General features: G+C 71.1%; 46 protein-coding genes. 37 read left to right on the top strand and 9 right to left on the bottom strand.

Annotated features, from left to right (window positions below):
- Nucleotides 1–234: 234 nt before the first annotated feature.
- Complete coding sequence (locus ACWD38_RS21150; RefSeq protein WP_184481820.1) at nt 235–690, bottom strand: GNAT family N-acetyltransferase; 456 nt, start codon at nt 688–690, stop codon at nt 235–237.
- Nucleotides 691–792: 102 nt separating this feature from the next.
- Here ACWD38_RS21150 and ACWD38_RS21145 point away from each other — a divergent pair, with 102 nt between their 5' ends.
- From ACWD38_RS21145 to mutM, 6 genes are all read left to right on the top strand, one after another.
- Nucleotides 793–1,227, top strand: a complete 435-nt coding sequence (locus ACWD38_RS21145; protein WP_184481818.1) for a ribonuclease domain-containing protein — start codon at nt 793–795, stop codon at nt 1,225–1,227.
- Between the two features lie 327 nt (nt 1,228–1,554).
- On the top strand, nt 1,555–2,292 hold the full coding sequence (locus ACWD38_RS21140) for a DivIVA domain-containing protein (protein WP_184485656.1): 738 nt from the start codon (nt 1,555–1,557) through the stop codon (nt 2,290–2,292).
- 491 nt (nt 2,293–2,783) lie between these two features.
- Nucleotides 2,784–3,362: a YceD family protein gene (locus tag ACWD38_RS21135; RefSeq protein WP_184481816.1), complete on the top strand. Its 579-nt coding sequence runs from the start codon at nt 2,784–2,786 to the stop codon at nt 3,360–3,362.
- A gap of 2 nt (nt 3,363–3,364) precedes the next feature.
- The gene (gene rpmF, locus ACWD38_RS21130; RefSeq protein WP_184481814.1) at nt 3,365–3,547 is read left to right on the top strand and encodes a 50S ribosomal protein L32; all 183 of its coding nucleotides are present in this window, start codon (nt 3,365–3,367) and stop codon (nt 3,545–3,547) included.
- A 65-nt stretch (nt 3,548–3,612) separates the two neighbouring features.
- Nucleotides 3,613–4,392, top strand: a complete 780-nt coding sequence (rnc, locus tag ACWD38_RS21125; RefSeq protein WP_221315915.1) for a ribonuclease III — start codon at nt 3,613–3,615, stop codon at nt 4,390–4,392.
- Between the two features lie 155 nt (nt 4,393–4,547).
- On the top strand, nt 4,548–5,462 hold the full coding sequence (mutM, locus tag ACWD38_RS21120; protein ID WP_184481810.1) for a bifunctional DNA-formamidopyrimidine glycosylase/DNA-(apurinic or apyrimidinic site) lyase: 915 nt from the start codon (nt 4,548–4,550) through the stop codon (nt 5,460–5,462).
- Here mutM and ACWD38_RS21115 read toward each other — a convergent pair.
- The gene (locus ACWD38_RS21115) at nt 5,456–6,730 is read right to left on the bottom strand and encodes a glycoside hydrolase family 27 protein (RefSeq protein WP_450124735.1); all 1,275 of its coding nucleotides are present in this window, start codon (nt 6,728–6,730) and stop codon (nt 5,456–5,458) included. The genes mutM and ACWD38_RS21115 overlap by 7 nt on opposite strands.
- Nucleotides 6,730–8,877, bottom strand: coding sequence for a glycosyltransferase family 39 protein (locus ACWD38_RS21110; protein ID WP_221315914.1), 2,148 nt, complete (start codon nt 8,875–8,877; stop codon nt 6,730–6,732). Before ACWD38_RS21110 ends, ACWD38_RS21115 begins: the two co-directional genes overlap by 1 nt.
- 414 nt (nt 8,878–9,291) lie before the next feature.
- Here ACWD38_RS21110 and ACWD38_RS21105 point away from each other — a divergent pair, with 414 nt between their 5' ends.
- The 4 genes from ACWD38_RS21105 to ACWD38_RS21090 all read left to right on the top strand — a co-directional run bounded on the left by ACWD38_RS21105 (nt 9,292) and on the right by ACWD38_RS21090 (nt 14,929).
- Nucleotides 9,292–10,551 carry a glycosyltransferase gene (locus tag ACWD38_RS21105; RefSeq protein ID WP_450124734.1) on the top strand — a complete coding sequence of 420 codons (1,260 nt, stop codon included), beginning with the start codon at nt 9,292–9,294 and terminating at the stop codon, nt 10,549–10,551.
- Nucleotides 10,548–12,671: an ArnT family glycosyltransferase gene (locus ACWD38_RS21100; RefSeq protein ID WP_450124733.1), complete on the top strand. Its 2,124-nt coding sequence runs from the start codon at nt 10,548–10,550 to the stop codon at nt 12,669–12,671. The genes ACWD38_RS21105 and ACWD38_RS21100 overlap by 4 nt, the downstream gene beginning before the upstream one ends.
- A gap of 93 nt (nt 12,672–12,764) precedes the next feature.
- A complete protein-coding gene (locus tag ACWD38_RS21095; protein ID WP_184481802.1) occupies nt 12,765–13,490 on the top strand; it encodes a response regulator in 726 nt (241 codons plus the stop codon).
- Nucleotides 13,484–14,929, top strand: coding sequence for a sensor histidine kinase (locus tag ACWD38_RS21090; protein WP_450124732.1), 1,446 nt, complete (start codon nt 13,484–13,486; stop codon nt 14,927–14,929). The genes ACWD38_RS21095 and ACWD38_RS21090 overlap by 7 nt, the downstream gene beginning before the upstream one ends.
- A 14-nt stretch (nt 14,930–14,943) precedes the next feature.
- On the opposite strand, the gene ACWD38_RS21085 is transcribed toward ACWD38_RS21090, so the two are convergent.
- Nucleotides 14,944–15,558 (bottom strand): TetR/AcrR family transcriptional regulator, encoded by a 615-nt coding sequence (locus tag ACWD38_RS21085; protein ID WP_184481800.1) that lies wholly within the window; start codon nt 15,556–15,558, stop codon nt 14,944–14,946.
- An 83-nt stretch (nt 15,559–15,641) separates the two neighbouring features.
- Here ACWD38_RS21085 and ACWD38_RS21080 point away from each other — a divergent pair, with 83 nt between their 5' ends.
- Nucleotides 15,642–16,865, top strand: a complete 1,224-nt coding sequence (locus ACWD38_RS21080; RefSeq protein WP_343071545.1) for an MFS transporter — start codon at nt 15,642–15,644, stop codon at nt 16,863–16,865.
- A gap of 162 nt (nt 16,866–17,027) precedes the next feature.
- On the opposite strand, the gene asnB is transcribed toward ACWD38_RS21080, so the two are convergent.
- Nucleotides 17,028–18,863: an asparagine synthase (glutamine-hydrolyzing) gene (gene asnB, locus ACWD38_RS21075; protein WP_450124731.1), complete on the bottom strand. Its 1,836-nt coding sequence runs from the start codon at nt 18,861–18,863 to the stop codon at nt 17,028–17,030.
- A gap of 343 nt (nt 18,864–19,206) precedes the next feature.
- Between asnB and ACWD38_RS21070 the strand changes: the two genes are divergently transcribed.
- From ACWD38_RS21070 to ACWD38_RS21040, 7 genes are read left to right on the top strand one after another with little or no spacing between them, the layout of a single operon-like run.
- On the top strand, nt 19,207–19,344 hold the full coding sequence (locus ACWD38_RS21070; protein WP_450124730.1) for a hypothetical protein: 138 nt from the start codon (nt 19,207–19,209) through the stop codon (nt 19,342–19,344).
- Nucleotides 19,341–19,436 carry a K(+)-transporting ATPase subunit F gene (gene kdpF / locus ACWD38_RS21065; protein ID WP_184481795.1) on the top strand — a complete coding sequence of 32 codons (96 nt, stop codon included), beginning with the start codon at nt 19,341–19,343 and terminating at the stop codon, nt 19,434–19,436. Before ACWD38_RS21070 ends, kdpF begins: the two co-directional genes overlap by 4 nt.
- Complete coding sequence (gene kdpA, locus ACWD38_RS21060) at nt 19,436–21,097, top strand: potassium-transporting ATPase subunit KdpA (RefSeq protein ID WP_184481793.1); 1,662 nt, start codon at nt 19,436–19,438, stop codon at nt 21,095–21,097. The genes kdpF and kdpA overlap by 1 nt, the downstream gene beginning before the upstream one ends.
- The gene (gene kdpB / locus ACWD38_RS21055) at nt 21,094–23,157 is read left to right on the top strand and encodes a potassium-transporting ATPase subunit KdpB (protein ID WP_184481791.1); all 2,064 of its coding nucleotides are present in this window, start codon (nt 21,094–21,096) and stop codon (nt 23,155–23,157) included. The genes kdpA and kdpB overlap by 4 nt, the downstream gene beginning before the upstream one ends.
- A 27-nt stretch (nt 23,158–23,184) precedes the next feature.
- Nucleotides 23,185–23,793 carry a potassium-transporting ATPase subunit C gene (locus tag ACWD38_RS21050; RefSeq protein ID WP_184481789.1) on the top strand — a complete coding sequence of 203 codons (609 nt, stop codon included), beginning with the start codon at nt 23,185–23,187 and terminating at the stop codon, nt 23,791–23,793.
- Between the two features lie 56 nt (nt 23,794–23,849).
- Nucleotides 23,850–26,351: an ATP-binding protein gene (locus tag ACWD38_RS21045; RefSeq protein ID WP_450124729.1), complete on the top strand. Its 2,502-nt coding sequence runs from the start codon at nt 23,850–23,852 to the stop codon at nt 26,349–26,351.
- Nucleotides 26,348–27,028, top strand: coding sequence for a response regulator (locus ACWD38_RS21040; RefSeq protein WP_184481785.1), 681 nt, complete (start codon nt 26,348–26,350; stop codon nt 27,026–27,028). Before ACWD38_RS21045 ends, ACWD38_RS21040 begins: the two co-directional genes overlap by 4 nt.
- Nucleotides 27,029–27,184: 156 nt before the next feature.
- On the opposite strand, the gene ACWD38_RS21035 is transcribed toward ACWD38_RS21040, so the two are convergent.
- Entirely contained in the window at nt 27,185–27,478 is a 294-nt protein-coding gene (locus ACWD38_RS21035) for a hypothetical protein (protein ID WP_184481783.1), read from the bottom strand.
- Between the two features lie 143 nt (nt 27,479–27,621).
- Here ACWD38_RS21035 and ACWD38_RS21030 point away from each other — a divergent pair, with 143 nt between their 5' ends.
- The 13 genes from ACWD38_RS21030 (at nt 27,622) to ACWD38_RS20970 (ending at nt 38,666) form a co-directional block, all read left to right on the top strand.
- Nucleotides 27,622–28,482 (top strand): helix-turn-helix domain-containing protein, encoded by an 861-nt coding sequence (locus ACWD38_RS21030; RefSeq protein WP_184481781.1) that lies wholly within the window; start codon nt 27,622–27,624, stop codon nt 28,480–28,482.
- A gap of 12 nt (nt 28,483–28,494) precedes the next feature.
- Nucleotides 28,495–28,752, top strand: coding sequence for a DUF397 domain-containing protein (locus ACWD38_RS21025; protein WP_184481779.1), 258 nt, complete (start codon nt 28,495–28,497; stop codon nt 28,750–28,752).
- 158 nt (nt 28,753–28,910) lie between these two features.
- Nucleotides 28,911–29,348, top strand: a complete 438-nt coding sequence (locus ACWD38_RS21020; RefSeq protein WP_184481777.1) for an SseB family protein — start codon at nt 28,911–28,913, stop codon at nt 29,346–29,348.
- Nucleotides 29,341–29,898, top strand: coding sequence for a hypothetical protein (locus tag ACWD38_RS21015; protein WP_184481775.1), 558 nt, complete (start codon nt 29,341–29,343; stop codon nt 29,896–29,898). Before ACWD38_RS21020 ends, ACWD38_RS21015 begins: the two co-directional genes overlap by 8 nt.
- Nucleotides 29,898–31,283, top strand: coding sequence for a putative T7SS-secreted protein (locus ACWD38_RS21010; protein WP_184481773.1), 1,386 nt, complete (start codon nt 29,898–29,900; stop codon nt 31,281–31,283). Before ACWD38_RS21015 ends, ACWD38_RS21010 begins: the two co-directional genes overlap by 1 nt.
- A gap of 5 nt (nt 31,284–31,288) precedes the next feature.
- A complete protein-coding gene (locus ACWD38_RS21005; protein ID WP_184481771.1) occupies nt 31,289–31,816 on the top strand; it encodes a hypothetical protein in 528 nt (175 codons plus the stop codon).
- 103 nt (nt 31,817–31,919) lie between these two features.
- Entirely contained in the window at nt 31,920–32,996 is a 1,077-nt protein-coding gene (locus tag ACWD38_RS21000; RefSeq protein ID WP_450124728.1) for a hypothetical protein, read from the top strand.
- Between the two features lie 204 nt (nt 32,997–33,200).
- Nucleotides 33,201–33,566 (top strand): hypothetical protein, encoded by a 366-nt coding sequence (locus ACWD38_RS20995; protein ID WP_246457051.1) that lies wholly within the window; start codon nt 33,201–33,203, stop codon nt 33,564–33,566.
- Between the two features lie 51 nt (nt 33,567–33,617).
- Complete coding sequence (locus tag ACWD38_RS20990; RefSeq protein ID WP_450124736.1) at nt 33,618–34,178, top strand: DUF3558 domain-containing protein; 561 nt, start codon at nt 33,618–33,620, stop codon at nt 34,176–34,178.
- Nucleotides 34,179–34,197: 19 nt separating this feature from the next.
- On the top strand, nt 34,198–35,457 hold the full coding sequence (locus ACWD38_RS20985; protein ID WP_184481765.1) for a PPE domain-containing protein: 1,260 nt from the start codon (nt 34,198–34,200) through the stop codon (nt 35,455–35,457).
- A 2-nt stretch (nt 35,458–35,459) separates the two neighbouring features.
- Entirely contained in the window at nt 35,460–36,263 is an 804-nt protein-coding gene (locus ACWD38_RS20980) for an ESX secretion-associated protein EspG (protein WP_450124727.1), read from the top strand.
- A 421-nt stretch (nt 36,264–36,684) separates the two neighbouring features.
- Nucleotides 36,685–38,049, top strand: a complete 1,365-nt coding sequence (locus ACWD38_RS20975; RefSeq protein WP_450124726.1) for a sugar porter family MFS transporter — start codon at nt 36,685–36,687, stop codon at nt 38,047–38,049.
- On the top strand, nt 38,046–38,666 hold the full coding sequence (locus tag ACWD38_RS20970) for a nucleoside/nucleotide kinase family protein (protein WP_184481758.1): 621 nt from the start codon (nt 38,046–38,048) through the stop codon (nt 38,664–38,666). Before ACWD38_RS20975 ends, ACWD38_RS20970 begins: the two co-directional genes overlap by 4 nt.
- A 340-nt stretch (nt 38,667–39,006) precedes the next feature.
- Here ACWD38_RS20970 and ACWD38_RS20965 read toward each other — a convergent pair whose 3' ends face one another.
- On the bottom strand, nt 39,007–39,912 hold the full coding sequence (locus ACWD38_RS20965; RefSeq protein WP_184481756.1) for an NBR1-Ig-like domain-containing protein: 906 nt from the start codon (nt 39,910–39,912) through the stop codon (nt 39,007–39,009).
- A gap of 164 nt (nt 39,913–40,076) precedes the next feature.
- Between ACWD38_RS20965 and ACWD38_RS20960 the strand changes: the two genes are divergently transcribed.
- The 5 genes from ACWD38_RS20960 to ACWD38_RS20940 all read left to right on the top strand — a co-directional run bounded on the left by ACWD38_RS20960 (nt 40,077) and on the right by ACWD38_RS20940 (nt 47,569).
- A complete protein-coding gene (locus ACWD38_RS20960) occupies nt 40,077–40,607 on the top strand; it encodes a hypothetical protein (protein ID WP_450124725.1) in 531 nt (176 codons plus the stop codon).
- 511 nt (nt 40,608–41,118) lie between these two features.
- Complete coding sequence (locus ACWD38_RS20955) at nt 41,119–41,436, top strand: acylphosphatase (protein ID WP_450124724.1); 318 nt, start codon at nt 41,119–41,121, stop codon at nt 41,434–41,436.
- 114 nt (nt 41,437–41,550) lie between these two features.
- Entirely contained in the window at nt 41,551–45,351 is a 3,801-nt protein-coding gene (smc, locus tag ACWD38_RS20950) for a chromosome segregation protein SMC (protein ID WP_450124723.1), read from the top strand.
- Nucleotides 45,352–45,457: 106 nt separating this feature from the next.
- Nucleotides 45,458–46,300 (top strand): peptidase associated/transthyretin-like domain-containing protein, encoded by an 843-nt coding sequence (locus ACWD38_RS20945; RefSeq protein ID WP_184481748.1) that lies wholly within the window; start codon nt 45,458–45,460, stop codon nt 46,298–46,300.
- A gap of 378 nt (nt 46,301–46,678) precedes the next feature.
- The gene (locus ACWD38_RS20940; protein ID WP_450124722.1) at nt 46,679–47,569 is read left to right on the top strand and encodes a hypothetical protein; all 891 of its coding nucleotides are present in this window, start codon (nt 46,679–46,681) and stop codon (nt 47,567–47,569) included.
- A gap of 112 nt (nt 47,570–47,681) precedes the next feature.
- On the opposite strand, the gene ACWD38_RS20935 is transcribed toward ACWD38_RS20940, so the two are convergent.
- Nucleotides 47,682–49,193, bottom strand: a complete 1,512-nt coding sequence (locus ACWD38_RS20935) for a sodium:solute symporter (protein WP_184481745.1) — start codon at nt 49,191–49,193, stop codon at nt 47,682–47,684.
- A complete protein-coding gene (locus ACWD38_RS20930; protein ID WP_450124721.1) occupies nt 49,190–50,383 on the bottom strand; it encodes an anhydro-N-acetylmuramic acid kinase in 1,194 nt (397 codons plus the stop codon). The genes ACWD38_RS20935 and ACWD38_RS20930 overlap by 4 nt, the downstream gene beginning before the upstream one ends.
- Before the next feature lie 108 nt (nt 50,384–50,491).
- Between ACWD38_RS20930 and ftsY the strand changes: the two genes are divergently transcribed.
- On the top strand, nt 50,492–51,994 hold the full coding sequence (gene ftsY, locus ACWD38_RS20925) for a signal recognition particle-docking protein FtsY (protein ID WP_184481741.1): 1,503 nt from the start codon (nt 50,492–50,494) through the stop codon (nt 51,992–51,994).
- Nucleotides 51,995–52,139 lie beyond the last annotated feature (145 nt).

Here is a 52,139-nt window from a genome sequence, read left to right as displayed (position 1 = left end):
CGCCAGAGCACCGGCACCCGGCAGAGCAGCACCGCCCGCCAGAGCACCGATCTTTTTCCCGAGTGGCTCCGCCACGAGGGAAAAAGCTGTCCTCGCGAGGAAACCGCTGAGAACCCGCCGGTGGTCACCTTGCTCAAGCTGGTCACTGCTCAGCGGCTTCGCCGCTGACAAGAAAATGACGAACAATCCCGCTCAGCTGGGAAGACGAGCTCAAAGGCGGGTGGTGAGCTCGGCTCAGGCGCGCAGGTCGAGCTTCATGCCGACGTGGGTGTGCTCGAAACCGAGCCGTTCGTAGAACCGGTGCGCTCGCTCGCGGGAGACGTTGCTGGTCAGCTGCACCATCGCCGCGCCCCGCCGCCGGGCCTGCTCGATCGCCCACGTCACCAGTTCCCGGCCGAGCCCGTCGCCGCGCCGGTCCGTCCGCACCCGCACCGCTTCGAGCTGCGCGCGGGTGGCGCCCGCGTGGGACAGGCCCGGGATGAAGGTCAGCTGCAGCGTTCCCACGATCGCTCCGTCGAGGTCGGCGACGGCGAGCAGCTGGTTCGGGTCGGCGTCGATCGCGGCGAACGCGGCGGCGTACGCGGGGTCGCCGGGGTGTTCCCTGGTGCGTCCGAGGGGATCGTCGGCGAGCAGGTCGACGATGGCGTCCAGGTCGGATTCGGCGGCTCGCCGGAGAACGGGAGATGTCACGGATCGACCGTAGAGCCACGGCCGGGTGAACTGTGCTCGCGTTCGGCTTCGTGTTCACGACAACCCGCCAGGTGATCATGACCTGCGGTTAGCGTCCGCGACATGAAGATCTCGTCGAAAGCCATGAACGTCCTGCTGGCCGGGCTGCTCGCCGTCGCGGGCCTGTTCGGGGTCTCCGCCGCCGCGGTGGCCGCCGGTCCGGTCACCGCTCAGACCGAGCAGGTCGCCGCCGCCGCGTGCGGTGACACCGCCGAGTTCCCCCCGGTGGACCTCTCGGCGCTGCCCCCCGAGGCTACCGACACCGTGAACCTGATCAAGGCCGGTGGGCCCTACCCGTACCCGCAGGACGACCAGACCTTCTCCAACCGCGAGGGCATCCTGCCGGACTGCGAGGACGGCTACTACAAGGAGTACACGGTGGAGACCCCCGGTAGCGACGACCGCGGCGCCCGCCGCTTCGTCGTCGGTGGCGGCACGGAGTTCTTCTACACCGACGACCACTACGAGAGCTTCTCCATCACGAACATCGACGGCTGACCGGTTCGCCCCGGCCTCGACGGGCGATACGGAGCTCGGCGGCCGTCGCGCCGCGAGATCGAACTCCGCGGGTTCCGCCCGCTCGACGAGGAGAGCATCGACGCCGGGCCGCTCGCCCCACGCGGGGCGGGCGGCCCGTTCGTCGTCTCGGGAGCGGGACCCGGCGCGTTCGTGGCGTTCGGCGTGAATCGGGACACGCGCGGCGAGGGTCCACACCTCGCATGGCCTGCGGCGGCACACTGGTGATCGGCCGACCCGTGATCCCCGGGGCCGGAGTCTGGTGTCATGCTTGCCGCTCCGGACGGCTACGACGGCAGGGAGATCGAGGTGTACCGGGTTTTCGAGGCGCTGGACGAGCTCGTCACGATCGTGGAGGAGGCGCGCGGGGTACCGATGACCTCGGGCTGCGTCGTACCCCGTGGCGATGTGCTGGAGCTGCTCGACGACGTGCGGGACGCGATCCCGCAGGAGCTCGACGACGCCCAGGACGTGCTCGACCACCGCGATGACGTGGTGTCCAAGGCGGAGGCGCAGTCCGGCAAGGCCATAGGGGACGCCCGGTCGGAGGCGGACCGCACCGTCTCCTCGGCGCGCGCCGAGGCCGAGCAGCTGATCGCCGACGCCCAGGAACAGGCCGACCAGCTCATCGCCGACGCCCGCGCCCGCGCGGAGGAGTCGGTGACCGCCGGTCGCCGCGAGTACGAGGACTACGTGGGCCGCGCCCAGTCCGAGGCGGACCGCATGGTGCAGGCGGGCCGGGCGGCCTACGAGCAGTCGGTGCACGAGGGGCGGTCCGAGCAGGCTCGCCTGGTCGCCGACACCGAGGTCGCGCAGGCCGCGCACAGCGAGTCGCGGCGCATCGTCGAGGTCGCCAACGAGGACGCGGAACGGCTGCGCACCGAGTGCGACGCCTACGTGGACTCGCGCTTGGCGGACTTCGAAGACCTGCTCAGCCGCACGCTGCGCACGGTCGGCAAGGGGCGCCAGCAGCTGCGCAGCCCGGTCGGCGTGCCGTTCGACTACGAGGACTCGCGCGCCGGGGCGAACGCCTACGAGGAGAACTGACCTCCTGTTCGGCCGGTAGCTCAGCGGCTTCCTCGCTGCGGGATCAACTTCTCGCGAGGGAGCCGCTGAGGACCGCCGGTGGTCCGCTCGCTCACGCTGATCGGTTTCTCCGCGGACGAGGCGCGGATCGAAAGATCGGTTTCCGGGGCCCACTCCCTGGTACGCGCTTTGCGCCGGGGTGATTTCCGGTGGTCGGAGGCGTGGCGTACCCTGGCCCCGATGGCCGTGCGAGGTCCGTCCGGATGCGTTCCGGTCGCCTGGCCGGTCCCACGGAGGCCCGTTGATCCCGCTTTCCGGAGTGCTGACTCCGCGCGGGCCGGGCGGTGGGCCGGACCTGGTGCCGGCCCGGCCGGGTGCTCCGCGCGAGCTGGACGGCTCCGGCCGTTCACGCCATCGGTACCGCACCTGGACCAAGCAGCACCGGCCCGGGACGGTCGCTCAGCCTTCGGCTGGCACACCTGACCCGCCCCTTCGCTTCGACGAGATCCGTGATGTCCCAGAACCGTGACGCAGCAAGCGCCGCCCCGCAGGTCGGCCCGTGGGTGATCGACACCCGCGAGCTCGGCAACCGCGCGGGCAGCAGCCGCAGCTTTACCCGCAGTGCGCCGGCGCCTGCCGGTTTCGGCCTGGACATGATCGGAGTGCCCGAGGGCGATCCGGTCCGGCTCGACGTGCTGGCGGAGAACGTGGTGGAAGGAGTGCTGATCTCGGGCACCGCTACGGCGGAGTTCACGGGTGAGTGCGCGCGCTGCCTCGACAAGTTCTCCGAGGAGATCGAGATCGAGCTGCGCGAGCTGTTCGCCTACCCGGACAGCACGACCGACGCCACCACCGACGAGGACGAGGTCAGCCGCGTCGTCGATGAACTGATCGACCTGGAGCCCGCGGTGCGGGACGCCATGCTGCTGACGATGCCCACGTCCCCGGTGTGCAGTGAGGACTGCCAGGGCCTGTGCACCGGGTGCGGGGTGAAGTGGGCCGAGCTCGATCCCGAGCACACCCATGAGACGATGGACCCTCGCTGGGCCGCGCTGCGTGAGCGGTTCGGCGGAAACGAAGAGGAGAACTAGTCGTGGCCGTCCCCAAGCGCAAGATGTCCCGCTCCAACACCCGGCACCGCCGGTCCCAGTGGAAGGCCACCGCGCCGACCCTGGTGCAGTGCTCGAACCGGGCCTGCCGGGAGCAGAAGCTGCCGCACGTCGTCTGCCCGGCCTGCGGCCAGTACGACGGCCGCCAGGTCGTCCAGCCCGCCTGACGCCCGCGGATCGCGGCGTGGGGGGAAAGCAGTCCCGGAACCGCTTGACGGACCGGGCCCCGTTGATGTCAGCGCTCGGCGTCGAACTCGACGCCGAGCTGCTCACGCTTGCCCTGACGCACCGCTCTTACGCGTACGAGAACGGTGGCCTGCCGCCGAACGAGCGCTTGGAGTTCCTCGGGGACTCCGTGCTCGGACTGGTGATCACCGACCGGCTGTACCGGGAGCACCCGGATCTGCCGGAAGGTCAGCTGGCGAAGCTGCGCGCGAGCCTGGTGAACATGCACGCGCTGGCAGGGGTGGCCCGTTCCCTCAGCGAGGGCGGGCTCGGCCAGTACTTGTTGCTGGGCCGCGGTGAGGAGCTCACCGGCGGCCGGGACAAGGCGAGCATCCTGGCGGACAGCTTGGAGGCAGTGCTCGGCGCGGTGTACCTGGAACACGGCATCGACGTGGCCAGGGACATGATCTACCGCCTGTTCGGGTCGTTGCTGACCGAGGCGCCGCAGCGCGGTGCCGGGCTGGATTGGAAGACCAGCCTGCAGGAGCTCACCGCGGCCACCGGTCAGGGCGTGCCGGAGTACCGGGTGCAGGAGCGCGGCCCTGATCACCGCAAGGAGTTCAGCGCGTTCGTGTCCGTGGCCGGTGACACCCTCGGCGAGGGTGACGGCCGGACAAAGAAGGAAGCCGAGCAGAAGGCCGCCGAGGCGGCGTGGCGCTCGTTGTCCGAGCGGCAGGAACAAGCCGCTCAGGGTGAAGCCGAGCAGGCCGGTGGCGGAGACGTCGCGGCGGAGGAGTCCGCCGCGGAGCCCGCCGAGGGGTCTGCTCGCACCGGCGATTCTGCGTGATCGCCTGGCTGTGAGCCGTTTCGAGGCCGGTTGAGCGGTGGACTCTCCGGCGGCATCCGCCGCGGAATCCTCTGCTCGACCGGCCTTTTCGCGCTCTGCTAGATCAACTGATCGCCTCGGCCGCTGGTGGTCCGGGCGTGCTGGAAGGTGGGTTCGTGCCGGAGTTGCCCGAGGTGGAGGTCGTTCGGCGCGGGGTCGCCGAGCACGTCACCGGTCGCACCGTGTCCGCCGTGGAGGTGCTGCATCCGCGTGCGGTGCGCAGGCACGTGCCGGGGCCGGAGGACTTCCAGGCTCGGCTGGCCGGGCGCGAGGTCCGCGCGGCGCGGCGGCGCGGCAAGTACCTGTGGCTGGAGCTCGCCGAGGACGCGGCGCCGCAGGCCACCGAGTTCGTCGGTACCGCGCAGGCGCCGGGCGAGGCGGTGCTGACCCACCTCGGCATGAGCGGCCAGCTGCTGGTGCAGCCGGTGGGGACTCCGGACGAGAAGCACCTGCGGGTGCGGTTCGGCTTCGCCGATGGCGGCCCGGAGCTGCGGTTCGTCGACCAGCGCACGTTCGGCGGGCTGAGCCTGGCCGATCAGGTGGAGGTCGGCGGGGTGCTGCTGCCGACGCCGGTGGCGCACATCGCCCCTGATCCGCTGGAGGAGGTCTTCGACCTCGAAGCGGTGGTGGCGAAGCTGCGGTCGCGGCGCACCGGGGTCAAGCGCGCGCTGCTGGACCAGAGCCTGGTCTCGGGCGTCGGCAACATCTACGCCGATGAGGCGTTGTGGCGGGCGAAGCTGCACTGGGCGCGCCCGACGGAGACGTTGACCCGGCCGGAGGTGCGCGCGCTGCTGGCGGCGGTGACCGAGGTGATGTCCACCGCGCTGGAGGCCGGTGGTACCTCGTTCGACGCGCTGTACGTCAACGTGAACGGCGAATCCGGCTACTTCGACAGGTCGCTCGCGGTGTACGGCCAGGCCGACCGCCCGTGCCCGCGCTGCGGGGCGGTGGTGCGCCGGAACGCGTTCATGAACCGCTCGTCCTACAGCTGCCCGGTGTGCCAGCCGAAGCCGCGCAACGCGCACTACTGATCGAGCCGCAGCAGGGCGGTGCCGTGGGCGGGAACGTCGGCGGTGATGCGGTCGGCGGTCTCGGTGATCCGGCCGTCGCGCAGGTCGCGGACGCGGTGGATTCTCGCGCTGAGCCCGATTTCGGCGAGGGCGGTGCTGATGCGGGCGGGCTCGTCGCCGCGGTTGTAGAGCGCCACGGCGGTGCCGTCGTGCAGCGGTTTGACCCACACCTGGTGGTCGCCGCCGGTGGTGCGGGTGGCGGCGGCGCCGAGCGGATCCTGGTCGATGGCGAGGATTCCGGGGTCGGTGAGCAGGTCCAGGACGGGTGCGGTCGTGGTCCTCGGGTCGTTGCCCGCGATGAGCGGTGCGGCGAACATCGCCCACATGCTCAGGTGAGTGCGCTGCTCCTGCGGGGTGAGTCCCGCGTAGCCGCCGACGTCGTGCACGCCGACTTCGAGCATGTCCGGGTCGTTCCAGCATCCGGGTTCCGGGCGATCGTTCACTCCACTGTGGACTTCGATGATGTCGCGCACGCCCATCGGGTGTTCGTTGCGGTGGCCCGTGCTCCAGACGGGCTGGATGTCCTCGGTCGTGCGGGACAGGTGCGCGACGCCGCACCAGCTCTCGGATTCGCCCGGTGCGCCGGGGAAGTTGCTGTTCGGGTTGATGCTGTAGGCGATGGGCCTGCCGGTCGCGGTCAGCGCGTCGCGCATCGCGGTGAACGCCGCCCGCTGGGTGCGCGGGGAACCGGCTCCGCTGCACCAGTCGTACTTCAGGTAGTCCACGCCCCAGGACGCGAAGGTGCGGGCGTCCTGGAACTCGCGGTCCCCGCTGCCGGTCTGCCCCGGGTAGGCGCCGGTGTGCTGGGCGCAGGTCTCGACGTTCGGCGACATGTAGAGGCCGAACAGCAGGCCGCGCGCGTGCAGGTAGTCGCCGAGCGCGGCCATGCCGCCGGGGAAGCGGGCGCGGTCGGCCCGCAGGTTCCCGTCGGCGTCGCGTTCCGGTTCGTACCAGCAGTCGTCGACGACGACGTAGCGGTAGCCGGCGTCGCGCATGCCCGAGCGCACCATCGCGTCGGCGACGCCGCGGATCTCGGCTTCGTCGATGTCGCAGCCGAAGGTGTTCCAGCTGTTCCACCCCATCGGCGGGGTCGCCGCGGGCGGCACCGGAAGTGGTGCCGCCGCAACGGTTTCCCTGGGAGCGGCGGCGGTGCTCGCCGTGCACAGCACCGCGAGCAGCGCGGCGCCGACGCGTGGCGCGGTGCGGCGGAGGGTGGCGCGGGACGGCATCAGTGCGGGGTTTCGCAGTCGTAGAGCCGAGTTCGGGTCGTGTCGTCGGCCGTGCCGGTGTCGCCGGTGTCGCCGTAGGCGGCGGGGTCGACGGCCGTGCAGTGCCGCACGACCCAGGTCATCGACTCGTCGACGACTCGGGTGTCGACCTCGCCGCCCGTGCTCCGCACCCCGGAGGTGCCGTCGGTCCACACGTAGCGCAATTTCCCTTCCCGCACGTAGTTCTGCAGCGCGTCCACCGTCGGGGCCGGGTCGTTGCCGTTGTAGCCGCCGACCGCCATCACGGGCCGTCCGGTGTCGAGGATGATCGGCGCGGCCACCATGGCACCGACGACGGCCACGAGCCAGGTCTCGTCGCGGTGGTTGTCCGTCAGGTAGCGCACCACCTCGTCGCTGACCTCGGTGCTCTGCCCGCCCGGCCCGCCTCCGCGCGTGCCGTCGGCGTTCCGGCCGTCCGGCGCGGTGTTCGGGGGCGTTGCCCGCTGTCCCTGCTTCGGCCCGCCCTGACCACCGCGTCCGCCGCCGGGTCCTCCGCCGCCGGGACCGCCCTGGCCGGACGGGCCTGCCGACGGGAAGGTCGCCTGGATCGGCGTGCTCAGCGGAGTCAGCGCATACGCCGTCGGTCCGGACAACATCGCCACGATCCCGGCGAGCACGGCGGCCATCCCGGCCTTCGCCCGCCTGATCCGGCGTTGCCGGGGGAACGCGAGCAGCAGCGCCAGCACCAGCACCGAGACGGCCGTGAGCACCGCGATCAGCGGCGGTAGCCACGGCACGAAGTCGTCGTCGAGCAAGTGGTACGCCCAGGCCCCCGTCGCCGCGATGGACGTCGGCAGCAGCGCGCCCCAGCGGGTGGAGACGCGGAACAGCCGGACCATGCACACCACGCCGATGCCGACGACCGCCGCGAGCGGCGGTGCCAGCGCCACCGTGTAGTACGGATGCCAGATGCCGGAGGCGAAGCTGAAGACCGCGGCCGTCACCAGCAGGGTTCCCGACCACAGCAGGAAGTCCGCGCGCTGGGCGCTGTGGCGGGGTCGGCGGCGCAGGTACACCAGCGCCGCGATCGCGCCGCACAGCGCGAGCGGGAACAGCCACGAGATCTGCCCGGCGACCTGGTCGCCGATCAGCCGCGTGAGCCCGCCGTCATCGCCGCCGGGGCCACCACCAGGGCCACCCCCTCCGGGGCCGCCGCCGGGACCTCCGCCGCCGGGGCCGCCGGGCGGCAGTTGCCCCGGCATGCCGCCCGGCGGGCCGCCGCCCGTGCCGCCCCCGCCCGGGCCGCCGCCCATCATGCCGGGGGAGGCGATGTGGTCCTGGCCGAAGACGCGGCCGAGCCCGTTGTAGCCCAGCAGCAGGTCGAGCACCGTGTTGTCGGTGCTGCCACCGACGTACGGCCGCGAGCCGGCCGGGACGGAGTCCACGACGACCATCCACGACGCGCTCACCACGACCAGCACGGCGGTCGCGGCACCGAGGTGCAGCAGCTTGCGCGGCCACCGCGGCCGGGCGGCGACGAGGTGCACGACCGCGATGACGGGCAGCACGAAGTACGCCTGCAGCATCTTCACGTTGAATGCGAGCCCGATCGCCACCGCGCACCACAGCAGCGGCAGCGCCTTGCCGGAGCGGATCGCGTTGGACGCCGCCCACAGGGCGAGCACCGTGAGCAGCACCAGCAGCGAGTCCGGGTTGTTGTGCCGCGCCATCGCCACCGCGATCGGCGTCACCGCCAGCACCAGCGCGGCCAGCAGGCCCGCCGCGTGCCCGAAGCTCCGGCGCACCAGGTGGTGCAGCACGAGCACCGTCAGCACCGCGAACACGGCCTGCGGGACCAGCAGGCTCCAGGAGTTGAAGCCGAACGCCCGCGCGGAGAGCGCCTGCGCCCACAGCGCCAGCGGCGGCTTGTCGACGGTGATGAACGAGGCCGCGTCCAGCGAGCCGTAGAAGAACGCCTCCCAGCTGCGCGTCATGCCGAGCACGGTGGCCGAGTAGTACGTGTTCGCCCACTCGTTGATCGACAACGCCCAGGTGTCGAGCACCGCCGCCACCGCGAGCACCCCGATCAGCGCCGGTCGCGCCCACGGCGGATCGGTGCTGCCGCCCAGCACCAGCCGGGCCGCCCGGGACCGTTCGAGCTTGCGCACCGCGTTTCTCCTCTGCTCGCCGTCGGCCCCGACGGTGGACGGCGAACCTGGGAATCGGCTGGACGTCCGGTGCGAGGTCCCCGGCATGCCCGCGCGGCGGTTTCCGTCGTCGCTTGATCGAGGTGCCGCCGTGCGGCGACGTCGCCCTCCCGCGCGGAAGCCGCTGAGCACCCGTCGTTCGCCGTTGCGCTCGGGACGGTCACCGCTCGGCGGGTTCGCCACCGGTACGACGACGGAGCGCACGAGCGCTCGGCGCCGTCGGCGGGGTTCCCGTGCCCCGGCGGCCGTGATTCCCAGCGAACTCCCACCTCGCGCCTAGCCGCTTGAAAACCCGGCGGTGCTCCATGGAACCCGGGTCGCCGCCGCTGCCGGCCGTGACGTCAGGAGCGGGAGAACGCGGAAAGGGAGAACGTGATGCCGCAAGGAAGTGTCGAGGTCGCGCACCGGGAGGCGACGGCGCGTGAGACGGCGACGGTCGATCTGGTGATCCCGGTCCACAACGAGGAACGGTCGCTGCCCGGTTGCCTGCAGGTGCTGCGGGAGCACCTGGAGCGCGATTTCCCGTTCCACTGGTCGATCACGGTCGTGGACAACGCCAGCACCGACGCCACGCTGCGGGTCGCGAACGAGATGTCCGAGGCGATGCCGAACGTGCGGGTGCTGCACCTGGACCGCAAGGGGCGCGGCCTGGCACTGCGCACCGCGTGGGGCTACAGCGACGCCGATGTCGTGGTCTACATGGACGTGGACCTCTCGACGGGGCTGGACGCGCTGCTGCCGCTGGTCGCGCCGCTGGTCAACGGGCATTCGGACCTGGCGATCGGTTCTCGGCTGGCGCCGGGTTCGCGCACGGTCCGGGGTGCCAAGCGGGAGCTGATCTCGCGCGGCTACAACAAGGTCGTCCGCTGGACGCACGGCGCGCGGTTCTCCGACGCGCAGTGCGGTTTCAAGGCGGCCCGCACCGACGTGGTGAAGCCGCTGCTGCGGCACGTGCACGACGACGCGTGGTTCTTCGACACCGAGCTGCTGCTGCTGGCCGAGCACAACGACCTGCGGGTGCACGAGGTTCCGGTGGACTGGGTCGAGGACGTCGACACCCGCGTCAACGTCGCCAAGACCGCCACCGACGACCTCGCGGGGCTGCTGCGGGTGGCGCGGGCGAAGGTGACCGGCGCGGCGACGGTGCCGGGGTTGCCGCGGCGCCCGGAACCGCGCGCCGCGCACCCGCAGGCGGTGCTGGCCGAGCGGGAGAACGGGTTGCTGTGGCAGCTGTTCTCGTTCGGCCTGATCGGCATCCTGTCCACTGTGGTCACTTCGGTGCTCTACGCGCTGCTGCGGTCGTGGTGGCCGCCGTTGCTGGCGAACCTGGTGGCGCTCACGGTGACGACGTTGTGGAACACCGAGGCGAACCGCCGGTTCACCTTCGTCGGCCGGTCCGCGGCCTCCGGCCGGGTGCACGTGCAGGGGCTCGTGGTGTTCGCCCTGTACTACGTCGTGACCTCGGGCGCGCTGCTCGCGCTGGACGCGGCGGTGCCGGACGCCTCGCGCTGGCTCGAAGTGCTAGTGCTGGTCGCGTCGTCGGTCGTCGGTACCGCGCTGCGGTTCGTGCTGCTGCGGTCCTGGGTCTTCCGCTCCGCTTCCGCTCCCTCCACCTCTGCAAAGGAATCCGCATGACCACGGTCGCTCTCGGCGCGCCTCGATCGGACGCCGCCGACGCACCCGCCCGGAGCCGGTGGCAACCGTTCGCGCTCGCGGCGATCTGCTTGCTCTCGGCCGTCCTCTACGCCTGGGGGATCGGGGACTCCTGGGGCAACACGTACTACTCGGCGGCGGTCAAGTCGATGTCGCAGAGCTTCGAGAACTTCCTGTTCGGCGCGTTCGACCCGGCGGGCGTCGTCACGGTGGACAAGCCGCCGATGGCGCTGTGGGTCCAGGTCATCTCGGTGCAGGTGTTCGGCTACAACAAGTTCGCCGTGTTGCTCCCGCAGGCCGTGCTGGGCGTGGCGGGAGTGTTCCTGCTGCACCGCACGGTGCGCCGATGGGCGGGGGAGCACGCGGCGCTGCTCGCGGCGCTGGTGCTGGCGCTGACGCCGATCACGGTGGCGATCAACCGGGACAACAACCCGGACACGCTGCTGGTGCTGCTGGTGGTGGCCGCCGCGTACGCGCTGACCCGTGCACTGCGGGCCGAGCGCTCGTCGCGGGCGACCTGGTGGCTGGTGCTGTCGGCCGCGCTGATCGGCTGCGGCTTCCTCACGAAGATGCTGCAGGCGTGGATGCTGCTGCCGGTGTTCATCGCGGTGTACCTGGTGGGGCGCGAGGCGTCCTGGGCGCGCAAGGCGGTCGACCTGGCCGTGGCGGCGGTGACGGTGCTGGTCACGTCGTTCTGGTGGGTCGCGGTGACGATGCTGTGGCCGTCGCCGAAGCCCTACGTCGGGGGCAGCGAGGACGGCTCGGCCTGGGATCTGATCTTCGGCTACAACGGGTTCGGACGGATCCTCGGCGGCGAGGGCAACGGCGGCGGTGGCGGCCCAGGCGGCGGTGGTCCCGGTGGTGGCGGTGGTTTCTCCGGTGAGTCCGGTGTGCTGCGCTTCGCCAACGAGCAGCTCGCGGGCCAGATCAGCTGGTTGCTGCCGTTGTGCCTGCTGGTCCTGGTCGCGGTCGCCGGTGGCGCGGTGCTGCGGCGGCGTGCGGGCGAGCCGGGCGATCGGTTCCGCGCGGCCGGCTGGGTGCTGTGGGGCGGCTGGCTGGGCTTCATCTGGCTCATGTTCAGCTTCGCCCAGGGCACGATGCACCCGTACTACACGACGATGCTGGCCCCGGCGGTCGGCGCGGTGGCCGGTGCCGGGCTCGTCCGGTTCTGGGCGGCCTACCGGCGGCCGGAGGGCGCGGCTTGGGTGCTGCTGCCGCTCGGTGTGGTGATCACCGTGGGGTGGGCGGCGGTGCTGGTGTTCCGCGACCCGGACTGGAACGGCTGGGCCGGGTACCTCGCGATCGGCCTGGGCGTCGCCGCGGTGCTCGCGCTGCTGCTGGGCCGCCGGAAGGCGCGGCTGGGCGCGGTCGCGCTGGCGCTGTCGCTGGCGGCGGTGCTGGCGGTGCCGAGCACGTGGTCGGCGGCAACGGCGTTCGCCGGATCCACCGGCGGCATGGGCGGCGCCAACCCGACGGCCGGGCCGTCCACCGGGATGGGCGGTCCCGGTGGCGGCGGCCCGCCCGGGATGCCCGGTCAGGGCGGTGGCGATCGGCCGGATCAGCAGGACCGGGACGGTCGCGGCGCCCGGCCGCAGGGCGGGATGCCCGGTGGCATGGGCGGGGAATCGCTCAGCGACCAGCAGCGGTCCTTGCTGGCCTACGTCACCGGCGGCGCCGGTGATCGGGAGATCCCGCTGGCGGTCGAGGGCGGCGCGATGGGCGCGGGCTCCTACATCATCAACAGCGATCTCCGGGTGATCGGCATGGGCGGCTTCATGGGCAGCGACGACGCGCCGTCGGTGGAGCTGCTGGCGCAGTGGCGGCAGCAGGGCGAACTCGGCTTCGTGCAGCTCGGTGGCCGGGGTGGTCCCGGCGGGGGCGGCCCGGGGCGGGCTCCCGGCGGCCAGAACGAGGGCGACCAGGCCGGGGACGGCCGGCCGCAGGGCATGCCCGGCGGTCAGGGCGGCGCCGCGAGCGAGCGGCAGGAGTGGGTGCGGCAGCACTGCGCCCTGGTCGACCCGGCCGCCTACGGGGGCGAGGAAGCCGCCGCCGAACAAGGCGAGGGCGGCACCTCAGAAGGCCTCTACGACTGCCGGGGCTGACGTCCCTGCCCGGTGGGACCGGGGATTCCCCGTCCCACCGGGTTCCCAGCATCTGTTCAGCGAGTCCCCAGATGAGTGAGAGATCCTGGTCCGGTGGTTGATGCGAAGGCGCCGTCGGCGCGGGTACTGGTCGTCGATGACGAACCCAACATCCTGGAGCTGCTCACCGCCGCGCTGCGGCTGAGCGGTTTCGAGGTGCGCGGCGCCGCGAGCGGGGCCGAGGCGTTGCGCGCGGCCGGCGACTTCCGCCCGCACATCGTGGTGCTGGACGTGATGCTGCCGGACCAGGACGGGTTCACCGTGGCCCGGCGGCTGCGCGACGGCGGTGACGCGGTGCCGGTGCTGTTCCTGACGGCGCGCGACGCCGTGGAGGACCGCATCGCCGGGCTCACCGCGGGCGGCGACGACTACGTGACGAAACCGTTCAGCCTGGACGAGGTGGTGCTGCGGCTGCGCGCGATCCTGCGCCGCGCCCAGCCCGCGCAGGTCGCCGAGCCGGATTCGCGGCTGCGCTACCAGGACCTGGAGCTCGACGAGGAGACCTACGAGGTGCGCCGGGACGGGCGCCTGGTGAACCTGTCGCCGACGGAGTTCAAGCTGCTGCGCTACCTGCTGATCAACGCGGAGAAGGTGGTCAGCAAGGGCCAGATCCTCGACCGCGTGTGGAACTACGAGTTCGGCGGGGACAGCCGCATCGTCGAGTCCTACATCAGCTACCTGCGCCGCAAGGTCGACTTCACCTCGCCCGCGCTGATCCACACCATCCGCGGGGTCGGTTACGTGCTGCGCATCCCGCCGGAGGAGCGCGCCCGATGCTGACGGGGACGCGGCGGTTCGCCCGCACGTTGCGCGGCAGGCTGCTGCTGGTGCTGATCGGCGCCACCGTGGCGGGGCTGGTCGCGATGGGTTTCGCGAGCCAGCTGCTGCTGCGGAACTCGTTGATGGACAAGCTCGACGGGCGGTTGCACGAGATGTCCCGGCCATGGGTGGACGATCGGCACCCGCCGCCGATGCCCGACGAGAAACCGGGTCGCGGCCCGAACCTGCCCACGGACTTCCGCGCGTTGTTCTTCACCGCGGACGGCGAGCTGTGGAAGGTGATCGGGCCGACGGAGACCGACCCGGGCAAGCCGATGCTGCGCCACCCCGGTCCGGAGGGCCGGGTCATCACGGTGCCCGACGGTTCCGGCGGCGCGGATTGGCGCGTGCTCACCGAGACCAGGTCCGACGGGGAGAGCGTGTCGCTGGCGCTGTCGACCGGTGACGTGGACCTGACGCTGCAATGGCTGCTGATCATCGAGCTGGTGGTCGGCGCGATCGTGGTGGCGGTGCTGGCGGTGGTGTCGATGGTGACGGTGCGGCTGGGGTTGCGGCCGTTGACCCGCATCGAGCACACCGCGCACGCCATCGCCACCGGCGAACTGGACCGCCGCATCGCCGACCAGGACCCGAGCACCGAGACGGGCAGGCTCGGCGCGGCGCTGAACACCATGCTGGGCAGGCTGGTGGCGGCGTTGCAGCAGAGCGAGCAGTCCGAGCACCGGTTGCGCCGGTTCGTCGCGGACGCCTCGCACGAGCTGCGCACGCCGCTGACCTCGATCCGGGGTTTCGCCGAGCTGTACCGGCGCAGCGAGTCGCCGGGCGAGCAGGACGTGCGGCTGATGATGTCGCGCATCGAGAGCGAAGCGGTCCGGATGGGCGACCTGGTGGAGGACCTGCTGCTGCTGGCCCGGTTGGACCGGGAGCGCACGATCGACCTGGTGGACCTGGACCTGGTGCCGCTGGCGCGGGACGTCGCGGGGGACGCGCGGGTGCGCGACACCGGCCGCGAGATCGAGCTGGTGGTGCCGCGGCGGTCGGTGCGGGTGCTCGGCGACGGGCCGCGACTGCGGCAGGTGCTCACGAACCTGATGACGAACGCGCTGGTGCACACGACTCCGGGCGCCCCGGTGCGGGTGGAGGTGGAGCACGGGGCGGCGCGCGACGACGTGTTCGCGGCGGGTGCCGCGATCGAGCCGGGCACGCCGATGGGCGTGGTCTCGCTCAGCGACGGCGGTCCGGGCATCCCGCCGGAGCACGCGCGCCGGATCTTCGACCGGTTCTACCGCGTCGACGACGGCCGCGAGCGCTCCGAGGGCGGCACCGGCCTGGGCCTGGCGATCACCGCCGCCATCGCCGAGGCCCACAACGGCCGCGTCGAACTCACCGCGAACCCGGCGGGAGGCTCCACCTTCCGCCTCCTGATCCCGCTGAGCTGACGGGTCCGGCGGCTTCAGGACGCCGGTTCGGAGCGGGCGTCGTCCCACACCTTCATCAGGTGGGTGATCGCCGCGTCCAGGCTTTCCGGGGTCGCGCCGTCGCGGCTTTCGATCGACAGGCCGTACATGAACGAGGTGAACACCACGGCCAGGTTCTCCGGGTCCGTCTCGGCGTCGAGTTCGCCTGTTGCGACCGCCCGTCGCACGCAGGCCGCGACGTTGCGCCGCACCACCGCCCGGCGCTCGGTCAGCAAGGCTCGGACGGTTCCGTGATCGGCGGAGCCGACGGTTGCGGCGAGGACGAGCAGGCAGCCCGCCGGGTGGGTGGGGTCGGCCTGGGTCCGGGCAGAGGCGCGCAGGACCTGCTCGACGGCGTCCCGCGGCGGCAGGTCCTCCCGTCCGACGGCGTCCGTGACCCGGCCGAACGAGGCCATGTAGGTCTGGACGACCTCTTCGAACAGCGCTTCTTTGGAACCGAAGGCGGCGTAGAAGCTGGCCGAGGAGATTCCCAGCGCGGTCCGCAGTTGCGCCAGGCTGGTCGCTTCGTAGCCGTGTTCCCAGAACAGCCGCAGTGCGGCCTGCAGCGCTGCATCGCGATCGAATTCGCGCGGACGCCCCGTGCGTGCCATGCCCGCTCCTTCCCGAACACTTCAAGACTATGTGTTCCAGAATTCGTTGACAACGTCATCACCCGTTCGCACATACTTGTGGAGTGACCAATCCAGAAGTTGATGTGAGCGAACCGGCGGGGCACGAGCGAAAGGGGGACGGCGGCGGACGGCTGCCGTGGTCGGCGCTGCTGGCGATGGCGCTGACCGGATTCGTGATCATCATGACCGAGACCGCTCCGGCCGGACTGCTGCCGCAACTGGCCGCGGGACTCGACGTCAGCGAAGCCTCGGCCGGGCAGCTCGTCAGCGTCTACGCGCTCGGCACCGTCCTCGCGGCCGTCCCGGCCATCCGGCTCACGGCCCCGGTCCGGCGCAAACCGCTGCTGCTGAGCGGGATCGCCGGATTCCTGGTCGCGAACACCGTCACCGCGCTTGCCGGGGATTACGCCGTCGCAATGGCGGCCCGCTTCGTCGCCGGCGCGTTCTCCGGGCTCCTGTGGGGGATGATCTCCGGTTACACGCGGGCGATCGTGCCGATCTCCAGGGCGGGCACCGCACTCGCCGTCGCGATGGTCGGTACGCCGGTCGCCCTGTCGATCGGCACGCCGCTGGGCAGTTTCGCCGGGGCGCTGGTGGGCTGGCGATCGACGTTCGCCGGGCTGTCGGTGATCTCGATGGCGCTGATCGGATGGGTGCTGGCCGCGGTGCCGGACCGGCCCGGCACATCCGGGCCGCGGCGCACGCCGGTGCTCCAAGTGCTGCGCATCCCGGGTATCGCGCCGGTGCTGCTGGTCGTGTTCACCTGGATGCTCGCCCACAACATCCTCTACACCTACATCGCCCCGTACCTCGCCTACGTGCGAGTTCCGGGCCGGGTGGATCTCGTGCTGCTGCTGTTCGGGCTCTCCGCGCTCGGGGGGATCTGGTTCACCGGCCGGGCGATCGACCGTTCGCTGCGTCGGCTGGTGCTGGGCAGCGTGGCCGTGTTCGGCCTCGCCGGCGTGCTGTTCGGGCTGTGGGGCGACGTGCCGCCGTTGTTCTACCTCGCGACGGTGCTCTGGGGCGTGGCCTTCGGCGGTTCCTCCGTCCAGGTGCAGACCGCCTCGGCCGATGCGGCGGGCAGCGAGATCGACCTCGCGCAGGCGTTGCTCACCGTGGTGTTCAACATGGCCATCTTCGGCGGCGGCGCCGTCGGCGCGGTGCTGCTGGCGACTCCGGGGCCCGTCGCGTTCCCGTGGGCGGCGGTCGTGCTCGCGGCTCTCGCCGGGGGCGCCGCCTTGCTCGCCCGCCGCCACGGATTCCCGCCGGGCCCCCGCGCCGGGTGAGGTGAGCGGACCGTTCGACCGACGTGATCGGGCGGTCCGGTCCCGCGCGTCGAGCCCGGAGGCCACCCGCTCGCGGGCGTCGGCACTCGCCGGTGGCGACGAACGGACCGTTCGCCCAGCGTTGGACGAACGGTCCGTTGACTCAACCCGTGGCGGGGGTGGTCAGATCTTCACCGTCGGGTTGTGCAGGTCGAACCACACCGAGACGTCCAGGGCACGCTCGAACACGTTCCGGGTGGGGGTGTCCACTTCGGACGGATCGAGGTCCGCGGCCTTGCGCACCCAGTCGGCGTTGAGCAGCTCCAGGGCGCGGTCGCCGTTGGCGATGAGCTCCTTGACCTGCTTCTGCAGCTCGGCGGCGTAGGCCGGGTCCTGGGTGGACGGGTACGGGCTCTTGACCCGCTCCACCACCGATTTCGGCAGCACGTCGGCGGACGCGCCGCGCAGCAGGCTCTTCTCCCGGCCGTCGAAGGTCTTCAGCGACCACGGCGCGTTGAACACGTACTCGACGAGCCGGTGGTCGCAGAACGGCACCCGGACCTCCAGGCCCACGGCCATGCTCATCCGGTCCTTGCGGTCCAGCAGCATCCGGACGAAGCGGGTGAGGTGCAGGTAGCTGATCTCGCGCATCTTCGCCTCGAACGGGCTGTCCGAGTCGAGCTTCGGCATCCCGGCGACGGCCTGCTCGTACTCCGAGGAGATGTAGCCGGGCAGGTCCAGCGTCGAGGAGATCGACGGGTCGAGGATCTGGGTGCCCGCGGCCTGCTGGGTGTCGAACGCGGCCAGCCACGGGAAGGTGCGGGCCTGCTGCACCTTCGGGTCGTGGAACCACTTGTAGCCGCCGAAGACCTCGTCGGCGGACTCGCCGGACAGCGCCACGGTCGAGTGGCCGCGGATGGCCTTGAACAGCAGGTACAGCGAGTTGTCCATGTCCCCGAGGCCCATCGGGAAGTCCCGGGACTGCACGGCCGCGCGCCGCACGGCGGGGTCGGCCAGGGCCTGCGGGTCGAGCACGATGTCCTGGTGCTGCGAGCCGACGTGCTTGTGCACGTCCTGCACGAACGGCCCGTCGGGGGTCGCGCGCATCTCGTCGGGCTTGAAGTTCTCGGTCTGCCCGACGAAGTCCACGGCGAAGCTGCGGACCTTCTCGCCCTGCTCGGCGAGCTGCTGGGCGGACAGCGCGGTCAGCGCGCTGGAGTCGAGGCCACCGGACAGCAGCAGGCAGCGCGGCACGTCGGCGACGAGCTGGCGGCGCACGATGTCGTCGAGAAGTTCGCGCACGTGCGCGACGCTGGTCTCCTGGTCGTCGGTGTGCTCGGCGACGTCGAGGCTCCAGTAGGTGTGCTCGCGCAGGCCGTTGCGGTCGAAGGTGACCACGGTGCCGGGCACGACTTCGCGCATGCCCTGCCAGATGGCCTTGCCGGGCGACTTGGTCACGGAGAACAGCTCGCGCAGCCCGTCGGCGTCGACGACCTTCTCGACCTCGGGATTGGCGAGGATGGCCTTCGGCTCGGAGCCGAACATGATCCCGTTCTCGGTCTCCTGGTAGTACAGCGGCTTGATGCCCATCCGGTCCCGGATCAGCAGCAGCTGGTCGGTGCGGGTGTCCCACACGGCGAACGCGTACATGCCGTTGAGCTTCTCGGCGACGCCTGCGCCCCACTCGAGGTAGCCGTGCAGCACGACCTCGGTGTCGCTGTCGGTGTCGAAGGAGTGGCCGCGCCGGCGCAGTTCGTCGCGCAGTTCGGTGAAGTTGTAGGCCTCACCGCTGTAGACCATGCCGACCTTGCCGTCGGCGGTGTCGACCTCCATGGGCTGCGCGCCGCCGGGCAGGTCGATGATCGCGAGCCTGCGGTGGCCGAGCGCTGCGTGGGGCTGGACCCAGGTCCCGGCTCCGTCCGGCCCGCGGCAGGCCATGGTGTCGCACATGGCGTCGATGACGGGCTGTTCACGGGTGAGGTCTCGGCGGAAGTCGATCCAGCCGGAGATGCCGCACATGGGCGTAGCTCCCTTCGCGAAGGTTCTTACTTAGGCAAGGTAACTACTTCGTTGCATCGACGAAACCAATTTCGGGATGTCGATTTTCGGCGACACAACGCCCAGACCAGCCAAAACGGGCGAAAATCCGTAGCTGTGCGTGTTCGGTGCGGGCATCTGGGCAGGTAACGCGGTCGTAACACGGCCGCTGCCGCCGGAGGAGTGAAAGACGCCACTGCCTCACTCGCACGGGTGAACCTGAACCGCTCCGCCGGAGTTCCGTAAGGGACGCGTCAAGACCGCGGCCGCCCGCGTCAAACCGGTGTCAGAGACCTGTCCGAGCCGCCGCGGCAGGACTTGAGTGGTGGTCGGAGGGCGCCACCGGGGCGCCCGGTGCACCGGAGAAGGGGGCGCAGCGATGGCCGACCTGGCCTGCGCCGTGCTGCTGATCGGCGGATTCCTCGTGCTGGCGCTGTCCCTGCGCGGTTTGGAGCGGTTGTGATCGCGCTCGTGGCCGACATCGCGGGCGGAGCGCTCGCGCTGCTGCTCGTCGTCTTCCTGTTCGTCGCCCTGATCAGGCCGGAGAAGTTCTGATGTCCACCCTCGCGGTCGGCCTGGTCCAGGTCGGCCTCCTCGTCCTCGCCCTCGCGGTGGTCTACCGCCCCTTCGGCGACCACATGGCGCGCACCTACACCGACGACCGGCACTGGCGCGTGGAGCGGTGGCTCTACCGCCTGCTGCGGGTCGACGGCGACTCCGGCCAGCGCTGGAGCACCTACGCCGCCGCCGTGCTCGGCTTCTCGTTCGTCTCGGTCGCGCTGCTCTACCTGCTGCAGCGGGTGCAAGCGCTGCTGCCGTGGAACTTCGGGCGCGGCGCCGTCGAACCCGCGATGGCGTTCAACACCGCCGTCAGCTTCGCGACCAACACCAACTGGCAGTCCTACGTGCCGGAGCAGGTGCTCGGCCACGCCGTGCAGGTCGCCGGGCTCACCGTGCAGAACTTCCTGTCCGCGGCGGTCGGCATGGCCGTCGCCGTCGCGCTGGTGCGCGGGTTCAGCCGCTCCGGCACCGACCGCATCGGGAACTTCTGGGTGGACCTGACCAGGGGAGTGGTGCGAATCCTGCTGCCCGTCGCGGCCGTGGCTGCGGTGCTGCTGGTCGCGCTCGGCGCGGTGATGAGCTTCGCGCCGGGCCTGCACGTGGTGGGCCTCGACGGGCAGCCGCACACGATCGCCACCGCGCCGGTCGCTAGCCAGGAGGCCATCAAGGTGCTCGGCACCAACGGTGGCGGCGTGCTCAACGCGAACTCGGCGCACCCGTTCTCGAACCCCGGCGGTCTCAGCGACCTGCTGCAGGTGTTCCTGATGCTGCTGATCCCGATCTGCCTGACCCGCACCTTCGCCACGATGGTCGGCGATCGGCGGCAGGGCCGGGCGCTGCTGGCGGTCATGGGCGGGCTGCTCGCCGCGATGCTCGCGATCGCGTGGTGGGCCGAGGCGCACCCGAACGGTCCGGCCGCGCTGGCCGCCGGCGCGTCGATGGAAGGCAAGGAGGCCCGGTTCGGGACGTACCTGTCCGGCCTGTTCGCCGTGGTCACCACCGGAACCTCGACGGGTGCGGTGAACTCGGCGCACGACAGCCTCAGCGGGCTCGGCGGTGGTGTCGCGCTGCTGAACATGCTGCTCGGCGAGGTCGCGCCCGGCGGAGTGGGAGCGGGGCTCTACGGAATCCTGGTGCTGGCCGTGATCGCGGTGTTCCTGGCCGGGCTGATGGTCGGGCGGACCCCGGAGTACCTGGGCAAGAAGCTCGGCCGCCGCGAGATCACCGCCGCCGCGCTGTCGATCCTGGTGATGCCGACGCTGGTGCTGCTCGGCACCGGGACCGCGATCGCGCTGCCCACGACTTCGGCGGCGATGGGGAATTCCGGCGCGCACGGCCTGTCCGAGGTCCTCTACGCGTACGCCTCGGCGGCCAACAACAACGGCAGCGCGTTCGCCGGGCTCACCGCCACCGGCGACTTCTTCCAGGTGACGCTGGCGCTGGCCATGCTGTTCGGCCGGTTCGTGCCGATCATGGCGGTGCTGATGCTCGCAGGCGCGCTCGCCCGGCAGCGGCGCGTCCCGGCCACCGCCGGAACCCTGCCGACCACGGGTCCGCTGTTCGCGGGCCTGCTCACCGGCACCGTCGTCCTCGTCGCCGCGCTGACGTTCCTGCCCGCGCTGGCGCTCGGCCCGATCGCGGAGGCATTGGCATGACCACCGTCCTGACCCCACCGGACAAGCAGGCGCCGCACCGAGAACGGGCCGTGGCCGCCGGGGCGTTCAGCCCGCGCCAGCTGCTCGCCGCGCTGCCCCGCGCGCTGCGCAAGCTGCACCCGCGCCACCAGCTCGCCAACCCCGTCATGTTCGTGGTCTGGGTGGGATCGGTGCTGGTGACCGCGCTGACCGTCGTCGAACCCAGTGTGTTCAGCATCGTCGTCGCGGCGTGGCTGTGGTTCACCGTGCTGTTCGCGAACCTGGCCGAAGCGGTCGCCGAAGGGCGTGGCCGGGCGCAGGCCGATTCGTTGCGCCGCGCCAAATCCGAAGCCGTCGCACGCCGGATCACCGAGCACGGCGAGGAATCCGTCGCGGGCACCGCGTTGCGCGTCGGCGACCGGGTGGTCGTCGAGGCGGGCGAGGTGATCCCCGGCGACGGCGACGTCGTCGAAGGCATCGCCACCGTCGACGAGTCCGCCATCACCGGAGAATCCGCGCCGGTGATCCGGGAATCCGGCGGTGACCGCAGTTCCGTCACCGCGGGCACCACGGTGCTCTCGGACCGGATCGTGGTGCGGATCGGCACCGCTCCCGGCGAGACCTTCGTGGACCGGATGATCGCGCTCGTCGAAGGCGCGCGGCGGCAGAAGACGCCGAACGAGATCGCGCTGACGATCCTGCTGTGCACGCTGACGATCGTCTTCCTGCTCGCGGTCACCGCGCTGCAGCCGATGGCCGGCTACTCCGGTTCGCCGCTGTCGGTGGTGACGCTGACGGCGCTGCTGGTGTGCCTGATCCCGACCACGATCGGCGCGCTGCTCTCGGCGATCGGCATCGCGGGCATGGACCGGTTGGTGCAGCGCAACGTGCTCGCCAAGTCCGGGCGCGCGGTGGAGGCCGCCGGGGACGTGGACACGCTGCTGCTGGACAAGACGGGCACCATCACCTTCGGCAACCGGCGGGCCACCGAGCTGGTGCCGGTCGGGGGAGTCTCCGAGCGGGAGCTCGCGGAGGTGGCGAGCCTGTCCAGCCTCGCCGACCCCACGCCCGAGGGCGTCAGCGTCGTCGAGTTCTGCCGCGAGCGCTTCGGCGGCCTGCCCGCGGAATCCGGCGAGACCGTCGAGTTCACCGCGCAGACCCGGATGAGCGGCATCGACTTGCCCGGCAGGCGGATCCGCAAGGGCGCGGTGAGCGCGGTGGGCGAGTGGGTGCGCTCCGGCGGCGGCACCGTCGAGTCCGAAGTGGACGACGTGGCCGACGGCATCGGGCGGGACGGCGGCACACCGCTTGCCGTCGCGGAGGAGCGTGGCGGAGCCGTGCGGGTGCTCGGCGTGATCCGGCTGTCCGACGTCGTCAAACCCGGCATGGCGCAGCGGTTCGCGCAGCTGCGCGCGATGGGCATCCGCACCGTCATGGTCACCGGCGACAACCCGCTCACCGCCGCCGCCATCGCGCGGGACGCGGGCGTCGACGACCACCTCGCCGAGGCGAAGCCCGAGGACAAGATGGAGCTGATCCGCCGGGAGCAGGAAGGCGGGCGGCTGGTCGCGATGACCGGCGACGGCACCAACGACGCGCCCGCGCTCGCGCAGGCCGACGTCGGGGTCGCGATGAACACCGGAACGGCCGCCGCGAAGGAGGCCGGGAACATGGTGGACCTCGACTCCGACCCGACGAAGCTCATCGAGGTCGTGGAGATCGGCAAGCAGCTGCTCATCACGCGCGGGGCGTTGACGACGTTCAGCATCGCCAACGACCTGGCGAAGTACTTCGCCATCCTGCCCGCGCTGTTCGTGGCGATCCACCCGCAGCTGGGCCGGTTGAACGTGATGCACCTGGCGACGCCGTCCTCGGCGATCATCTCGGCGGTGATCTTCAACGCGCTGATCATCGTGGCGCTGATCCCGCTGGCGCTGCGCGGCGTCCGCTACCGCCCGGCGAGCGCGGCGTCGCTGCTGCGCCGCAACCTGCTGCTGTTCGGCGTGGGCGGAGTCATCACCCCGTTCTTCGGCATCTGGCTCATCGACCTCGTCGTCCGCCACCTGCCCGGACTGGGCTGACGAGTTTCCGGAAAGCGAGGGGAGATCATGTTCATGACGCTGTTGCGGCAGGCCGGGACCGGGTTGCGGGTGCTGCTGGTGGCGACGGTGCTGCTGGGCATCGGGTATCCGCTGGCCGTGTGGGGCGTGAGCCGGGTGCCGGGGTTGCACGACCACGCGGAGGGCTCGCCGCTGGTGGTGGACGGCCGGGTCGTCGGCTCCGAGCTGATCGGGGTCGATCCGGTGCCCGCGAACCCGGCGCGGGACCCGTTCTTCCACACCCGGCCGTCGGCGTCGGCGGCGGGGAACCTCGGCCCGGGTGATCCGGCGACGTCCGGCGGTTCCAACCGGAGCGCGGACAACGCCGAACAGCTCGCCGCCGTGCAGGAACGCCGAGCCGCCGTCGCCGCCCGCGAGGACGTGGCGCCCGCGGCGGTCCCGGCCGACGCGGTCACCGCCTCGGCCAGCGGTGTCGATCCGGGCATCAGCCCCGCCTACGCCGCGTTGCAGGCGCCGCGCGTCGCCCGCACGACGGGTCTGCCGCTGCCGCAGGTGCAGCGCCTCATCGCGGAGTCCACCTCGGGTGGCGTCGTGGCCGAGCGCACCGTCGCCGTGCCCGCGCTCAACGCCGCCGTCGCCGCGGCCCACAGCGGGTGAGCGGTCGGCAGGAGCGGCAGGATCGGTGGTGGCCGTTCACGTCAGGAAGGGATCGGATGAAGCGGGGCGAGCTGCGGATCTACCTCGGCGCCGCGCCGGGCGTGGGCAAGACCTACGCGATGCTCGGCGAGGCGCGGCGGCGCGGCGCGCGCGGCACCGACGTGGTCGTCGGCCTGGTGGAGACGCACGGCCGCGAGGAGACGCGGCGGCTGCTCGACGGCCTGGAGCAGGTGCCGCGCCGCACCCTGGTGCACCGCGGCGTGCCGGTGACCGAGCTGGACCTCGACGCGGTCCTCGCACGGAAACCCCAGGTCGCGGTGGTCGACGAGCTCGCGCACACCAACGTTCCCGGTTCCCGCAACGAGAAGCGCTGGCAGGACGTCGAGGAACTGCTCGAAGCCGGGATCACCGTGCTGTCCACGGTCAACGTGCAGCATTTGGAGAGCCTCAACGACGTCGTCGAGTCGATCACCGGAGTTCGCCAGCAGGAGACGGTCCCCGACGAGGTGGTGCGCCGCGCCGAGCAGATCGAGCTCGCCGACATCACCCCGCAGGCCCTGCGGCGCCGCTTGGCGCACGGCAACGTCTACGCCGCCGACAAGGTGGATGCCGCGCTGGGCAACTACTTCCGCACCGGCAACCTCACGGCGCTGCGCGAGCTGGCGCTGCTGTGGCTGGCCGACCAGGTCGACGTGGCGTTGCGCCGCTACCGCGCGGAACGCCACATCACCGACACGTGGGAGGCCCGGGAGCGGGTCGTCGCGGCGATCACCGGCGGAGCGGAGAGCGAGACGCTGATCCGCCGCGCCCGCCGCATCGCCGCCCGCGCGGGCGCGGAGCTGCAGGTGGTGCACGTGCTGCGCGGCGACGGGCTGGCCGGTGCCTCCCCGGCGAACCTGGCTCGGGCCCGCCGGGTCGCCGACGACGTGGGCGCGAGCTTCCACACGGTGGTGGGCGACGACGTCCCGGAGGCGTTGCTGGAGTTCGCCCGTGGCGTGGACGCGACGCAGCTGGTGGTGGGCACGTCGCGGCGCTCGCGCTGGGCGCGGGTGACCGCCGAGGGCATCGGCTCCACGGTCGTGCAGCACTCCGGGAAGATCGACGTGCACATGGTGACGCACGGTCAGGCCGGTGCGCGCCCGTTCCGCCGCCCCGCGCGCAACCCGCTGTCCCGCGTGCGCCGGGCCTGGGGCTGGGGGCTGGCGGTGGTGCTGCCGACGCTGGTGACGGTGCTCAGCGCGCTGTTGGGGAACTTCGAGCTCTCCACCGACGTGGTCGGCTACTTCCTGGCGACGGTGGTGGTGGCGCTGGTCGGCGGGGTCGCTCCGTCGGTGGCGACGGCGCTGCTGGCGGGCGGGTTGCTGAACTTCTTCCTCACGGAGCCGCGGCATTCGCTGGCGGTGAGCCATCCGGGCACGCTGGTGACGGTGTTCGCGATGATCGGCGCGGGCCTGATGGTGGCGGTGGTGGTGGACCGCGCCGCCCGGCTGGCCGAGCGCGCCGCCCGCGCCCGCACGGAGGCCGCGCTGCTCGCCTCGTACGCGCGCACGGTGCTGACACACCCCGATCCGCTGCCGAGGTTGCTGGAGAAGCTGGTGGAGAACTTCGGGCTGTCGTCGGCGGCGTTGCTGGAGCGCGGTGCCGACGGCTGGACCATCGCCGCGTCCCTCGGCGCCCGCCCGTGCACCCGGCCGGATCAGTCCGATGTGGACATCGAGGTGACCGGGGACGTGCACTTGGCGCTGAGCCGCCCCGACGGCCGGGCGCTGCCCGCGGACGACCGCACGGTCCTGGAGGCGGCGGCCGGGCAGGCGCTGGTCGCGTTGCGCCAGCAGCGCATGGTGGCGGAGACGGCGGAGGCGCAACGCCAAGCCGACGCGAACCGCCTGCGCACGGCGTTGCTCTCGGCGGTGGGGCACGACCTGCGCACGCCGCTGGCGTCGATCAAGGCGTCGGTGAGCAGCCTGCGCATCCCCGGTCTGGAACTGTCCGAACAGGACACGGCGGAGCTGCTGGCGGGCGTGGAGGAATCCACTGATCGGCTGACGGATCTGGTGGACAACCTGCTGGATTCGTCCCGGTTGGCGACGGGCGCGATCGTGCCGCAGCTGCACCCGGTGGGCTACGACCAGGTCGTTGCCGGAGCGCTGGCCGGGATGGAGGGCCGCGAGCGCGTCGAGGTCGACACCGACGAGTCGCTGCCCGCCGTGCTCGCCGACGTCGGCCTGCTGGAGCGGGTCATCGCGAACGTCGTGCAGAACGCGGTGAAGTACGGCGGCGACCGGGTGAGCGTGCGGGCCAGCGAGCACGCCCGGTGGGTGGAGCTGCGCATCGTCGACCACGGCCCCGGCCTGCCCGAGGACGCCGCGGAGGCCGTGTTCGCCCCGTTCGAACGCCTCGGCGGCCACGCCGACACGGGCCCGCCCGGTGTCGGCTTGGGGCTGAGCGTGGCGCAGGGTTTCATGCAGGCCATGCACGGCACGATCCGCGCGGAGGACACGCCCGGCGGCGGTCTCACCATGGTGCTGGCGCTGCCGGTGGCGACGGAGGGGCGATGACGAAGGTCCTGGTGGTCGACGACGAGCCGCAGCTGCTGCGCGCCCTGCGCATCAACCTCACCGCCCACGGCTACGAGGTCGTGGTGGCTCCCGACGGGGCGACGGCGCTGCGCGTCGCGGCGGACGCGAAACCGGACGTGGTGGTGCTCGACCTCGGCCTGCCGGACCTGGACGGCGTCGAGGTCATCGCGGGCCTGCGCGGCTGGACGACGCTGCCGATCATCGTGCTGTCCGCGCGCACCGAGTCGACCGACAAGGTGCACGCCCTCGACGCCGGCGCCGACGACTACGTCACGAAACCCTTCGGCATGGACGAACTCCTGGCGCGGCTGCGCGCGGCGGTGCGCCGCTCGCACGTGTCGGCGGCCGAGGACGAACCGGTGGTGCGGACCGAGTCGTTCCAGGTGGACCTGGCGGCGAAGAAGGTGCACCGCGAGGGCGCGGAGGTGCACCTGACGCCGACCGAGTGGGGAATGCTGGAAGTCCTGGTGCGCCACCGGGGCAGGCTCGTCGCGCAGCGGCAGCTGCTGCAGGAGGTGTGGGGCCCGGCCTACGCGGACGAGTTCCACTACCTGCGCGTGTACGTGGCCCAACTGCGCCGCAAACTCGAACCGGACCCGAGCCGCCCCCGGCACCTGATCACGGAAGCGGGGATGGGCTACCGGTTCGAGCTCTGAGCCTCGGGTTCGGCCTTCTGCGCCGCTTTCCCTTGGCTGTTCTGGTCTTGCCCGCGCATGCTGCTCGTTCTTGCTTGTGCCCACCGAGTACAGTCCGCGTCGCGGACCCGTCCCACGTGCGTGGGGTAGCGGGTCCAGCTTTCGCCGAGCGACGCTTCACTTAACGTCCGCAGGACCACCTTCAAGGTTCGAGCTCCGAGTTCCTAGCCGCGCTTTCCTGGCGAGGTCCTGTTCGGCCACGGTGATCGCCTCGTCCAGCGCGTGCCGGAAGACTGCGATCTCGCTGTAGCGCAAGCGGAAGTAGCCCTGGTACTCCGGGCCGAAGACCTCGACGTCGCCGGAGGCGACCCCGACGGTGCAGACGGCCATCTCCTCGTCGTCGTCGCTGCACCGGCACAGCCACTCCCGCTGCGGACTCTCGGAACCGAACCGCGCGATCTTCTCGTCCATCACTGCCTCCTGGGGTTGTGGATCACGCTTTCAAGAATTGCGTGAACGCAAGAAGGCGCGCAATTACGCGATCGAGTGATCGCGGAAGCTGATCATTCCTGCCAGGCTGGGAGCACATTCCCCGCAACGACAGGAGATCGTTGATGCCTCGCCGTCCCGGACCGTCCGCCCGGTCCCGTCGTCTCGCGCAGACCCTGCGCAAGATTCGCGCCGAGAAGGGCGTCAGTGCCGCTGAAGTCGGCAAGGAGCTCGGCATGTCCGGCAGCAAGATCAACCGGATCGAGACCTGCGAGATCGGCATCTACCTGGACGACCTGGAGAAGGTGCTCGACTTCTACCAGGTGACCCAGCAGCGCCGCGTCGAACTCCTCGACATCGCCCGCCACGCGGAGCAGCGCAGCTGGTTGCGCACGCGCAACGCGCACTTCCCGGCGGACTGGCAGACCTGGAGCGACTTCGAGGACGAAGCGACGGGGTTGCGGCATTACGAACCGCTCGGCATCCCCGGCCTGCTGCAAACCTCCGAATACGCCACTTCGATCATTCGGGCTACGGGCGGTTCTCTGCTGAACCGAGAGGTAGACGAGCTGGTGTCCAGCAGGATGGCGCGGCGAGGACTCTTGTCCAAAACGCAACCGCTGGAACTGCACGTCATCCTCGAAGAGTCAGTCCTGACCAGGCCCTTCGGGGAATCTGGGGCTCTGACGCGGCAACTTCGGCACTTGTCGGACGAGGCCACGCGGCCGAACGTGACCGTTCAGGTCTTGCCGGCCGATGTCAGTTTTCATGCAGCCATGGCCGGGGCGTTCATCCTGCTTGAGTACGACGACGAGCCGAGCTTGGTCTGGTTGGAACAGTTGTCCTCCAGTCTGTTCCTTGAAGAAGAAGAGCATCTCGATCTCTACCGCGCGGCGTGGGAGGAGCTATCGACGATTGCGTTTCCACCGGAGAAGACCGTCGAGTACCTGCGTCATCTAGCTGTTCAACGTGAGCAGCATGGGTGACATCCTTCGTGCATGAAGCAGCTTCACGTTGAGCAAGTCCGCTGGCGGAAGTCCAGTCGCAGCGCAACCACTGCCAACTGCGTAGAGGTGGCGTTCAACTGGCGAAAGTCCAGCCGCAGCGCGGACACCGCCAACTGCGTCGAGGTCGCCCCCGGTGGGGGCTTCGTCGGGGTTCGGGACTCCAAGTCGCCGGAGACCGGGGTGCTCGTCGTGCCCGCTCGGCGGTGGGCGGACTTCCTCGCCGCGCTGCGCGGTGCGGGTTCCGTGTGACGTTCTCCGAAGTGGCCACGCGCGTGAATCCGCGCTGTTAGCGTCCTCCGGGCGCTGGAGATCATCTCATGGGGGAGGCGGTCGCCGGCGCCGGGAATGGGCGGTGCGGAAGGGAAGAACGCGGATGAACGTGCTGGTCAGGATGTTGGCGGTGCTGGATGCGTGAGGTGCTGACGCTGTCCGGGGATCTCCTCGGACCTGTTCCTAAGCCTCCCCCGGAGCAGGCGCCGGCGCCTCCGCCGGAACCCGAACCGGTGCTGGTGCTGGCGGCGCGCCGCTGGCAGGCGGCGGAGGAACGCCCGGACCCGACGCTGCTGCTCTCGACCTTGCGCAACGCGACGGTCCACCTGCACGCCGAGGCCACCACGGTGCTGCTCGGCGGTCGCGAATGGCTGCCCGTGTTCTCGACGCGGCAACGGGTCGCCGACTACGCCGGTGCGGCCGGGATGGCGGACGCGGACGGTTCGGTGAACACCGTGTCGCTGCCCGCGAAGCGGCTGTTCGAGCACTACCTGCCACCGAGCGTCGGAGTCGTCGTCGACTCCGGCGAGCAGCACCAGCTGGTGCTGGCGGCGCAGGAGGTGCGCGATGCCTGAGGGGAACTTCGGGATCGACCCGGCCGCGCTGGACGCGGTGATCGCGGGACACGAGCAGACGGTGCAGGCGCTGTCCGACCTGATCCCCGGTGGCGGATACGTCGCTGACGCGGGTTCGGGCGCCGGATTGCAAGCCCTGGCGCTCAGCGCCGGTGACCTCGGTGAGGATTCCGAGGTGCGGGGCGCGCTCGCCATGTTCTGCCTCCAGTGGGAGCACGGCCTGGGCAGCCTGCTGCGCACCGGGCAGGAAATGGCCGACCAGCTCACCGAAGTCGTGCGGGAGTACCGCGGTCAGGACGACGAGGTTTCGGGACTGTTCAAGGAGATCTACATGACCGTCGCCTCACCTGATCAGCAGAAGGTCGCCGGTGCCCGCGACATGAGCTGGAGCGAACTGGGCGAGGCCGCCAGGCCCGATTACGGCGGCTGGGGCGAGGAGCTCGGCGAAGTCGGCGAGTCGTTCGGCCAGGTCGGTGACGACCTGTGGACGGCGGGACAGGCCGGCGCCGAGGTCATGAACCCCGCTCTGCGCGAGTGGAATGATCGTTGATGGCGGCGCAACTGGGCGACACCGACGACCCCACCGAACTCGTGCCCGGCGACGTCGCGGGAACCGGGGACAAGGCCGACACGCTCCGCCGCATCGCCGACGGGCTCGGCGCGGTGCGGCGCATCGACTCCGAACACGCCTGGACCGGCCCGGCCGCCGACGCCTACCGCAAAACGGTGCGCGACGAGCAGCAGCGCTGGGACGTCGCCGCCGCCGCGTTCGGCAAGGCGGCGTCGGCGCTCACCGACCACGGCAACGCGCTGCGCTCCGCGCAGGACAAGGCGGCCCGCGCGATCGAACTGCACCGCCAGGGCGAGCAGGACAGCGCCCGCGCGGAGAAAGCCCATGCGGCGCAGGTGAAAGCGGCCGGTCCCGAAGATCGGGTCGCGCCCTTCCAAGACCCCGGCGCGGCCAAGACGGCCGAAGCGCAGGCGATCCTCGACCAGGCGCGCAGCGAACTCCGCTCGGCGAGCGCCGCCACCCGCACCGCCCTGAAGCAGGCCGCCGAGAGCGCCCCCGACCCGTCCGTGCTGGAACGTCTCGCGGACATGGCCCGCGCGACCGGCGGCACCTACTTCGAGGCGTACAAGAGCTTCACCGGCGGAGCGCTCGGCGCGGTCGGCGAGATGGGCATGGGCGTGCTCGGGATGGCCGCGAAACCCCTGCACCTGATGACGGACCCGGCGGCCACGATCTCCGCCGGATTCTCGGCGGGCGCCGGAATCGTGCACATGGTCACCACGAAGGAGGGCTGGGGCCAGACCATCGGCTCCCTCGACGAGTGGAAGAAGGACCCCGCCGCCGCCCTCGGCAAAGCCGCCACCAACATCGGCACCACCGTCGCCGGCGGCGGCGCGGGCGCGGGCGCGAAAGCGGCCGGACTCGGCGGCAAAGTGGGCAGAGTCGGCAAACTCGCCCCGGAAGCACCCTCGGGCAGCCCGTTCGACGGGGCGCCGCCGGTGGAGAAGCGCAGCCACTTCGACCCGCCCTACGGCTACGACGAGCACGGCCCGCGGTTGAACGAGAACCGCCCGGCCCCCGAACCCGAACCGGAACCGGAACCCGTCGAACGCAACTCCCCGGACGAGGACTACTTCCCCAGGGGCCGTCCCGACTGGATGGACGAAGACGTGCTCGACCCGATGAACCCGGGTGACGGGCCGAGCACCCCCGAGTCGGAACCGCCTCGTGCAGCGGAACCGCCGTCGGCGTCCTGGCGGGCGGCTGCTGAGGAGAACTTGCAGCGTCTCTACAAGGCGAATGAGGAGGCGCGCGATTACCAGACCGAACTGGAGCAGCATCGGCCGCAAGATTTGGCGAAGCACCGAGAGGACATCGTTGAAATACGCAAGCAAATCCGCGATCTGGAAGCAAGATTGAGATGAGAGCTGTGAGCGATCAAAGCGAGCCGATCCAGAACGGGCCGTCGCAGTCGTGCGAGGTTCCCGTGTACGGACCCTCACCGCAGGACCCGAAGCAGTGGGCACTCCAATCGGCCCAGATCACGTGGTTCCCCACCACGGACGGCGAGGTGCTTGTGGACATCGTCCTACCTGTGGGCGACATGGCCAGTGTTGGGCGCGATGTCTTCTCCACCATGCTCGGGATGCGTTCGGACCTGCAGCAGCACGGTTGGAATGTCTTGGTCAACGCTTCCCGTCGCAATGCGTGGGGCTCCACCCGCCGGTACCCGTGCCACATCGACCAAGTCCGCATCTATCCGGCGTTCGGCCGTCCGCCGGAGCCGTATTCGCTGCACGCGCTGGCGTTACCCGACGACCTGGGTGAGATCGGAGGGGGTTCTGTGGACGAGCAGCTGCTCTGGCGCAAGGAGTGGGCCGGGCGAGTGGGGCCGGGCGAATGGAGCTGGACCGAGTACGACCGGGAACGAAGGGCGTTCCAGGCTCGGAAGTCTTGAGTCCCGCAGCCGAGCAACACGGCACGCCTAGATGTCGGATGCCCGGACCCAGTATCGCGCAGGTGGTGGGCAGGCGTGTTCGGAGAGGAACAGAACGAACGTGATGGCACAGCCCGAGCCTGCTCAGCGGCACGTCCGCGAGGTTCAGGTCTACGGACCCGCCCCGACCGATGCTGGGACTTTGGTGTTCCAGAAGGCCCGGTTGACCTGGGTGCGCCTCGGAACCGGCGTGCATGTCGAATTGGAACTCCCGACGAAGACGGTCAGCTCGCCCGGCGCCGACGTGTTCTCTGCGCTGATGGTGTTGCGCGCCGACCTCCACGACGACGGCTGGGGCTGGTCCGTTCTCGTGAACGCTTCCTTGATCACCGCTTGGGGGCCTACCGAGGAGCATCCGTGTGCGGTCGACCAGGTCCGGATATTTCGGGAGTACGGCGAGCCGCCGGACGCGGATCCGGTCGACGCATTGGGCGTGACCGCGTCTGCAGAGCTCGACTACGAATACAGCCCGAGGTTGCAGTGGACTTTACGAAAGAACTGGGAAGTCGGTGCGGAGACGGGATCCGGTGACAGGGAAGAGTATTGGCACGTCATCGAGTCGATGCGCCATGGCAAGAGGCGGACGAAAGCTGACCGTGACGCGATCCGGAACGTTGCGGTGAAGCCTGCGGAGGCTGGTGGATACGTACCGGCCTGCGTGCCCACCGAGCAGCAGCGGAACGAAGTACTTCCGCACGCGGAAGAGATCTACGTGCGCGGGCGTGTGCCGAGAGAGAACAAGGAGCGGGTGAGGGCTTTGGCGGAGTGGGGCCGCCGTGACAGGGGCGGCGTGCACCTGCGGCTCACCGGCCCGTTCGGCCAGTACAGCGCTGAGGAGGACAACCTGTTCGAGGCGCTTCGAAAGATCCGCCTGGACCTGTTCGCGGATTCCTGGGACGTGCTGGTGAACGCCGGTCTGCGCCAAGCGTGGGGCAGCAACCAAGCCTTTCCGTGCGGGATCGCCCACGTTCGGATCTATACCAACGTGACTCGCCCGCCGATGAAGGAACAAGTCGATGCCTTGGGGACGCCGGAGAACGTCGATGAGGACGACTTTCACGTGATACGCCAAATGACTTGGCATCATAGGTGGGCTGGTCCAAAAGGGTTCGGGGGCAACAGAGCCTCGTGTCAACGTTGATCAACCGCGGCGCGGCGTGAACTTCGGCGGCTCCGCAGCTGCTGACCTCCCTGAGTCGGACCATGGTCGGTCGAGGAGGACCGATCGGGTGGAGGCTGTGCGGTCCGTGTGAAGTTCGCGGAAGTCGGGTCGGGGGTGGAACCGGCGCTGCTACTGTCTGCGTCGCACTGGTGATCAGCAGCCGCGACTTGGGGGTTCCCCGCGATGACCGCACCAGCACCGCCCCCCGCTCCGGGCGGGCCGGGCCAGACCATCACCGTCACACCGGAGAACGTCCTGGCGGCACGCCGGGTGATCGGGGAGGCGGCGGAGGACGCGAAGTTCAAGCTGCAGAACCTCCGCACGAAACTGATGGTGCAAGCGTCGGCGCGCGACGAGATCAGCACCACTGCCGCAGCCGTCTGGAACCGCAACTTGCTGGTGGGCCCTGAATCGCACTTCGAACGCTTGCATTCATACGTCGAGAGCGTTGAGGAGCTGGCGAACCAGCTGGAAGAAGCCGCGAAGGCGTACGGCTTCACCGACGAGGAGATCGAGGCCTCGTTCAAGTCGAGCGAAGCCCGGTTCTAGGGAGACGTGCAAGTGCTTTCAAGTGTGAGCCGCTGGGCCGCCGTGCTCTCGATGGTCGGGTTGCTCGGTACTGGATGTGCGTTGAACGGTGGCGAGGGATCGGATCAGCCGCCCTCGGGCTCGATGTCACCCGCGCCGCAGCCTGCTCCCGAACGGCCTCGGGAACTGGTGCTCGCCGGTAAGCAGAGCGCGGAGCTCTGCACGTTGCTGTCCCCCGGCCAGCAGGCAGCCGTCGGTGTAGGCCGGTCCAGTCCGCTGACGGGGCAGGACGTCGGGTGCGGATGGTTGAGCCTTCCTGGCGCCGATCCTGATGTCGGCGTTCAGATCCAGTCGTTGCCGATGGATCTCGCGCAAGCCGTCGAACGTTCCGGGGACCCGTTCCCCGAAACGGCAGCGACGTACACCGTGCAAGGTTTTCCGGCAGAGCAAGGTCAGAACGGTGCTGGGCTCGAGGGAATGGGGTGCCGAGTGGACGTCGACGTCGCCGACGGGCAGACCCTCGAGGTGTTCTACACGCCGACCATTGCGGGATCCGTCCCGAACCAGGACATGTGTGCCAAAGCCAAGCAGGCGGCGGAGTTCGCGGTGACCAACCTGCAGGCGCAGGGCTGAACGAGCTGAGGGGGCTGGCGTGGAGGATTTGAATCCGATCCGGAACCTCCGGTTCCAGGGCTTCGACATCCCGGAGCTGCTGGACTGGATCGGCAAGATCAAGGACGGGCGCGGCACGGAGTCGATGGACCAGGCCGCGACCGCGCTGCAGCAGTGCGCGCAGATCGTCACGGAGCTCGACGACACCCTGCGCACCGAGCTCGGCAAGCTGCAGATCGAGTGGACCGGCAACGCCGGGGCCATCGCGCAGGAGGCCACCGCCAAACAATCCGCGGTGATGCAGCAGTCTCAGGACCCGTTGGCGACCTCGGCGACCAGCGTGGAAGCGCAGGGGCGCGGGTTCGAGTCGGCGAAGAACACGCTGCCGAACCAGAACGAGATGCAGAACAACGAGTCCGAGAACATCTTCGAGAAGGGCGCCGGCGTCTTCGGCTACACCAGCGACTACGACGAAGAGGCCAAGAAGATCGACGGCCGCAAGCAGGTCGCGCAGCAGGCCCTCAACTCGTACCGGGACACCACGGTCACGCAGGCCGAGAGCTTCCAGCCCATGCCGGAGATGCAGCCCGCCGCCGTCACCGCGCAGGCCGCGGCGCCCGGTGGGGGCGCGGGTTCCGGGATCGGCGCGTTCGCCTCGCCCGGCGGCGGTGCGGGTGGCGCTGCCGGATATGCCGGTGGCGTCGGCGGGATCGGTGCCATCGGCGGTGGTACCGGCGGTCGTGCCGGTGGCTCCGGCGGAGGCGGCGACACCCCGGTCAGCGGTGGGCGCAGCGGCAGCAGGCAGGAGCCCGGTCGCGGGACCGGCGGCGACCCGGACACCAACCCGCACGACGACCCGAAGCAGGGCGGCATCGGGCTCGGCGGCGTCCTCGGCATCGGCGCGGGCGGCGCCGCCGTCGCGGGGATCGGCGCGGTCGCCGCGAGCAAGCTGCTCGGCGGCAAGGCCGGCACTCCCGAAGGCAGCGTGCGCGGTGGTTCCGCGGGCGCGGACAAGGGCAAGGCCGGGTCGTTGCGCGGCGGCTCCTCCGGAATCGGCGGCGGTCCGGGCGACACCACGGCCGGGCGCACCGCGAGCGGTTCCGCCACCAGCAAACCCGCTCCCGGCTCCGCGATGGGCCCCGCCGCCACCCGCGGGCAGGGCGGCTCCGGCGAGGACAGCGAGCACGAGAACAAGTACTACGAAGAGGAAACGCCGTTCGACGACAACCGCCTCGTGGCCCCGCCGGTGTTCGGCGCGGACCGCGAGCCCGGTGACGACGACGAACCGAAGAAGGGCTGACGGTGCGTCCAGGAGCAGACGCCGAACCCATCGTGCTCTCGACGGTGGAGTTCGACGTGGCGTGCGAATCGGAAGGGCTCACCGAGCGCAGGCACATCGTGCTCACCGTGCCCAGTCCGGGCGCCACGCACACCGAGCGCGCCGACATCGTCGCGCAGGTGTGGTCGCAGCTGCGGGCGCGCCGACTCGCCGAACCCGGCAAGGACCGGCTCGACGAGGACTTCGCCGACCTGCTGGTGCTGCTGGACCGGCCGCAGCTCGCCGTCGACCTGCGGATCTGGGCGCCGGACCGCTCCATCCGGGCGCTCGCATCCGCCAACGGCAACGCCGGGCTCGTGACCATCGTGGACGGTGACATCGTCGAACTCGCGCCGGTGCGGGGCGGTTCGCTGCCCGAAGCCGTCGTCTCCGTCGCGGGCGACGGACCGGCGGGCGGCGGGCGGCCGGTGAGCGTGCCGCACGACGTGCTGATGGACGCCGGTGCGCGCGCCGGGCAGGACATGCGCGCGTTCGCCGACGAACTCCGCGGACTCGGCGTGGAACCCGACGACGCCGAGATGCTGTCCCGGATGGCCGAAGGCATGGGCATGCGCGGGCAGTTCGGCGTCGAGCACACCCCGACCCGCTCGGCGAAACCGCTGCGCTCCGACCGCGTCGTCGGCTTCCACGACACCCCGGACGGGCGCTACCTGCACTCCGTGCGCGCCAGCGGCGACGGCAGGCAGTGGAGCACCGTCGCCCCCTGCGACAACCGCCGCCTCGTCGACTACGTGCGGGAACTCGTCGACGATACCGTCGATGACTGATCTCTTTGCTTTGGTGGTCGGGTGGCGGAACCTCAGTGTCTTCCTCGCTGCGGGATCTTTTTCCCAAGTGGCTCCGCCACGAGGGAAAAAGCCGTCCTCGCGAGGAAGCCACTGAGAACCCGCGGGTTGTCACCTTTGTGACGTGGGCTATGTGCTTCGCACATACAGGCACGGCCTTCGGCCGCAATGCAGGCTTTGCTTCGCAGCCCAAGGCACGGCTTCGCCGCGAAGGCGCGGGTTTCGGCCACCGGGCGGGTTTGCTCGCCGTGGCTTTGGTGATCAGTCGGGCGTTTCGGGCGGGCAATCGGTTGCTGTGCATCGATTCCGTGGCAATGCTGGTCACGGCGTCGGCAGTCCTCTAGCGTCTCGTCGGCCGAACGCCGTCGCGCACGCGGGAAACGTCGAGGAGGACCCCCAGCCCATGAGTTCCGCACCACCCACCCCGGGGCGAGGACGCGGCGCCGTCCTCGGCGCCTCCACCATCGCCGCGCTCGGCGGGCTGCTGTTCGGCTACGACACCGGAGTCATCTCCGCCGCGCTGCTCTACATCGCGCCCGCCTTCGGGCTCGACGACGGGATGCAGCAGGTCGTGGTGGCCTCGCTGCTGCTCGGCGCCATCGCCGGTGCCGTCGGCGGCGGACGGGTCGTGGACGGGCTCGGGCGCAAGCGGACCCTGCTGCTGGTGTCGGTGGTGTTCACCGTCGGCGCGCTGCTCTCGGCACTGGCGATGAACGTGGCCGTGCTGATCGTGGCGCGCGTCGTGCTCGGCGTCGCCATCGGGGCGAGCTCGCTGGTCGTGCCGACCTACATCGCCGAGATCGCGCCGCCCGCGCTGCGCGGCCGGCTGGTGTCCATGAACCAGCTCATGATCACCATCGGGATCTTCGTGTCCTACCTGGTCGGCTACGCCTTCGCCGAGAGCGGGGGCTGGCGGTGGATGCTGGGGCTCGCCGCCGTGCCGTCGCTGCTGATGCTCGCCGGGCTGTTCGGCCTCAGCGAGAGCCCCCGGTGGCTGCTCTCGCGCGGTCGCACCGAACAGGCCCGCGCCGCGCTGCTGCGCACCCGCACCCCGGACGAGGCCGAAGCGGAACTCGTCGAGATCAGCGAGGCGATGCGCGAGGAGAACGCGTTCTCCTACCGCGACCTGTTCCGGCCCCGGCTGCGCCCGGCCGTGCTGCTCGGCGTCGCCGTCGCCGCCACCAACCAGCTCGTCGGCGTCAACGCCGTCATCTACTACGCGCCCACCATCCTCAAGCAGGCCGGGCTCGGCGACTCAGCGGCGATCCTGTCCTCGGTGGGCATCGGCGCCACGAACATGGTGTTCACCGCGATCGCCCTGCTGCTCATCGACCGGGTCGGCAGGCGACCGCTGCTCATCGGCGGCACCAGCGTCGTCATCGTCGTGCTGTTCGGGCTCGGCGCGCTGTACCTGCTGCCCAGCGTGCAGGGGCTCGGGACGCTGCTCACGGTGGGGCTGATGCTCTACGAGGCGGCGTTCGCGGCGAGCCTCGGCCTCGCCATCTGGCTGATCAACAGCGAGGTGTTCCCGACAGCGGTGCGCGGCAAGGCCTCCAGCGTCGGCACCGTCACGCACTGGGGCCTGGACTTCGTCATCTCCATCTCGGTGCTCACCCTGATCAACGCGTTCACCGCGACCGGGCTGTTCTGGATCTACGGCGTGCTCGGGGTCATCGGCCTCAGCTACCTGTACCGGAAGCTGCCGGAGACCAAGGGCCGCAGCCTGGAGGACATCGAAACGTCCCTGCGCGGGGGGAAGAACGCGTGAGCATCGACGAACTCGTCCGCCGCGCCCGCGCCCTCGCCGAGGGCGGAACGCGGCGCATCCTCGGCATCACCGGAGCCCCCGGGGCGGGCAAGGGCACCGTCGCCGACGCGCTGCTCGCCGAACTGGGTTCGGCGGCCGTGCTGGTGCCGATGGACGGATTCCACCTCGCCGAAGCCGAATTGCGGCGGCTCGGCCGCCGGGACCGGAAAGGGGCGCCGGACACCTTCGACGCCGCCGGATACGTGGCGCTGCTGCGGCGAATCCGGGAGCAGGACTCGGAGACGGTGTACGCGCCCGAATTCCACCGCGAAGTCGAAGAATCCTATTCCGGCTCCATCGCGATCGATCCGGCGACACCGCTGGTGATCACCGAAGGCAATTATCTGCTGCTCGACGTGCCGCCGTGGAACCAGGTCCGGGAATTGCTCGACGAATCGTGGTTCCTCGCACCCGACGACGACGAACGCCTCTCCCGGCTCATCGCGCGCCACGAGCGGTACGGCCGATCGAGGGACGAGGCGCGGCGGTGGGTGCTGCGCAGCGACGAGCGCAACGCGGAGGTCGTCGCACCCACCCGCGCGCACGCCGACCTGCTGGTGCGCGGCGACCCGGCTTGAGGGCTGTTTTGACTCCTGGTCAATTCGTTGACCTGCGTGGACATTGAAATCGGCGGGACCGGCCAATGATCGCTTGGCGGGCCGGGCGAGTCCTGGAAACGTAGTCGTCACGGCAGCGGCGGCGGTTCACTGGGGGACCGCTCATCGGGTGCCGGAGCGATCGCCGCACTGGGGGTCAGGTCCGCCTGGCATGTCTGCGGCGATCACTCGAACCGCAGGAAAAAGGGGAAGTCCACGCGCCGATCTGGGGGGTCGGCGTGGAGATCAACCCCTGGGGAAGAGGTGGCGGGTGCCTTCGTTCGCGACGGGTGGACGAAGGCGCCCCCTCCGAACGGTGCGCTCAGTTCTCCGCCGGAGTCACCGTGATGTCGAAGAAAACGGGCCGTAACGCCTGATCCGGGAAGAACAGATCACCGTTCTCGTCCACCATCTTCCACGGGAGCTTGCATTGTCCGGTCTTGTCGCCCGCCAGCACCGGAACGGTGATCCAGACCCGTTCTCCCGGCGGAGTGTCGCGAATCCACACGCGTTCCGGCGCGGTGCACTCGGCGTCGCCGATCCGCTCACCGGTCTGCTCCAGGTAGCGGCCGGTCCACGGGACGCGGCCCACGTTCATCATCTCCCAGGACTTCACGAAGCTCGTTCCCGCGGCGATCGGGGTGCCGTCCTCGATCGTCTCGCGCACCATCAGCGACGCGTCGCTGGGAATCGGCCGCTCCGGGCCGGACAGCAGGTACGCGCTCAACGCGACCGCCACCAGCACGACCGCGAGCCCCGTGCCCGCCAAGATCCAGCCGCGGCGGCGCGCGCCTGCCGATCCGGAGTCCGGATCGGGCTCCTCGTCCGGTCGCACCGGGGGAACCGTCGCCTCGGGTTGTGCCGGGGTCTCCTCCGGGACGGGTGGCTGCTCGGCCGCCGCGCGAGCGTGCTCCCACCGCCGCAGCCACTCCCGGCGGACCGTCTCGGAGTCCTGGGCGAGCACCCCCACCGCCAGGCTCCGCACGAACTCCCAGGACGTCTCCCACGACGGCAGGTCCTGGCCGCGCGCCGCCGAGGACAGCGCCGACTTCGAGGCGGCGGCGCCGAAGTCGCCGCGCATCCGGTCGTAGGACGGATCGCCCGCGGACTCCTTGAGCTCGCACAGCCGATAGGCGAACGCGGCGACCGGGCCGTCGGCCGGGTCGGGCCGCGACTGCTTGCGGCCCCGCTTGCCACCGGCCGCGGGGCTCACCTCTGATTCGCTCATCGCTGATGCCTCAAGGTCAGGTCGTGCGTGCGCACCGCCGGACTCGGCGGGCGGCGGAACTGGCTCCTCGGGTACGGCGTGCTCGGGGACATGAGACTTGTATTTAGCACGGCGCCGCGGGTCACTTCCGCCGCCGGACGCGGGAATGCACCATTTGATCACCGGTGTCGGGCGATCGGTGCATCGCCGCGGTCCGAACGGATGCGGACCGCGACGATCAGCGCGTTCCGGACGAACCCGGCGGCACGGTCGGCTCGGATGCCTCCGAGGAGGGTGCCGGCGTCGGCGGCGCGGTGGTGGACTCCGCGCTGGAGCGCTGCGGCGGCGCCGACTCGTCCGTGCGCGAGGCGGACGGCGAACCGGAACCGCCCGACGTCGTCTCCGTCGGAGGCGGGGACGTCGTGTCCGGCGGAGTGGTGGGCGGCGGGCTCGTGGTCGGCGGGCTCGTCGGCGGCTGCGTCGTCGGCGGGGGCGGCGGAGGTGGCGGCGGCGGAGCCGGAGTCCCGGTGTCCGGCGGGCCGGTCGGCCGCGGCGGTGCCGGCGCGGACGAATCGTCCCCCGGTGGCGGGACCACGACGGAATCGCTGGTCTCGTCCGGCTCGGTCGAGGTGATGTCCACCGGTGAGGTCGTGCCCGGCGGCGGGGGCGGCGGCAGCAGCTGCGGCGGTCCGACCGGCCGCGGCACCCCCGGATAGCCCGTCGTCGTCATCAGCGTGGTCGCGCTCGGCGCGACCGCGGGGTACTCCTCGGCCGAGTCGTTGCGCTGCTGGTCACCGACGATGACCGCCGCCGACGCGGCGAATCCCGTCGCCACGACCACCCCGGTGGTCGCCCACAGGGCCAAGCGGCGCGGCCGTCCGGGCGAATCCCCGGACTCCGCAGCAGGTTCAGGTGCTAAAGGGTCCATCGTGTCCCACTCGTTCAGTCCCGACGGAACGGGCCGGCGAACCTGTTCCGCTGATACCGGCGGCGTCCGTTTCGGACCGAAGTCGACGTTCCGGACGTAGCGCGTGGATCTCGCGACACGGTAGCCGCTCTGGCAAGGCCCGTTCGGCCCGGGTGCCGCGCTCCACCGCGGTGATCCACTGCGTGCGCTGGTGATTCCCGGGGAAAGCCTCCGGTTCAGACACCTTCGAGTGATGTGCGGTCGCGGAGCGTGCGGGGTGCGCCGCGAACGCGGTCCCGCGGGCGGGCATCATGCGAGGTGTGAGCGACACCGACGACACCGGCCCGGCCGACTCCGCGAACACCGAGCAGGCCCGCTTGACCGCCTGGGTGCACGGGCACGTGCAGGGCGTCGGGTTCCGCTGGTGGACCCGAGCGCGCGCCTTGGAGCTCGGCCTGGTCGGCAGCGCCACGAACCTGCCCGCCCGCCGCGTCGAGGTCGTCGCCGAGGGCCCGCGCGCCGCCTGCGAACGGCTCCTCGCCGCGCTGCGCTCCGCCGACACCCCCGGCCAGGTCGATCACGTCGCCGAGCAGTGGTCGGCCCCCAAGGGCGACCGCACGGGATTCGTCGAACGCTGAACGGGCTCGCGGGAACGGTCCCGGCGCGGTTCTGCGAGGTGGTGAACATCGCGGCGGGTACGCTCTGCCGAACGCCGCACGCAGGCAGCACTCGCGGAAAGGTCGATCGCAGCCGTGCACTTGAAGAGCCTGACGCTCAAAGGGTTCAAATCCTTCGCCTCGGCCACCACGCTGCGCTTCGAACCCGGCATCACCTGCGTGGTCGGGCCCAACGGCTCCGGCAAGTCCAACGTGCTCGACGCGCTGCGCTGGGTGATGGGCGAGCAGGGGGCCAAGGACCTGCGCGGCGGCAAGATGGAGGACGTCATCTTCGCCGGCACCTCCGGCCGCGCCCCGCTGGGCCGCGCCGAGGTCACGCTCACCATCGACAACGCCGACGGCGCGCTGCCCATCGAGTACACCGAAGTCTCGATCACCCGCCGGATGTACCGCGACGGCGCCAGCGAGTACGAGATCAACGGCAACGGCTGCCGCCTGATGGACGTGCAGGAACTGCTGTCGGACTCCGGCATCGGCCGCGAGATGCACGTCATCGTCGGCCAGGGCCAGCTCGCGTCGATCCTGCAGGCCAAGCCCGACGAGCACCGCAGGCTCGTCGAAGAGGCCGCGGGCGTGCTCAAGCACCGCAAGCGCAAGGAAAAGGCGCTGCGCAAGCTCGACGCGATGCAGGCCAACCTGACCCGGTTGACCGACCTCACCGGCGAGCTGCGCCGCCAGCTCAAACCGCTCGGCAAGCAGGCCGAGATCGCGCGCAAGGCGCAGACCGTGCAGGCCGACCTGCGGGACGCGCGGCTGCGGCTGATCGCCGACGACCTGCTGTCCTCCCGCGCCGAACTGGCCCGCGACCAGGCCGACCAGGAAGAGGCCAAGACCAAGCGCGCCGAGGTCGAACGCGGCCTGCAGTTCGCCCAGTCCGAGGAGAAGGGGCTGGAGGAGAAGGTCGCCGCCGACGCGCCGCGCCTCAACCGCGCGCAGGACACCTGGTACCGGCTGTCCGCGCTGGAAGAGCGGCTGCACGGCACGCTGCGGCTCGCCGCCGAACGGCACAAGCACCTCACCGCGCAGAACACCGAGCAGCGCAGCGGGCGCGACCCCGACCAGCTCGACGCCGAAGCGGAAGAGGCCGCCGAGCAGGAGATCGAGCTGCGCGAAGAGGTCGAGCGCGCCCGCGAGACCCTCGGCGACGTGGTGCGGCGGCGTTCCGAGCTGGAATCGCAGCTCAAGGAGGCCGAACGCGAGCACATGGCCGCGGTCCGCGCCATCGCCGACCGGCGCGAGGGCGTCGCGCGGCTGTCCGGCCAGGTCGAGTCGATGCGCAGCAAGGCGGGCGCCACCTCCGACGAGCTGGAACGGCTGTCGACGTCGCTGGCCGAATCGCAGGAGCGCGCCGAGGTCGCCGAATCCGCGTTCGCCGACGCCGAAGCCGAAAGCGGCGGACAGGAATCCGACGACGCCGGGCTGCACGACCGCCAGGCCAACGCAGCCGCGGCCAGGGACGCCGCCCGCTCCCGCGTCGAGGAGCTGGTCAAGGCCGAGCGGACCGCGGAACGCGAGATCGCGTCCTGGCAGGCCCGCGTCGAAGCGCTGTCGATGGGCCTCAACCGCAAGGACGGCGCCGGTGCGCTGCTGGCCGCGGGCGACAAGGTGCCGGGCCTGCTCGGATCGGTCGCCGCGCTGCTGACCGTGGACGCCGGGGCGGAGGCCGCGCTGGCCGCCGCGCTCGGTGCCGTCGCCGACGCGGTGGCGGTCACCGGAGTCGACGACGCGGTCAGCGCGCTGGAACTGCTCAAGACCGACGCGGCGGGCAAAGCCGGGGTGCTGGTCGGCGGCACCGCGGAAGCCGACCGGTCGAGCTGGCCGACGCTGCCGGACGGGGCGCGCTGGGCGGCCGACCTGGTGCGCGCCCCGGACGGGCTGCGCGCCGCGGTGACCACGGCGCTGGACCGGATGGCGGTCGTCGACGACCTCCCCGCCGCTCGCGCGGTCGTGCGCGCGCACCCCGAGGTGCGGGCCGTGACGCGCGACGGCGACGTGCTCGGCGGGAACTGGGCGACCGGTGGCTCCGACGACGGCCAGAGCGTCATCGAGGTGCAGGCCGCGGTCGCCGAAGCCGAGCAGGAGCACGCCGCCGCCGGACGCCGCCTGGAGCAGCACTCCGCCGCGCTCGAAGGCGCCCGCGCCGAGGAACAGGCCCGCCGCGACGAGGTACGCGTCGTGCAGGAGCAGATCAACGAGGCCAAGGTCGCCGCGGCCCGCAGCTCCGAACGCGTCTCCAGCCTGCGTAAAGCAGCCCAGTCGGCGACCGCCGAGGTGGAGCGGGTGCGCCAGCAGCGCGCGAAGGTCGAGCAGTCCCGCGAGCAGGCGCTGTCCTCGCTGGCGGAACTGGAGGAGCGGCTGGCCGCCGTCAAGAACGAGCAGGAGGAGCAGGCCGAACCGGACACCGAGCTGCGCGACCGGCTCGGCGGCGAACTCGGCACGCTGCGCCAGGAGGAGATGGACGCCCGCCTCGGCCAGCGCACCGCCGAGGAACGCGCCCGAGCGGTGCAGGGCCGCGCCGACCAGCTGCGCCGCGCCGCCCGCCAGGAGCGCGAGGCCCGCGCCCGCGCGGAAGCGGCCCGCCAGGCCAGGGAACGCGGCGCCCGCGTCGCGAAGGCCGTGATCGACGGCGCCGAGACCGCCCTGGAGCGGATCGCCGCCTCGCTGCGCGCGGCCACCGAGGAGCGCGACACCGCGCAGGCGCTGCAGAGCGAGCACGAGCAGGCGCTCGGCGCGGTGCGCGCGCGGGTGCGGGAACTCAGCGGCGAGCTGGAGAAGCTCACCGACGCGGTGCACCGGGACGAAGTGGTGCGCGCCGAGCAGCGGCTGCGCATCGAACAGCTCGAATCGAAGATCATCGAAGATTTCGGGATCGGCCTCGACGACCTCGCCGAGGAGTACGGCCCGACGGTGCCCGTGCCGCCGAGCCCCGCCGAAGTCGCCGAGTACGAGGCGGCGAAGGAACGCGGCGAGGAAGTCACCATGCCGCCCTCGGTGCCCTACGACCGCGGCACCCAGGAACGCCGCGCCAAGCGCGCCGAGAAGGACCTGTCGCTGCTGGGCAAGGTCAACCCGCTGGCGCTGGAGGAGTACGCGGCGCTGGAGGAGCGCTACCGGTTCCTGTCCACGCAGCTGGAGGACATCAAGTCCACCCGCCGCGACCTGCTGGACGTCGTGAAGGAGGTCGACGAGAAGATCCTGGAGGTCTTCCAGTCCGCTTTCCACGACGTGGCCGCCGAATTCGAGAAGGTCTTCTCGGTGCTGTTCCCCGGCGGTGACGGCCGCCTGGTGCTCACCGACCCGGACGACATGCTCACCACCGGCATCGAAGTGGAGGCGCGTCCGCCGGGCAAGAAGGTCAAGCGCCTGTCGCTGCTGTCCGGCGGGGAGAAGTCGCTGACCGCCGTCGCCATGCTGGTGTCGATCTTCCGGGCGCGGCCGTCGCCGTTCTACGTGCTCGACGAGGTGGAGGCCGCGCTCGACGACACCAACCTGCGGCGGCTGATCATCCTGCTCGACCAGCTGCGCAGCACCTCGCAGCTGCTGATCATCACGCACCAGAAGCCGACGATGGAGATCGCCGACGCGCTCTACGGCGTGAGCATGCGCGGCGACGGCATCACCACGGTCATCTCGCAGCGGCTGCGCGGGTCGAAGGGCAAGGCCTCCGGGGAAGGCCCCGCGCCGGAAGCGGTCGCCGACGGCGAGGTTCCGGTGGACGCGGCGGCGACGTCGGCCCAGGAGGAACCGGTTCCCGGCGCCGCGGTCGCGGCCGACGCTCCGGTCGGGGACGGCGCTCCGGTCGAGGGCGACGCTCGGGTCGGGGACGGCGCTCCGGCCGGGGACGGCGACGCGCCGGACGGTCCGGCCACCGGCTGATCGGCGGCCCGCGCACGCGGATCTCGCAGCTGGCGTTCAGGTTCCTCGCACGTTCCGGCTCTAACTTCGGTCCCGTTCCCAGTACGAGACTGCGAGAGAGGGCGGCATGTCAGACCACCACGAAGGTCAGCGGGTGAGCAGGCGCTCCGTGTTCGCCGGGGTCGGTTCCATCGGGTTGGGCACGTTGCTCGCCGCGTGCGGATCGCAGGCGGGCGGCAGCACGACCGTCACCACCTCCACAGGGGAGAGCGCATCGGTCACGCCGCAGACCGCCACCGAGGCCGCGGACCTGTTCGCCGGCACCAACACCTGCACCCTCACCCCCGACACCACCCAGGGCCCGTACTACTTCGACGCCGACAAGATCCGCAGCGACATCCGCGAGGACCGGCAGGGCGTGCGGCTGCGGCTCGCGCTGAAGGTGCAGGACAGCGAGACGTGCGCGGCGCTGCCCGGAGCCGTCGTGGAGATCTGGCACTGCGACGCGGCCGGGCTGTACTCCGGCGCCGAGGACCAGTCCTCCGGTGGCGGCGGCACCCCGCCCGGACCGCCGCCCGGCGGTGGTGACCGGCCTCCCGGCGGGGGCGATCAGGACCTGGTGCCCACCGACGACGAGCGCTACCTGCGCGGAGCCCAGGTCAGCAACGCCGAGGGCGTCGTCGAGTTCACCACCATCTGGCCCGGCTGGTACCGGGGCCGCACCGTGCACGTCCACGTGATGGTCCACGTCAGCAACGAGCGGGTGCTGACCAGCCAGCTCATGTTCGACGAGAAGCTCAACTCGGCGGTGTTCTCCCAGCAGCCCTACGCCGCGCACACCGGGCGGGACACGTTCAACGACGGCGACTCGATCTTCGAGGAGGCCATGCTGCTCAAGGTCGTCCCCGACGGCGACGGGCACCTCGCCTCGATCGTGCTCTCCGCCGACTCCGACCGCGACGGCACCTGATCCCGTGCACCCGGTGACCCGGCGGCCCGCACCCCGGGCCGTCGGAGCTCACCTGCACGGAGCCGCGAACGCCCCCGCACCGCTCACCCGGATGACGCCCCGCAAATTTCTCGCGAAATTGAACCGACCATGATCATGAAGTGGCGAGGGTTGGGAAGAGGAATCGCTGGTCATCGAGGTTTTTTCGGTGACGGTGCGGCATATCGGCGCGGCGCGGGGCGTCAATTTCTCGCGACATTGCGCGAGTTGTCCACAGCGGGAGGGGTTGTCCACAGCCGTATCGGGCGACGGGGCGGTTGCTCTCGGGGCGGGACTAGGCGGAACGGACGCGGGCATTACGGTGTGCGTCGCGTTCTTCGTGCCCCCCAGGAGGCCACCTTGTCTCAGCCGTACGGCCCGCAACCGGGTCAGCCGCACCCCCAGGCCGGGCAACCGGTGCCGCCTCCCGACTGGTCCGGGGCGCAGCAGAATCCCGCCTCCGGGCCGTTCCCGCAGCCGTACTCCGGTCCGCCGCCGCAGCCCTACCAGGGATCGGGCCTGCCGCAGCCGAGCTACCCGGCCCCGGAACCCGCGGCCCAGCAGCCCCACCCTGGTTCCGGCCCGATGCCGCAGCCGTACGCGGGATCGCCGTACCCGGGCCCGATGGCTCAGCCGTACCCGGGTTCCGGGCCCATGCCGCAACAGCCCTACCCGGGCTCTGGTCCGATGCCGCAGCAGCCTTACCCCGGTTCCGGTCCGATGGCTCAGCAGCCATACCCCGGCTCCGGACCGATGCCGCAGCAGCCCTACCCGCAGCCCGGCCAGCCGATGCCGCAGGGGTACCCGCCTCCCGGGCCGCCGCAGCAGGCTCCCGGCATGCCGCAGCCGCTCGGCCCGCCGCCCGCCGGGATGGGACGGGTGGTGCTGGACTCGTCGTACGCGCCGCTCGCGTTCATGCTGGCGTTGTTCAAGCCGGGCGTGACGATCAACGGCCAGCCGGGCCCGCCCGCGGTCTGGGGCCGCACGGTGATCGACCTGCCGCCGGGGCAGCACCAGATCGAGGTGCACGTCAACTACCTGTGGAAGTTCGGTTCGGCCACCGCGGTGATCCCGGTGAACGCGGGCCAGCAGATCGAGGCGTACTACAAGCCTCCGATGGTGGCCTTCGGCGCCGGCGCGATCGGCCCGGTTCCGCAGTCGACGCCGAACGTCCGGCTGGTCGTGGGCCTCATGATCGCGTGGTTCGTGCTCTGCCTGCTGATCTTCTCGCTGCCGATGATGCTCTCCTGACCGCTCGATGATCACATCGCGGTGCGGCAGCGGCTAATAACAGCCACACGTGATCAAGGAGCGGCTCGCGGACCGTTCGCCCAGGCAGGGCGGGGTCCGCGAGCCGCACCGGTCAAGCGGACTCGGCGGTCGCCGCGGTCTTCTCCGCCGCCGGCGGCGCCGGGTGGCGCAACGACAGCAGGCCGCCGACGAGCAGCGTGACGAGCACGCCGACCGGCGTGAACCACGGGAACGCCAGCGACGCCTCGCCGCCCTCGCCGTCCGGGAACGTCACCCCGAACGCCAGCACGAGCACCACCACCAGCGTCGAGACGAACGCGATGATCGCGTCGGTCTGCCGCGCCCGCTTCACCAGCAGCCCCAGCAGGAACGCGCCGAGCAGCGCGCCGTAGGTGTAGCTGGCGATGCTCAACCCGATCTCCACCACCGGGTTGTCGGTGCTGCTGAACAGCGACGCGAACACCACGAACACCAGCGCCCAGATCAGCGTCCAGACCTTGCCGAGCCGCAGCACGCTCGCGTCGTCCACGTCGCGCCGGCCGATGCGCCGGTACAGGTCGCTGACCGTGGAGGTGGACAGCGAGTTCAACGAGGACGACAAGGTGCTCATCGCCGCCGCCAGGATGCCCGCGATCAGCAGGCCGGACACGCCCACCGGCAGCTCGTTCACGATGAACCGGGGGAACAGCTCGTCATCGCTGCCCATGCCCAGCGCCGAGGGGTCCGCGCCCTTGTAGAACGACCACAGCTGGGTGCCGATGAACAGGAACAGCCCGAACTGCAACGCCACCACGACGCCGCTGGCGATCAGCGCGAGCTGGCTGTCGCGCAGGTTCCGGCAGGACAGCAGCCGCTGCACCATCAGTTGGTCGGCGCCGTGCGAGGCCATCGCGAACACCGCGCCACCGATGACGGCGGTGAAGAACGCGTACTGCTCGGTGACGATCGAGGACCCGAAGTCGAGGACCTGGAACTTGCCCTCCTGCAACGCGGTGGAGAACCAGTCACCGGACAGCCGCCCGTTGAGCACGACCGCCGCCAGGATCGCCCCGGCCACGTAGACGAACATCTGGATCGCGTCGACCCACACGACGGCCTTGATCCCGCCCAAGTAGGTGTAGATCACGGTCAGCACCGACAGCGCCAGCACGATCTGCCAGTACGAGACGCTGACCCCGAACACCTCCAGCATCACCTTCACCGGGATCGCGGTGGCGAACAGCCGCAGGCCGTCCGCGAGCAACCGGGTGATCAGGAAGGTGACCGAGGCGGTGCCCTGCAGCCCGGACCCGAAGCGCTGCCCGAGGAACTCGTAGGCGCTCACCAGGTTCCCGGCGTAGTACTTGGGCAGCAGCACGAACGCGACGATGACGCGGCCGATGAGGTAGCCGATGGCCAGCTGCAGGTAGGTGAACGTGCCGAGGTAGGCCACCGTCGGCACGCTGATCACGGTCAGCGTGGAGGTCTCGGTGGCGACCACCGAGAAGCACACCGCCCACCACGGCAGGGTGCGGCTGCCGACGAAGTACTCCTGCGAGCTGCGCTGCCGCCCGCTGAGCAGCAGGCCCAGCAGCGGCATCGCGACCAGGTACAGCCCGATCACGATGAGATCGATGGACCTCATTCGGCCTCCAGGGGAGTCGTGGTGTGGGTGATGCGCAGGCGGTGCACAGGTTCGCTCGCCGGTTTCGGCAGCCGCAGCGGCCGGGCTCCGGGGGTGATCGCGCCGAGCAGCCGGGGGCCGTCGGCGCCGGTGGTTCCGGGGACGTTGCCGGGCAGCCCGTTCCAGGTCAACCAGCCCAGCAGCGCGGTCAGGTAGCCCTCCTTGCCCGCCGCCGGCAGGCCGAGGTCGTCGCTGACGTGGAGCGCGACGTCCCGCAACCGATCGCGCAGCGCCGCCATCAGCGTCGGGTTGTGGACGCCGCCGCCGGAGGCGATGACCTCGCGGGGGCCGTGGCGGTGGCAGGCGTCGGCGATGGTGGTGGCGGTGAGCTCCGTCAGCGTCGCCAGCAGGTCCGGCCCGCTGATGTCCACCTCGCGCACCGCCGAGTCCAGGTAGTCGGCGCCGAAGTGCTCCTTGCCGGTCGACTTCGGCGGCTCCGCTCGGTAGTAGTCGTCGGCCAGCAGCCGCTCCAGCAGCCGCCGGTGCACCCGGCCGTCGGCGGCGATCAGGCCGCCGACGTCGCTGGCGGTCGCGCCGTCCGTCACCCGGGTTGCCGCGGCGTCCAGCAGCGCGTTGCCCGGCCCGGTGTCGTAGGCGAGCGGTTCGGGTCCGCCGACGACGGTGATGTTGGCGATGCCGCCGATGTTCAGCGCGATCGACGGCCCCGGCCGGTCGGCGAGCCACAGCGCGTCGAGCACCCCGGCCAGCGGTGCGCCGTGCCCGCCCGCGGCGACGTCGCGAGCGCGCAGGTCCGCGATGACGGGGAGGCCGGTCGCTTCCGCGATCCACGCGGGCTGGCCGAGCTGCGTGGTGCCGCGCGCCCGCCCGTCCTCGACCCAGTGGTAGAGCGTCTGCCCGAGCGAGGCGATCAGGTCGACGTCGCCGAACTCGGCGATGCCGTGGCGGGCCGCGTCGGCGAAGGCGCGGCCGACCTCGGTGTCGAGCACGCAGAACTCCCGCGCGTCGAGGTGCGCCGGGGGCAGCGCGGCCAGCAGCCGCCGCCGCAGCTCGGCGGGGTAGGCGACCTCGGTGGAGCCGCACGGCCGCAGCCGCGCCGTGCCGTCGCCGGACGTGCTCAGCTCGGCGACGGCGATGTCGATGCCGTCCATCGACGTGCCCGAGATCAGGCCGAGAACCCGCCAAGAGGACATGCACAGTGGTGTATTGCACCGGGCTGGGGGATGCAAGCGCGTTTCTGCCATTGTTGGTGAATCGCCCACCTTGGGGTTGCTCCGCCGCTGCTCCGAGCGGGTGCGAGGATGGGGTGCGTGTCCACCTCGAACCTGATTCTGATCGCCGTTGTCGTCGCCGTGGTGCTGGTGCTGGCCGTGGTCACCGGCATCGTGCTCGCCCGGAGGCGCCGCATCAGCCTGCGCGAGCAGGAGGCCGAGCGCCCGGCGGTGCAGGGCGGCGGCTACCAGGCGGGCGGTGGCTTCAGCTTCTCCAGCGGCGCGACCGCGACGGCGCCGCCGGAACACCCGGTCGAGCAACGACCGGAGACCGAAGGGCAGCCCGGAGTCGGTGACGACGCCGCCGAACCGAGGGACAGCGCCAAGCGCGGCATCGTCGACGTGCCGCTGCCCACCGAAGCCGAGGTCGAGGCGGAGACCGGCACTCCCCGCGAGCAGCCCGCGACCACCGAGGACCCGGCGACCACGGCCGAGCCCGCCGAGGACCGCACGACCGGGACCGACGCCGCGACGGCGGTGGACCAGGTCGAGGACACCACCGCCCCGCCCGCCGAGGTGCCCGAGCAGGACCGCACCACGGCCCCTCCGGAACCGGAACCCGCGACGGCCGAGCCGGCCACCGAGATCGAGGAGATCGAGCCGACCGCGGGCAGGCTGGAACGGCTGCGCGGCAGGCTCTCCCGCTCCCGCTCCACGTTCGGCCAGGGCCTGCTGGGCCTGCTGGGCGCGGGCGACCTGGACGAGGACTCCTGGGAAGAGGTCGAGGACACCCTGCTGATGGCCGACCTGGGCTCGGCCACCACCACGGAGATCGTCGAGCGGCTGCGCACCGAGATCGCCTCGCGCGGCGTGCGCACCCCGGAGGACGCGCGGGCGCTGCTGCGCGAAGTGCTCATCGACGCGTTGAGCACCGAAGCACCGCGTTCCGTGCGCGCGCTGCCGCACGGCGACCCCGCCGACGGCGGCAAGCCCGCGGTGCTGCTGGTCGTCGGCGTCAACGGCACCGGCAAGACCACCACCACCGGCAAGCTGGCGCGGGTGCTCGTCGCCGACGGCCACAAGGTGCTGCTCGGCGCGGCCGACACGTTCCGCGCCGCCGCCGTCGAACAGCTCGCCACCTGGGGTGAGCGGGTCGGTGCCGAAGTGGTGCGCGGCAACGAAGGCCAGGACCCGGCGAGCGTCGCGTTCGAATCGGTCTCCCGCGCCACCGACGCCGGCGTGGACGCCGTGCTGGTGGACACCGCCGGCCGGTTGCACACCAAGTCCGGGCTGATGGACGAGCTCGGCAAGGTCAAGCGCGTCGTGGAGAAGCGCGCCCAGGTCGACGAGGTGCTGCTGGTGCTCGACGCCACCACCGGCCAGAACGGCATGGTGCAGGCGCGGGTGTTCTCCGAAGTGGTGGACGTGACCGGCATCGTGCTGACGAAGCTCGACGGCACCGCGAAGGGCGGCATCGTCTTCCAGGTGCAGCGCGAGCTGGGCGTGCCGGTGAAGCTCGTCGGCCTCGGCGAGGGGCCGGACCACCTGGCCCCCTTCGAACCCGCCGCCTTCGTTGATGCGTTGCTTGGGTGAGTTTCGGCCTTCGTAGGTGGTCGCTTAGCGGAACCTCAGCTGCTTCCTCGCTGCGGGATCTTTTTCCCGAGTGGCTCCGCCACGAGGGAAAAAGCTGTCCTCGCGAGGAAGCAGCTGAGAACCCGCCGGTGGTCTTCTTGGTTTG

It is taken from the genome of Saccharopolyspora sp. NPDC002578 (assembly GCF_053592695.1).
This window is presented reverse-complemented; position numbering and strand designations above follow the sequence as displayed.

Coding starts and splice junctions, on each gene's coding strand:
- ACWD38_RS21145 (WP_184481818.1), top strand. CDS start 793: ATGAAGATCTCGTCGAAAGCCATGAACGTCCTGCTGGCCGGGCTGCTC.
- ACWD38_RS21135 (WP_184481816.1), top strand. CDS start 2,784: ATGTCCCAGAACCGTGACGCAGCAAGCGCCGCCCCGCAGGTCGGCCCG.
- rnc (WP_221315915.1), top strand. CDS start 3,613: ATGTCAGCGCTCGGCGTCGAACTCGACGCCGAGCTGCTCACGCTTGCC.
- ACWD38_RS21115 (WP_450124735.1), bottom strand. CDS start 6,730: ATGCCGTCCCGCGCCACCCTCCGCCGCACCGCGCCACGCGTCGGCGCC.
- ACWD38_RS21105 (WP_450124734.1), top strand. CDS start 9,292: ATGCCGCAAGGAAGTGTCGAGGTCGCGCACCGGGAGGCGACGGCGCGT.
- ACWD38_RS21100 (WP_450124733.1), top strand. CDS start 10,548: ATGACCACGGTCGCTCTCGGCGCGCCTCGATCGGACGCCGCCGACGCA.
- ACWD38_RS21090 (WP_450124732.1), top strand. CDS start 13,484: ATGCTGACGGGGACGCGGCGGTTCGCCCGCACGTTGCGCGGCAGGCTG.
- ACWD38_RS21085 (WP_184481800.1), bottom strand. CDS start 15,558: ATGGCACGCACGGGGCGTCCGCGCGAATTCGATCGCGATGCAGCGCTG.
- asnB (WP_450124731.1), bottom strand. CDS start 18,863: ATGTGCGGCATCTCCGGCTGGATCGACTTCCGCCGAGACCTCACCCGT.
- kdpA (WP_184481793.1), top strand. CDS start 19,436: ATGTCCACCCTCGCGGTCGGCCTGGTCCAGGTCGGCCTCCTCGTCCTC.
- kdpB (WP_184481791.1), top strand. CDS start 21,094: ATGACCACCGTCCTGACCCCACCGGACAAGCAGGCGCCGCACCGAGAA.
- ACWD38_RS21050 (WP_184481789.1), top strand. CDS start 23,185: ATGTTCATGACGCTGTTGCGGCAGGCCGGGACCGGGTTGCGGGTGCTG.
- ACWD38_RS21045 (WP_450124729.1), top strand. CDS start 23,850: ATGAAGCGGGGCGAGCTGCGGATCTACCTCGGCGCCGCGCCGGGCGTG.
- ACWD38_RS21040 (WP_184481785.1), top strand. CDS start 26,348: ATGACGAAGGTCCTGGTGGTCGACGACGAGCCGCAGCTGCTGCGCGCC.
- ACWD38_RS21035 (WP_184481783.1), bottom strand. CDS start 27,478: ATGGACGAGAAGATCGCGCGGTTCGGTTCCGAGAGTCCGCAGCGGGAG.
- ACWD38_RS21030 (WP_184481781.1), top strand. CDS start 27,622: ATGCCTCGCCGTCCCGGACCGTCCGCCCGGTCCCGTCGTCTCGCGCAG.
- ACWD38_RS21025 (WP_184481779.1), top strand. CDS start 28,495: ATGAAGCAGCTTCACGTTGAGCAAGTCCGCTGGCGGAAGTCCAGTCGC.
- ACWD38_RS21020 (WP_184481777.1), top strand. CDS start 28,911: ATGCGTGAGGTGCTGACGCTGTCCGGGGATCTCCTCGGACCTGTTCCT.
- ACWD38_RS21015 (WP_184481775.1), top strand. CDS start 29,341: ATGCCTGAGGGGAACTTCGGGATCGACCCGGCCGCGCTGGACGCGGTG.
- ACWD38_RS21010 (WP_184481773.1), top strand. CDS start 29,898: ATGGCGGCGCAACTGGGCGACACCGACGACCCCACCGAACTCGTGCCC.
- ACWD38_RS21000 (WP_450124728.1), top strand. CDS start 31,920: ATGGCACAGCCCGAGCCTGCTCAGCGGCACGTCCGCGAGGTTCAGGTC.
- ACWD38_RS20995 (WP_246457051.1), top strand. CDS start 33,201: ATGACCGCACCAGCACCGCCCCCCGCTCCGGGCGGGCCGGGCCAGACC.
- ACWD38_RS20990 (WP_450124736.1), top strand. CDS start 33,618: ATGGTCGGGTTGCTCGGTACTGGATGTGCGTTGAACGGTGGCGAGGGA.
- ACWD38_RS20975 (WP_450124726.1), top strand. CDS start 36,685: ATGAGTTCCGCACCACCCACCCCGGGGCGAGGACGCGGCGCCGTCCTC.
- ACWD38_RS20965 (WP_184481756.1), bottom strand. CDS start 39,912: ATGAGCGAATCAGAGGTGAGCCCCGCGGCCGGTGGCAAGCGGGGCCGC.
- ACWD38_RS20945 (WP_184481748.1), top strand. CDS start 45,458: ATGTCAGACCACCACGAAGGTCAGCGGGTGAGCAGGCGCTCCGTGTTC.
- ACWD38_RS20935 (WP_184481745.1), bottom strand. CDS start 49,193: ATGAGGTCCATCGATCTCATCGTGATCGGGCTGTACCTGGTCGCGATG.
- ACWD38_RS20930 (WP_450124721.1), bottom strand. CDS start 50,383: ATGTCCTCTTGGCGGGTTCTCGGCCTGATCTCGGGCACGTCGATGGAC.
- ftsY (WP_184481741.1), top strand. CDS start 50,492: ATGGGGTGCGTGTCCACCTCGAACCTGATTCTGATCGCCGTTGTCGTC.